Origin of the sequence: Streptomyces sp. NPDC092296, from assembly GCF_044755465.1 — a bacterium.
Lineage (GTDB): Bacteria > Actinomycetota > Actinomycetes > Streptomycetales > Streptomycetaceae > Peterkaempfera.
Map to the genome: position 1 here is coordinate 169,248 of NZ_JBIVRB010000005.1, position 57,671 is coordinate 226,918.

Annotated in this window: 40 protein-coding genes (2 of these 40 cut by a window edge); 23 read left to right on the forward strand and 17 right to left on the reverse strand. The window is 73.5% G+C overall.

The features are described 5' to 3' along the window. The 6 genes from ACIQGZ_RS15745 to ACIQGZ_RS15770 form a co-directional block, all read right to left on the reverse strand. On the reverse strand, positions 1 to 1,184 hold the 5' portion of the coding sequence (locus ACIQGZ_RS15745) for a cytochrome P450 (RefSeq protein ID WP_402602202.1). The gene continues 112 nt to the left of window position 1, outside the view; only the first 1,184 of its 1,296 coding nucleotides appear in the window; the start codon lies at positions 1,182 to 1,184; its stop codon lies off the left edge, out of view. Then, positions 1,181 to 1,747, reverse strand: a complete 567-nt coding sequence (locus ACIQGZ_RS15750; RefSeq protein ID WP_402602381.1) for a GTP-binding protein — start codon at positions 1,745 to 1,747, stop codon at positions 1,181 to 1,183. The genes ACIQGZ_RS15745 and ACIQGZ_RS15750 overlap by 4 nt, the downstream gene beginning before the upstream one ends. A 73-nt stretch (positions 1,748 to 1,820) precedes the next feature. After that, positions 1,821 to 2,174: a DUF742 domain-containing protein gene (locus tag ACIQGZ_RS15755; RefSeq protein ID WP_402602203.1), complete on the reverse strand. Its 354-nt coding sequence runs from the start codon at positions 2,172 to 2,174 to the stop codon at positions 1,821 to 1,823. Beyond that, a complete protein-coding gene (locus tag ACIQGZ_RS15760; protein ID WP_402602204.1) occupies positions 2,171 to 2,602 on the reverse strand; it encodes a roadblock/LC7 domain-containing protein in 432 nt (143 codons plus the stop codon). Before ACIQGZ_RS15760 ends, ACIQGZ_RS15755 begins: the two co-directional genes overlap by 4 nt. Beyond that, positions 2,599 to 4,014, reverse strand: a complete 1,416-nt coding sequence (locus tag ACIQGZ_RS15765) for an ATP-binding protein (protein WP_402602205.1) — start codon at positions 4,012 to 4,014, stop codon at positions 2,599 to 2,601. Before ACIQGZ_RS15765 ends, ACIQGZ_RS15760 begins: the two co-directional genes overlap by 4 nt. Before the next feature lie 86 nt (positions 4,015 to 4,100). After that, positions 4,101 to 5,132 carry an MBL fold metallo-hydrolase gene (locus ACIQGZ_RS15770; protein WP_402602206.1) on the reverse strand — a complete coding sequence of 344 codons (1,032 nt, stop codon included), beginning with the start codon at positions 5,130 to 5,132 and terminating at the stop codon, positions 4,101 to 4,103. Positions 5,133 to 5,422: 290 nt separating this feature from the next. Here ACIQGZ_RS15770 and ACIQGZ_RS15775 point away from each other — a divergent pair, with 290 nt between their 5' ends. The 3 genes from ACIQGZ_RS15775 to ACIQGZ_RS15785 all read left to right on the forward strand — a co-directional run bounded on the left by ACIQGZ_RS15775 (position 5,423) and on the right by ACIQGZ_RS15785 (position 9,285). Next, complete coding sequence (locus ACIQGZ_RS15775) at positions 5,423 to 6,004, forward strand: (2Fe-2S)-binding protein (RefSeq protein WP_402602207.1); 582 nt, start codon at positions 5,423 to 5,425, stop codon at positions 6,002 to 6,004. Next, a complete protein-coding gene (locus ACIQGZ_RS15780; RefSeq protein WP_402602208.1) occupies positions 6,001 to 6,987 on the forward strand; it encodes an FAD binding domain-containing protein in 987 nt (328 codons plus the stop codon). The genes ACIQGZ_RS15775 and ACIQGZ_RS15780 overlap by 4 nt, the downstream gene beginning before the upstream one ends. A gap of 189 nt (positions 6,988 to 7,176) precedes the next feature. Further along, the gene (locus ACIQGZ_RS15785) at positions 7,177 to 9,285 is read left to right on the forward strand and encodes a xanthine dehydrogenase family protein molybdopterin-binding subunit (RefSeq protein WP_402602209.1); all 2,109 of its coding nucleotides are present in this window, start codon (positions 7,177 to 7,179) and stop codon (positions 9,283 to 9,285) included. A 12-nt stretch (positions 9,286 to 9,297) separates the two neighbouring features. On the opposite strand, the gene ACIQGZ_RS15790 is transcribed toward ACIQGZ_RS15785, so the two are convergent. The 4 genes from ACIQGZ_RS15790 to ACIQGZ_RS15805 form a co-directional block, all read right to left on the reverse strand. Then, complete coding sequence (locus tag ACIQGZ_RS15790) at positions 9,298 to 10,119, reverse strand: SAM-dependent methyltransferase (RefSeq protein WP_402602210.1); 822 nt, start codon at positions 10,117 to 10,119, stop codon at positions 9,298 to 9,300. A 135-nt stretch (positions 10,120 to 10,254) separates the two neighbouring features. Beyond that, positions 10,255 to 12,471, reverse strand: a complete 2,217-nt coding sequence (locus ACIQGZ_RS15795; RefSeq protein ID WP_402602211.1) for a putative bifunctional diguanylate cyclase/phosphodiesterase — start codon at positions 12,469 to 12,471, stop codon at positions 10,255 to 10,257. Then, positions 12,468 to 13,268, reverse strand: coding sequence for an SAM-dependent methyltransferase (locus ACIQGZ_RS15800; RefSeq protein WP_402602213.1), 801 nt, complete (start codon positions 13,266 to 13,268; stop codon positions 12,468 to 12,470). The genes ACIQGZ_RS15795 and ACIQGZ_RS15800 overlap by 4 nt, the downstream gene beginning before the upstream one ends. 252 nt (positions 13,269 to 13,520) lie before the next feature. Continuing rightward, positions 13,521 to 13,790 (reverse strand): hypothetical protein, encoded by a 270-nt coding sequence (locus ACIQGZ_RS15805; RefSeq protein WP_402602214.1) that lies wholly within the window; start codon positions 13,788 to 13,790, stop codon positions 13,521 to 13,523. 555 nt (positions 13,791 to 14,345) lie between these two features. Here ACIQGZ_RS15805 and ACIQGZ_RS15810 point away from each other — a divergent pair. Next, positions 14,346 to 14,930, forward strand: coding sequence for a TMEM165/GDT1 family protein (locus ACIQGZ_RS15810; RefSeq protein ID WP_402602216.1), 585 nt, complete (start codon positions 14,346 to 14,348; stop codon positions 14,928 to 14,930). Here the strand turns inward: ACIQGZ_RS15810 and ACIQGZ_RS15815 are convergent. Continuing rightward, positions 14,920 to 15,510 (reverse strand): hypothetical protein, encoded by a 591-nt coding sequence (locus tag ACIQGZ_RS15815; RefSeq protein ID WP_402602218.1) that lies wholly within the window; start codon positions 15,508 to 15,510, stop codon positions 14,920 to 14,922. The two genes, ACIQGZ_RS15810 and ACIQGZ_RS15815, sit on opposite strands and share 11 nt — an antisense overlap. Positions 15,511 to 15,538: 28 nt before the next feature. Continuing rightward, the gene (locus tag ACIQGZ_RS15820) at positions 15,539 to 16,597 is read right to left on the reverse strand and encodes a peptidoglycan-binding protein (protein WP_402602219.1); all 1,059 of its coding nucleotides are present in this window, start codon (positions 16,595 to 16,597) and stop codon (positions 15,539 to 15,541) included. Between the two features lie 384 nt (positions 16,598 to 16,981). Here ACIQGZ_RS15820 and ACIQGZ_RS15825 point away from each other — a divergent pair, with 384 nt between their 5' ends. From ACIQGZ_RS15825 to ACIQGZ_RS15845, 5 genes are all read left to right on the forward strand, one after another. Next, positions 16,982 to 19,093: an MFS transporter gene (locus ACIQGZ_RS15825; protein WP_402602220.1), complete on the forward strand. Its 2,112-nt coding sequence runs from the start codon at positions 16,982 to 16,984 to the stop codon at positions 19,091 to 19,093. A gap of 402 nt (positions 19,094 to 19,495) precedes the next feature. Next, complete coding sequence (locus tag ACIQGZ_RS15830) at positions 19,496 to 20,350, forward strand: sterol desaturase family protein (RefSeq protein ID WP_402602221.1); 855 nt, start codon at positions 19,496 to 19,498, stop codon at positions 20,348 to 20,350. Between the two features lie 25 nt (positions 20,351 to 20,375). Continuing rightward, positions 20,376 to 29,759, forward strand: coding sequence for an amino acid adenylation domain-containing protein (locus tag ACIQGZ_RS15835; protein WP_402602223.1), 9,384 nt, complete (start codon positions 20,376 to 20,378; stop codon positions 29,757 to 29,759). Further along, positions 29,749 to 31,392: a phytoene desaturase family protein gene (locus ACIQGZ_RS15840; RefSeq protein WP_402602225.1), complete on the forward strand. Its 1,644-nt coding sequence runs from the start codon at positions 29,749 to 29,751 to the stop codon at positions 31,390 to 31,392. The genes ACIQGZ_RS15835 and ACIQGZ_RS15840 overlap by 11 nt, the downstream gene beginning before the upstream one ends. Positions 31,393 to 31,425: 33 nt before the next feature. Then, on the forward strand, positions 31,426 to 33,192 hold the full coding sequence (locus ACIQGZ_RS15845) for a phytoene desaturase family protein (protein WP_402602227.1): 1,767 nt from the start codon (positions 31,426 to 31,428) through the stop codon (positions 33,190 to 33,192). Positions 33,193 to 33,443: 251 nt separating this feature from the next. On the opposite strand, the gene ACIQGZ_RS15850 is transcribed toward ACIQGZ_RS15845, so the two are convergent. Together ACIQGZ_RS15850 and ACIQGZ_RS15855 are read right to left on the reverse strand one after the other, a co-directional pair. Next, positions 33,444 to 34,079 (reverse strand): TetR/AcrR family transcriptional regulator, encoded by a 636-nt coding sequence (locus tag ACIQGZ_RS15850; RefSeq protein ID WP_402602229.1) that lies wholly within the window; start codon positions 34,077 to 34,079, stop codon positions 33,444 to 33,446. A 140-nt stretch (positions 34,080 to 34,219) separates the two neighbouring features. Further along, positions 34,220 to 38,332: a type I polyketide synthase gene (locus tag ACIQGZ_RS15855; RefSeq protein ID WP_402602231.1), complete on the reverse strand. Its 4,113-nt coding sequence runs from the start codon at positions 38,330 to 38,332 to the stop codon at positions 34,220 to 34,222. Positions 38,333 to 38,591: 259 nt separating this feature from the next. Here ACIQGZ_RS15855 and ACIQGZ_RS15860 point away from each other — a divergent pair, with 259 nt between their 5' ends. After that, entirely contained in the window at positions 38,592 to 39,179 is a 588-nt protein-coding gene (locus tag ACIQGZ_RS15860) for a LuxR C-terminal-related transcriptional regulator (RefSeq protein WP_402602232.1), read from the forward strand. A 50-nt stretch (positions 39,180 to 39,229) separates the two neighbouring features. On the opposite strand, the gene ACIQGZ_RS15865 is transcribed toward ACIQGZ_RS15860, so the two are convergent. Together ACIQGZ_RS15865 and ACIQGZ_RS15870 are read right to left on the reverse strand one after the other, a co-directional pair. Next, the gene (locus tag ACIQGZ_RS15865) at positions 39,230 to 39,850 is read right to left on the reverse strand and encodes a 2OG-Fe(II) oxygenase (protein ID WP_402602234.1); all 621 of its coding nucleotides are present in this window, start codon (positions 39,848 to 39,850) and stop codon (positions 39,230 to 39,232) included. 166 nt (positions 39,851 to 40,016) lie between these two features. Next, positions 40,017 to 41,657, reverse strand: coding sequence for a glutamate--tRNA ligase (locus ACIQGZ_RS15870; RefSeq protein ID WP_402602236.1), 1,641 nt, complete (start codon positions 41,655 to 41,657; stop codon positions 40,017 to 40,019). 281 nt (positions 41,658 to 41,938) lie between these two features. Here ACIQGZ_RS15870 and ACIQGZ_RS15875 point away from each other — a divergent pair, with 281 nt between their 5' ends. The 12 genes from ACIQGZ_RS15875 to hemL all read left to right on the forward strand — a co-directional run bounded on the left by ACIQGZ_RS15875 (position 41,939) and on the right by hemL (position 56,036). Beyond that, on the forward strand, positions 41,939 to 43,105 hold the full coding sequence (locus tag ACIQGZ_RS15875; RefSeq protein ID WP_402602237.1) for an MFS transporter: 1,167 nt from the start codon (positions 41,939 to 41,941) through the stop codon (positions 43,103 to 43,105). A 124-nt stretch (positions 43,106 to 43,229) separates the two neighbouring features. Beyond that, a complete protein-coding gene (locus ACIQGZ_RS15880; RefSeq protein WP_402602238.1) occupies positions 43,230 to 44,159 on the forward strand; it encodes a TIGR03619 family F420-dependent LLM class oxidoreductase in 930 nt (309 codons plus the stop codon). A gap of 59 nt (positions 44,160 to 44,218) precedes the next feature. Further along, the gene (locus tag ACIQGZ_RS15885; RefSeq protein WP_402602239.1) at positions 44,219 to 45,166 is read left to right on the forward strand and encodes a LysR family transcriptional regulator; all 948 of its coding nucleotides are present in this window, start codon (positions 44,219 to 44,221) and stop codon (positions 45,164 to 45,166) included. Positions 45,167 to 45,355: 189 nt separating this feature from the next. After that, positions 45,356 to 46,306, forward strand: coding sequence for a DMT family transporter (locus tag ACIQGZ_RS15890; RefSeq protein WP_402602240.1), 951 nt, complete (start codon positions 45,356 to 45,358; stop codon positions 46,304 to 46,306). A gap of 209 nt (positions 46,307 to 46,515) precedes the next feature. Then, positions 46,516 to 47,133 (forward strand): LuxR C-terminal-related transcriptional regulator, encoded by a 618-nt coding sequence (locus ACIQGZ_RS15895; protein WP_402602242.1) that lies wholly within the window; start codon positions 46,516 to 46,518, stop codon positions 47,131 to 47,133. Positions 47,134 to 47,382: 249 nt separating this feature from the next. Next, entirely contained in the window at positions 47,383 to 48,126 is a 744-nt protein-coding gene (locus ACIQGZ_RS15900) for an arylmalonate decarboxylase (RefSeq protein ID WP_402602243.1), read from the forward strand. Then, positions 48,123 to 49,319 carry an FAD-dependent oxidoreductase gene (locus ACIQGZ_RS15905; protein WP_402602244.1) on the forward strand — a complete coding sequence of 399 codons (1,197 nt, stop codon included), beginning with the start codon at positions 48,123 to 48,125 and terminating at the stop codon, positions 49,317 to 49,319. Before ACIQGZ_RS15900 ends, ACIQGZ_RS15905 begins: the two co-directional genes overlap by 4 nt. Positions 49,320 to 49,344: 25 nt before the next feature. Beyond that, positions 49,345 to 50,154, forward strand: a complete 810-nt coding sequence (locus ACIQGZ_RS15910; RefSeq protein ID WP_402602245.1) for an aspartate/glutamate racemase family protein — start codon at positions 49,345 to 49,347, stop codon at positions 50,152 to 50,154. A 5-nt stretch (positions 50,155 to 50,159) separates the two neighbouring features. After that, positions 50,160 to 51,188 carry a porphobilinogen synthase gene (hemB, locus tag ACIQGZ_RS15915; protein ID WP_402602383.1) on the forward strand — a complete coding sequence of 343 codons (1,029 nt, stop codon included), beginning with the start codon at positions 50,160 to 50,162 and terminating at the stop codon, positions 51,186 to 51,188. A gap of 54 nt (positions 51,189 to 51,242) precedes the next feature. Further along, complete coding sequence (gene hemA / locus ACIQGZ_RS15920) at positions 51,243 to 52,556, forward strand: glutamyl-tRNA reductase (RefSeq protein WP_402602246.1); 1,314 nt, start codon at positions 51,243 to 51,245, stop codon at positions 52,554 to 52,556. Further along, complete coding sequence (locus ACIQGZ_RS15925) at positions 52,553 to 54,595, forward strand: acetate--CoA ligase family protein (protein WP_402602247.1); 2,043 nt, start codon at positions 52,553 to 52,555, stop codon at positions 54,593 to 54,595. The genes hemA and ACIQGZ_RS15925 overlap by 4 nt, the downstream gene beginning before the upstream one ends. Before the next feature lie 133 nt (positions 54,596 to 54,728). Beyond that, positions 54,729 to 56,036 carry a glutamate-1-semialdehyde 2,1-aminomutase gene (hemL, locus tag ACIQGZ_RS15930; protein ID WP_402602249.1) on the forward strand — a complete coding sequence of 436 codons (1,308 nt, stop codon included), beginning with the start codon at positions 54,729 to 54,731 and terminating at the stop codon, positions 56,034 to 56,036. A 94-nt stretch (positions 56,037 to 56,130) separates the two neighbouring features. Here hemL and ACIQGZ_RS15935 read toward each other — a convergent pair whose 3' ends face one another. Continuing rightward, positions 56,131 to 56,547 carry an organic hydroperoxide resistance protein gene (locus ACIQGZ_RS15935; RefSeq protein WP_402602250.1) on the reverse strand — a complete coding sequence of 139 codons (417 nt, stop codon included), beginning with the start codon at positions 56,545 to 56,547 and terminating at the stop codon, positions 56,131 to 56,133. 262 nt (positions 56,548 to 56,809) lie between these two features. Here ACIQGZ_RS15935 and ACIQGZ_RS15940 point away from each other — a divergent pair, with 262 nt between their 5' ends. Next, positions 56,810 to 57,671, forward strand: the 5' portion of a protein-coding gene (locus ACIQGZ_RS15940; protein ID WP_402602251.1) for a CaiB/BaiF CoA transferase family protein. Its footprint extends 227 nt past the window's final position; only the first 862 of its 1,089 coding nucleotides appear in the window; the start codon lies at positions 56,810 to 56,812; its stop codon lies off the right edge, out of view.

Genomic DNA, 57,671 nt, shown 5'->3' on the forward strand with positions numbered 1-57,671 from the left:
CCGGGCCGCCAGACCAGCTCCGGTTCCGGGACGGCCAGCTCCAGATCGCACAGCTGGCTGGTCAGCTGCTCGATGGCGGTGATCGCGATCAGCAGCGCCGGCTGACGGGCCGGACAGGCGTGCGGACCGGCGGCCCAGGCCAGATGGGCGCCGTCGCCGGACCGCACCACGGTGTCCGACCGGTCGGGGGCGACCTGGGTGTTGGCGGCGGCGTACGAGACCAGTACCAGCTGGCCGGCGGGCAGCCGGACGCCGTGCAACTCGGTGTCGAAGCGCGGGTAGTGGGCGGAGAAGTTGGCCAGCGGCGGATCGCGCCACAGCACGTCGTCGATGGCCTCGCGGGCGGTCATCGCGCCGCCGAACAGCGAGCCCGCGTACCGGTCGTCGGTGAGCATCCGCAGCAGGGCGTTGCCGATCAGGTTGGTGGTCGGCTCATGGCCCGCGCTCATGGTGAGGGTGAGCTGCCGGACGACCTCGCCGTCGTCCAGCTCCGCGTGGTGCCCCAGGAACCAGGAGATCAGGTCGCGGCTGGGCCGGGCACGCCGGTCGGCGACCAGCCGGGAGACCACCGTGACGAAGTCCGCGTACGCGGCGGCCGCCTGCGCGGTGGACTCCATCATCCCGGCCATCCCCGCCACCAGCCGGTCGCTGTCCGCGTCGGGCACGCCGAACCAGGCGTTCATCACATGCAGCGGCAGCTGGCGGGCGTACTGCTGGATCAGGTCGGCCGTCCCGGCGGTGGCGAACCGCTGGATCAGCTCGCCCGCCACCTGCGCCACCTGCTCCTGGAGCAGATGCGGCTCGATCAGCGCGAAGCTGTCGGTGATGGCCTGCCGGTAGCGGGCGTGCTGCTCCCCGTCGCTGAACAGCGCGGTGGGGCGCCAACCGAGCATCGGCAGCACCGGGGAGTCGGCGGGCAGGCCCTGCTGCCAGCTCCGGGGGTCCTTGCTGAACGTCTGGGTGTCGCGCAGCACCTCCAGCGCCGCCTGGTAGTCGGTGACCAGCAGCGCGGGCACTCCCGGCGCGATCTCCACGGCCGCCAGCGGGCCGCGCTCGCGCAGCAGCGCGTAGTGGCCGTGCGGATCGGCGGCGAAGGCCGGTCCGAACAGCGCGACGGGCGCGGCGGGCGCGGCGGGCTCGGCGGACGCTGCGGGCTCGGCGGGCTCCGGCGGGGGCGTGGTCACGGCTGCTCCTGGGGGAGGTGGTGGAGGGCGTGCGCGGCCAGTGCGATCAGCGCGTCGACGCTGCTCTCCCGGTCGCGGGCGTCGCAGAGCACCAGCGGGGTGTCCGGGTGCAGGTCCAGATGGCGGCGGAGCACCTCGGCGGAGTGGGCGGGCGCGTCGGGGAAGGTGTTGACGGCGACCGCGTACGGCAACCCCTGCTCCTCCACCATGTCCATCACCTCGAAGGAGTCGGCCAGCCTGCGGGTGTCGGCCAGCACCAGGGCGCCCAGCGCACCGCGTGCGATGTCGTGCCAGAGCGGGAGGAACCGCTGCTGGCCGGGGGTGCCGAACAGGTAGAGCACCAGGTCGCCGGGGAGGGTGAGGCGGCCGAAGTCGACCGCCACGGTGGTGGTGGTCTTCCCGGGCAGTCCGGCGATGTCGTCCACCGGGGCGCCGGCCTCGGTCATCACCTCCTCGGTGTGCAGGGTGGGGATCTCGGACAGGGTGCGGATCAGGGTGGTCTTGCCGACGCCGAAGGGGCCGGCGACGACCAGCTTCACCAGGGTCCGGTCCGGATCGGGCAGGTACGCGGGGTGCGGGTGGTGCGGCTGGGGCTGGTTCTGCTGCGGGTGGCCGGGCCGGGGGTGGCCGGCCAGGTCAGCGCAGGGCGCGGAGTCCAACGAGGAGCCTCTCGACGAGCGTGCGGTCGATCTGCTGGGCGGGGGGTACGGGGGCGCGGGCCCGCAAGCGGCCCTCCTCGACGAGGTCGGCCGCGAGGAAGACGGTGGCGCTGACCGGCAGGCCGAGGTGGGCGGCGGCCTCCACGACGGTCAGTGCGCCCGGTTGCAGCAGCTCCCACAGCCGACGGTGCTCCGGTCGCAGCCCCCGGGGCGGGTCGGTGCCGTCGGCCTGGAGGACGGTGAGCCGGTCGAAGTCGGCGGCGGCGGGCCTGGCGCGGCCGGAGGTGGCCAGATAGGCCGGTACCAGCCGCCGCCCGCGACCCGCGCTCACGACCGGTCGGCGGCGTCCGGCTGCCGGGCGGCGCTGCCCATGGCTTTGGCCAGGGCTGCGACCTGGACCTGCATCTGATAGGCGATATTGCCCAACTGGGCCTCGGGGGAGGCGAACACCGCGAGCGAGGTGTTCTGCCCGGCCGGCACCACGATCGCGAACCCGTGCTCGGACTCCACCACCGTCTGCTGGAGCTTCGGCTGCTCGTCGTCGGTGAAGGCGACCGTGAAGGCGCGGGCGGCGGCGTGCACGGTGGCGGTCATGGCCGCGACGCGCTCGGCGGAGGCCCGGCTCAGACCGGCGGACGCGCCCTCGACCAGGCCGTCGCCGGTGGCGATGACCGCGTGCAGGGTGCCGGGCACCTCCAGCAGGGGCGTCAGCACCCAGGCGAGATCCTCGGTGGCGGGACGGCGGGGGGCGGCGCTCACTCGTCGGCTCCTTCAGTGTTCGCAGCGGGGACGTCCGCGGCAGGGATGTTCGCGGCAGGGATGTTCGCGGCAGGGATGTCCGCCGCGGGGACGTCCGCAGCGGGGGCGGCGTTCGAAACGGGGGCGGCAGCGGAGGCGGCTGCGGGGTCGGCCGCGGCCCGGCCGGACACGGTGCCGTGCTGGAGCGCGCCCCAGCGGGCACCGGCCTGCTCCGGGCTGCGGTCCGCCGGTGCCTCCGGTGTGGCGGCGGCCGGCTCGGGCTGCGGGCGGGGGCGGCGCCGGTGCCTGGTCGGCAGGCTTCCGGCGTCCTGGTCCGCCGCAGGGGCGTCGGCGGCGGGGGCGGACCGTACCGGCTGCGGGGCCAGCGCGGACAGCGGCTGCTCGGCGTCCAGTACGGTCAGCAGGCTGTCGGGGACGCGGACGATCGCCCGCATCCCCCCGTACGGTGACGGCTCGACGTGGCAGCCGAAGCCGTACTGGGCGGCGAGCCGGCCTATGACGGCGAACCCGGCCTGCGGCGGGTTGCCCAGCTCGGTCAGCATCACCCGCTGCGGGGCGGAGAGCAGCCGCCTGGCCCGCTGCAACTGGTCGTCGTCCATGCCGACCCCGGCGTCGTCGACCACCACCAGCGCGCTGCGGTTGCCCTGCTGGAGGGTGACCGGTACCTCGGTCTCCGGATGGGAGTAGGCGGTGGCGTTGGCCAGCAGCTCGGCCAGGGCGATGGCCAGCGGCTCGGCGGCGCGGGCCGCGACCGCCAGCCGGGGCTCCCGCAGATGGTTGGCGACCTTGATCCGGCCGTAGCCGGGCACCCGGGACTGGGCGCCGAGCAGCACCTCGGCCAGCGGCGAGTCGGCACGGGCCAGCCCCGGCCACGCCTCGCAGAGCACGGCGGTGGCCTGGGTGCGGCGCAGCGCCAGCTCATTGCGGAAGTCCAGCTCCAGCAGCCGGGGGTCGTCGTACTCGTGCTGGAGCTCCTGCAACCGGCTCTGGATCTGGTACAGCAGCGTCTGGATCTTGGAGGTGGCGCCGCGCATCGCGGACCGGGCCGCCGCGTCCACCCGGTCGCGCTCCTCGCCCACCACGGCGTCGCAGGCGTCCAGCACCGCCTTCAGGGCCCGCTCGGCCTCGCTGCCGCGCAGCCGGTGGTCGCGCGGGCCGGGCACCGGGGCGCCCGGGTGGGCCAGGGCCAGCGCGGCGGCCGGCACCCGCTCCTGGGCGAGGTGCGCGATCTCGGCCAGCAGCGCCCGCTCCCGGGCGTCGGCCTCCTCGATCCGCTCCATGGTGCGGGCCAGCCGGGCTTCCGACGACTCGGCCCGCCGCAGGGCGAGGTACCGGGCGCGTGCCAGGACGGCGGTGGCCGCCGCGCCGGCGGCGACACCGATCGCTGCAATCAGGGCCATCGCGGTCTGCATGGTCGAAGTCCTCGGGGGGAAGGCGGCCCGCCCGGCGCCCGGCGCGTCGTCCGTGCACGCGGCGGGCGGCGGGCGGCCGGGGGCGGTCAGGTCGGTGAGGGGGCGTCCGCACTGGCCGGGCGTCGCGGGGCGGGGAGGCCGGCCGGCTGCTCCAGCTCCTGGGCGAGCAGTGCGACCTGGGTGATCACTTCCAGTACGCCGGGCTGCTCGGCGGCGCCGTCCAGATGCCGGTACTCGGCGCCGAAGGTGACCACCAGCCGCTCGGGCAGGCCGAGTTCGGGGTGGCGGCGCTCGGCGATCACCCGGCGGGCGGCCTCCGGCGCGGGCACCCCGGCAGCGTGCAGGGCGTGCGCGCGCTCCCGGGTGTACTCCAGGTACCCGATGTGCTTCCGTACGCCCGCGCGGTCCAGCACCGGGCCGTGGCCGGGGACGATGATCTCCGCGCCGGTGTCCAGCACGCGCTCGCAGGCCGCGATGACGTTGGCCAGCGGCCCGGCCCAGTGCACCGGGTGGTCGCCGGGCTGCTGCCGGGTCGAGCTGAAGATCACGTCACCGGAGAAGACCGCCTTCTGGCGCGGCAGATGGACGATCAGGTCGCCGCCGGTGTGCGCGGGCGGCAGGCTGGACACCTCGACGGGGTGGTCGCCCACCCGCAGCTCCAGTTCGCCGCGGAGCAGGGTGGCGGGCCGCACCGGCGGGGTGTCCGACCAGTCGAACCGCCCGAAGTGCCGCTTGAGGTACCAGCCGAGCGGCGACCCGGGGTCGCTGTCGGCGACCAGCGCCTGCTGCTGCTCCGGGGTCGGCTCGAAGTGGATGTGCTCCAGCGCCTCATGAGTGGCGATCACCTCGGCGTCCGGCAGCACCCCCGCACCCCAGAAGTGGTCACCGTTGGCATGGGTGACCACCACCCGGTCGACCGACACGCCGTCAGGGAGCAGTCTGCGGCTGCCGGCCAGGAACTCGGCGGCCGACGACCGGTCGTACGGGGTGTCGATCCACAGCGCGGTGCGCGGCGAGACCAGCAGCCCGCAGTTGGCCAGACCCCAGCCCCGCTTGGGCGGCAGCCAGACGTGCAGATCATCGGCAAGGGCGCGCAGGCTCGCACGCGTGAACGTCATGGGCCCGATTATGCCGAGGGCGTGTTGGAGGCGTAACGGGAACCCGTCAAATGAGATCGGGCTGGGACCTGCCGCCCCGGTCGCCCGGCGGCTGCCGGACCGTCGGATACGCCGAACCGGTGACCGTACGCACCCGCCGCCCGCCGCCGGGTTTCACCCGGTTCCGCCCGGATACCCGCATGCCCCGACCCGGGAGGCGCACGGGCGGGACAAGACGGACGGAACACGACAGAACAAGGCCGACAGAAAAAGACAGACAGAAAAAGACAGACAGACGGACAAGGCGGACCATGGACGACGACCAGCGGAGCCACGGCACGGTGGAGTTCCGCGTCAACGGCGAGCCCCGGCGGCTGCGGCTGGACAACCGCACCACGCTGCTGGACGCGCTGCGCGAGCACCTCGACCTCGCCGGCGCCAAGAAGGGCTGCGACCACGGCCAGTGCGGCGCCTGCACCGTACTGCTGGACGGCCGCCGTACCAACAGCTGCCTGCTCCTCGCCGTCGCCCTGGACGGCTGCGAGATCACCACCGTGGAGGGGCTGGCCGACGGCGACCGGCTGCACCCGCTCCAGCAGGCGTTCCTGGAGCGGGACGGCTTCCAGTGCGGCTACTGCACCCCCGGCCAGCTCTGCTCCGCCGTCGGCGTGCTGGCCGAGGCGGCGGCCGGGGCGCCCAGCGCCGCCACGCCGCAGGGCGCGCCCCCGGGTCGGCCGGTGCCGCTGGACGCCACGGAGATCCGCGAGCGGATGAGCGGCAACCTCTGCCGCTGCGGCGCCTATCAGGGCATCGTCGAGGCGGTGTACGACGTGGCGCGGGCCGCACACGGCGCGGGTCAGCGGGAGCCGGCCCTGCACGGGGTGGCCCGATGAAGGCGTTCCGCTACCAGCGCGCCACCGACCCGGCCGCCGCCGTCGCCACCCTCGCCGCCGCACCCCGCGCCCGCTACCTGGCCGGCGGCACCAACCTGGTCGACCTGATGAAACTCGGCGTGGAGACCCCCGACCTGCTGGTGGACGTCAACCGGCTGCTCGACGCCCGGATCGAACCGGCCGCCGACGGCAGCCTGCGGATCGGCGCCGCCGCCCGCAACAGCGACCTGGCAGCGCACCCCCTCGTACGCCACCGCTGGCCGGCCCTCTCCCAGGCGCTGCTGGCGGGCGCCTCCGGGCAGCTGCGCAATGTCGCCACCGTCGGCGGCAACCTGCTCCAGCGCACCCGCTGCCCGTACTTCCAGGACACCGGCAAGCCCTGCAACAAGCGCCACCCCGGCAGCGGCTGCCCGGCGATCGAGGGCGCCCACCGCGACCTCGCGGTGCTGGGCGCCTCCGCGCACTGCATCGCCACCGACCCCTCCGACATGGCCGTCGCGCTGGCCGCGCTGGACGCCGAGGTCGTGGTGCTGGGTCCCCGTGGTGAACGGACCCTGCCCGTCACCGAGTTGCACCGGCTGCCCGGCGACCACCCCGAACGCGACACCGTCCTCGCCCACGGCGACCTGATCACCGCCGTCCGGCTGCCCGCGCTGCCGCTCGCCGCCCGCTCCGCCTACCGCAAGGCCCGCGACCGCGCGTCCTACGCCTTCGCGCTGGGCTCCGTCGCCGCCGCGCTGGAGGTGCGGGACGGCACCGTCCACGACGTCCGGCTCGCCTTCGGCGCGGTCGCCGCCCGCCCCTGGCGGGCGTGGACCGCCGAACGGCTGCTGCGCGGTGCCCCCGCCACCGAGGACTCCTACGCCCGCGCCGCCGCCGCCGAACTCTCGGCGGCCCGCCCACTGCGCGACAACGGCTACAAGCTCCCCCTCATCCGCAACCTGACCACCCGCCTCCTCACCGACCTCACCCCCGATCACTGACCCCCCCGCCCCGCCCAGGGGCGCGAGGAACTGCGCGCCCAGCCCCCCACCTCCGCAAAGCAGCCCCTCCCATCCCCAACTCCCCGCCCCGCCCAGGGGCGCGAGGAACTGCGCGCCCAGCCCCCCACCTCCGCAAAGCAACCCCCCACCCCCGCAAAGCAACCCCACCCCCACCCCCCGGAGCCCCCGATGAGCAGCCGCACCCCCACCGCCGTGCTGGGCACCCCCGCCACCCGGGCCGAGGGCGTCGACAAGGTCACCGGCGCCGCCCGGTACGCCGTGGAGCACACCGCCCCCGGCACCGCGTACGCCTGGCCGGTGCCCGCCGACATCGTCCGGGGCACCGTCACCGCCGTCCACACCGAAGCCGCCCTCGCCGAACCCGGCGCCCTCGCCGTCCTCACCCACCAGAACGCGCCCCGCCTCCGGCCCGGGGACGACCCCGGCCTCGCCGTCCTCCAGTCGCCGCAGGTCGTCCACCGGGGCCAGGTGGTGGCCCTTGCCGTGGCCGACACCCTGGAGGCGGCCAGGGCCTGCGCCGCCGCCGTCCACGTCGAGTACGCCCCCGAACCGCACGACGTGGCACTCACCCCCGACCACCCCCGGCTCTACACCCCCGAGGAGGTCAACGGCGGCTATCCCGCCGACCGGCTGCGCGGCGACTTCGACACCGCGTACCGCACCGCAGCCGTTCACGTGGACGCCGTCTACCGCACGCCGCCGCTGCACAACCACCCCCTGGAGCCGCACGCCTCCACCGCCGCCTGGGACGGCGACCGGCTGCTCACCCGCGACTCCAACCAGGGCTCCACCTCCGCCCGGGAGACCCTGGCCACGCTCTTCGGCCTGGACCCGGCCGATGTACTGGTGGTCTCCGAGCACGTCGGCGGCGGTTTCGGCTCCAAGGGCACCACCCGCCCCCAACTGGTGCTCGCCGCCATGGCCGCCAGGGTGGTGGCACGGCCGGTCAAGCTGGCCCTGCCCCGGCAGCTGATGCCGGCCCTCACCGGGCACCGGGCACCGACCGTGCAGCGGGTGCGGCTGGGTGCCGACCGCGACGGCCGGATCTCCGCGCTGGCCCAGGAGATCGCCACCCGCACCTCCACGGTCCAGGAGTTCGTGGAGCAGGCGGCGGTGCCGGCCCGGATGATGTACACCTCCCCGCACAGCCGTACCACCCACCGGGTGGTCGCGCTGGACGTCCCCACGCCGTCCTGGATGCGCGCCCCCGGCGAATGCCCCGGCATGTTCGCGCTGGAGTCGGCCATGGACGAACTCGCCACCGCCTGCGGCGTCGACCCGGTCGAACTGCGGCTGCGCAACGACCCGCCGACCGACCCCGACTCCGGCCGCCCCTTCAGCAGCCGGGGCCTGGCCGACTGCCTGCGCGAGGGCGCGCGCCGGTTCGGCTGGCAGCACCGCGACCCGCGCCCGGCCGTCCGCCGCGAGGGCCGGCTGCTGCTCGGCACCGGCGTCGCCTCCGCCACCTACCCGGTGCTGATGATGCCGTCCAGCGCCGAGGCCCGCGCCGAACCCGGCGGCGGCTTCACCGTCCGGATCAACGCCACCGACATCGGCACCGGCGCCCGTACGGTCCTGGCGCAGATCGCCGCCGACGCGCTCGGCGTGCCGCTGGACCGGGTCCGGCCGCTGATCGGCCGCAGCGACCTGCCCGATGCCTCCGTCGCCGGCGGCTCCTCCGGCACCGCCTCCTGGGGCTGGGCCGTCGACAAGGCGTGCCGCGAACTGCGCGGGAGGCTCGACCGGGAGTACGGCGGCACCGCCCCGGCCGGCGGGCTGACCGCCACCGCCGACAACGCCGAAGGCGTCACCGCCGGTCAGCAGTACGCCCGCCATGCCTTCGGCGCCCAGTTCGCCGAGGTCCAGGTGGACATCGACACCGGGGAGGCCCGGGTCCGCCGACTGCTCGGCGTCTTCGCGGCCGGCCGCATCCTCAACCCCCGGACTGCCCGCTCCCAGTTCCTCGGCGGGATGACCATGGGCCTGGGCATGGCGCTACTGGAGGGCAGCAGCACCGACCCGCGCTTCGGTGACCACGTCGAACGCGATCTGGCCCAGTACCACCTGGCCTGCTGCGCCGACGTCCCCGCCATCGAGGTCCACTGGATCGAGGAGCACGACCCCCACCTCAACCCGATGGGCTCCAAGGGCATCGGTGAGATCGGCATCGTCGGCACCGCCGCCGCCGTCACCAACGCCCTGCACCACGCCACCGGCCACCGCTTCCGCAGCCTCCCCGTGCACCCGGACGCCATCCTCACCGCCCTGACCGGCTGACCGCCCTCGCGGTCAGGGCTTGCGGGCCAGACCGGCGACGATGAGCTGCTCCCAGAGGGTGGGTTCGGGGCCGGAAGCGCCGATCCGGGTCAGGCCGGGGGCGGGGTCCGGGCGCCAGGTGAGGCAGGTCGATATGCCGGGGTCCAGGATCTCCAACTCCCCGAAGAGGGCCCGGATCTCGTCGTCGGTGCGCCAGCGACCCCGGCCGAAGGTGTCCTGGAGCATGCCCTCCGCCTCGACGGTCTCGGGGTTGTCGCCGGACCGGAAGTGCGAGATGAAGAAATGGCTGCCGGAGGGAACCTGGTCGTACCAGTAGCGGACGATGGACGCCGGGTCCTCGTCGTCGTTCACATGGTGCAGGATGGCCGACAGGATGACACCGACCGGCTGCTCGAAGTCGATCAGGTCCACGGTGTCCGGATGGTGCCGGACCCGCTCGGGCTCCCGGACATCGGCCTTGATGACGCAGGTGTACTCGTTCTCCTCCAGCAGGGCGCGGCCGTGGGCGAGCACGATGGGGTCGTTGTCCACATAGACCACGCGGGAGCCGGGCGCGTGCCGCTGGGCGACCTGGTGGACGTTGTCGGCGGTGGGCAGCCCGCTGCCCATGTCGATGAACTGCCGTATCCCGGTGCTGAGCGCGATGTCCCGCACCGCGCGCACCAGCGCCGCGCGGTTGCTGTACGCGATGGCCACCGAACCGGGCAGGTCGACCATGAAGTGGTCCCCGATCACCCGGTCCGCCGCGAAGTTGTCCTTGCCACCGAGCAGGTAGTCGTACACCCGGGCGATGCTCGGTCTGCTCTGGTCCACGTCCGACGTACTGTCAGTCATGCCAACCATCCTGTCGCGCACTGCTGTTGTGTCGGTCACATCGTAGAAGAGGACCGATCACCGCGAGAGGTTCCGTGCACTTCCGCACCATCGGCCCGGGGAGCACCACCGGATCACCGACGACCTGCGCTCCCGTCAGCAGGGCTCGTCTCGGCACGGCTCGTCTCGGCGGGGCTCGTCTCGGCACGGCTCGTCGGCGGGGGCGCTGACCAGGGCGAGGAAGGTCTCGGCGGGGCCGGGGCGGCCGTAGAGCCAGCCCTGGGCGGTGTCGCAGCCCAGGGCGCGCAGCCGGTGGGCCTGCTCGGCGGTCTCGACGCCCTCGGCGGTGACGGCCAGGTCGAGGGCGCGGGCCAGCGAGACCAGGGCGGTGAGGATCTTCTCCGCCGTCGGGTCCGGCCGGTCGGGGCCGGCCAGGTCGCCGGTGAGGGAGCGGTCGATCTTCAGGCTGTGGACCGGCAGCCGGTGCAGATGGGAGAAGTTGGAGTAGCCGGTCCCGAAGTCGTCCAGCGCGATGGTGACCCCGAGGTCGGTCAGCCGGCGCAGCGCGTGCAGCGCCTCGTCGTCGGCGCCGATCAGCGCGTTCTCGGTGATCTCCAGGCAGAGCGTCTGCGGGTCGAGCTCCGCCTCCTTGAGGATGCGCAGCACATCGTGCACCAGCTCGGGGGAGCGGGCCTGACGCGGCGCCAGGTTCACATTGATCCGCAGCGGGGTGTCGGGCAGCAGCCGCTGCCAGTCGTGCGCCTGCCGGCAGGCGGTCTCCAGCACCCAGCGGCCGAGCGGCACGATCAGCCCGGTCTGCTCGGCGAGCGGTACGAAGGCGTCGGGCCCCAGCGTGCCGTGCTGCGGATGCCGCCAGCGCACCAGCGCCTCGGCGCCGACCACCGTGCCGTCGCCCAGCGAGACCAGCGGCTGGTACTCCAGGAAGAACTCGCCGCGCTCCAGCGCGGTCGGCAGATGGGTGGAGAGGGTGGAGCGGGCGATCTCCCGGGCGTGGCTGTCGGCGTCGTACACCGCCCAGCGCCCCGCCCCCTCGGCCTTGGCACGCAGCAGGGCGATGTCGGCGGCCTGCACCACCTCGGCCGGTTCCATGGCGTCGGCCGCGCAGGCCAGCACGCCGACGCTGACGGTCAGCGAGAGCGGCCGCCCGCCGACCTCCACCGGGGCGGCCAGCGAGGCGATCAGCCGCTGGGCGAGGTCCACCATCTCCTCCTCGCCCGCCGGGTCGGTGACCAGCACGGTGAACTCGTCGCTGCCCATCCGCGCGATGGTCCGGCCCGGGTCGTCCACACAGCGCCCGAAGCGCTCCGCGACGGCGGCGAGCAGCTGGTCGCCGGCGTGGTGGCCCAGGCTGTCGTTGACCGCCTTGAAGCCGTCCAGGTCGAGGTAGCACATGCCGACCGACCCGACCGGGGAGCCGGGGGCCAGCGCCCGGCAGAGCCGTTCCAGCAGCAGGGTGCGGTTGGGCAGCCCGGTGAGCGGGTCGTGGGTGGCCTGGTGGTGCAGCCGATCGTGCAGCATCCGGCGCTCGGTGATGTCCTCCATCATCGCGACCTGGTACTGGGGGCGGCCCGCGTCGTCGCGGATCAGCGAGACCGTCAGATCGGTCCAGAGCACCGAGCCGTCCTGCCGGAAGTACGGCTTCTCCGCGCGGAAGTGGTCGCGGATGCCGAGCACCGAGTCCTGGTACAGCTCCCAGGTGCCGTCGGCGTCGTCCGGGTGCACGAAGTCATGGACGTTGAGGTGGCACAGGTCCTCGGCGCTGGCCGCCATCATCCGCGCCAGCGCGCCGTTGACGTCCACGATGCGCCCCTGGAGGTCCGCGAAGCCGATGCCGATCACCGCGTCGCGGAACAGCGCCTGGAAGCGGGCCTCGCTGGCGCGCAGCGCCTGCTCGGCGCGGACCTGGGCGGTGAGCGCGGCCCGGGAGATGGCTTCCTGCTCGCCCAGCGCCCGTTCCCGCAGCTCCCGGGCGTACCCGGCGGCGAAGTGGTGCTGAAGCCGGGTCAGCCGGCTGCGGGCGGTGCCGGGCTCGCCGGTCAGGTCGGCGGGCAGGTAGAGCAGCAGATAGGACTCGATGACGTCCAGGCTCTGCGCGAGCGCCTGTGGGTTGGTGCAGTGCGCCTGGACCAGCGCGGCGCCGATCTCGCGGGCCGGCCAGGGCTGGAACGGGCGGCCCGCCAGCAGGGAGTGCAGGCGGGCCGCCAGCGGTTCCAGATACGCCTGGAGTTCGGTGCGGCTGAGCGAGGTGGTGCTCACCGGGTAGACGGCGCGGCACCAGACGGCGGCGAACCGCTCCAGGGCGTCATGGGGACCCTGCGGCGAGGCAGGGTCCCCATGGGCGGTGGTGGTCACGGCCTGCGTCCCACTCCCACATAGCCGCTGAACCGGGACGGGTCGCCGGCGGCGGCCTGGGCGTTGTCGCCCCACTCGGCGATCAGGACCACGCCCGGGTCGGGCTCGAAGCCCTCGAAGAACCGTTCCACCTGCTGCTTGGTCCGCATCGCGAACGGTGTGCCGAGCCGCTCGTACAGCTTCTCGATCCGGGTCGCCTCGTCCGGCCGGGTGTCCTGGCTGGCGTGCGAGAGCACCAGTACGCTGCCCGGGGCCAGCGCGTCGCGCAGCTGCGCCACCAGCCCGTACGGATCGGCGCTCTCCTCCACGAAGTGCAGCACCGCGACCAGCAGCAGGGCCACCGGCCGGTCCAGGTCGAGCAGGCCGCCGGCCGCCACCCGGGCCAGCAGCTCCTTGGGGCGCAGCAGGTCGGCCTCGACCACGGCGGCCTGCGGTACGTCGGCCAGCAGGGCCTGGCTGTGGGCGACGGCGACCGGGTCGTGGTCGACGTAGACCACCCGGGCGTCGGGGGTGGCCTCCAGGGCGACCTCGTGCACATTGCCGAAGGTGGGTATGCCGGAGCCGATGTCCAGGAACTGGGTGACCCCGGCGGCGGCCGCCTGCCGTACGGCGTCCCGGATGAAGGCCCGGTTGGCCTGCATGATCTTGGGAAGGTCGGGCATGATCTCGACCGCTCGACGCCCGGCCTCGCGGTCGACCTCGAAGTTGTGCGAACCGCCCAGGAAGTAGTCGTAGATGCGGGCCGCACTGGCCCTCTCCAGGTCGATCCCCTGCGGTGCCCACGTTGGACGGTCCACGGACGCCCCCTCCGGCTGGTCGGTGCCCGGAAGCGCTCTCGCCTCCGCTGCGGACCGCACGCTACCTCCGAACACCGCTGCGATACCGCCACAACCGGAATCCCGACCGCGAATTGGCGTGAACACAGCCCTCCACGCCGTTGACGGTGACCCGGATGACCCGTCAGCGGTCGGTCGGTGAGCGGTCAGCGGGGATGTCGGTGCCTGACGGGCACCCGGCGCGAGGGCGGCTGGGGGGCGGCTCGGGGCGGTTCAGCGGGTGGCGCGGGCGGAGTCTGCGGCGCCGCCGGACCAGGCCACCCACCCAGGGACCGGCCCGGCGGCACCGCTGTCGGCCGTACCCGGATCGTGCGCCGTCGGCACGGCCGCGACCTCGGGCGGCCGGGTCGCGGCCACCCGTCCGAATACGGCCCCGGCCGCGTCGGCGTCGGCCCCACCCAGGCCCGCGCCGTCGGCCGAGTCCCTGGCCGGCCCGGTCCGGCCCGCCGCTGCGCGCGGCCGGATCAGCGGCGGCGCGTCCACCGCGGCGGCCACCCCCGTGGGGCGCCGCAGGTGGGACGTGCCGCACGGGCCGGTCGGCGCATGACACGACCGAGACCGCGACCGAGTCCGCTGCCGTGCAGGGGCGTGGTCGGGCCTGTCGAGGTCTGCGCCCACGTCCCGTCCCCCTGTCCCGGTCCCGGTGCGAGCCGTACGCACACGTCGGGTGCCGGTCACGCTAGGAGGCGGCGCGGGTGGCTGTCAATGGTCTGGACCACCCCTTCTGATCGCGGGCGTTTGCGCATGTCGCGGCAGGGCTGGATCGACAGGGCCATGACATATCAAACGTGCCAGGCGACCATCCGGTAAAGTGGGCGGCGATCGAAGGGGAGTAGCCCTCCACCGGACCGTCGACATACTGGCCGCAGCCCCGCTGCTGCCCGGCGCCCGGGGCATCGTACGAACGCGGCGCGACCGCGGGCGGTGCCGGCGAGACCTTCGGCCGCAGTGCTGTTGCCATGCGCTGCCGTGCCGAAGCGACCCCTGGAAGGTCACCGCCGGTACGGGAGCCCGACCGACGAGGAAGACCCCGCACCGATGAGCCCGACCATTGCCGTGATCACCTTCGGCATCATCTTCCTGGCCGAACTGCCGGACAAGACCGCCCTGGCCAGCCTGGTGCTGGGCACCCGCTACCGGGCGGGCTACGTCTTCGCCGGCATCGCCGCCGCCTTCGCCGTCCATGTCGCCCTCGCGGTGGCAGCGGGCAGCCTGCTGGCGCTGCTGCCGCACCGCTGGGTGGAGGGCGTGGTCAGCCTGCTCTTCCTGGGCGGCGCCGCGATGCTGCTGCTCCAGCGGGACGGCGACGAGGACGAGCACGCCGCCAAGGAGCCGTCGTCCACCGGATTCTGGAAGGTCGCCGGGTCCGGCTTCCTGCTGGTGCTGGTGGCCGAGTTCGGCGACCTGACCCAGATCACCACCGCCAACCTCGCCGCCCGCTACAGCGACCCGCTCGCGGTGGCGGTGGGCTCCTGGCTGGCGCTGTGCGCGGTGGCCGCCGTGGCGATCGTCGGCGGCCAGAAGCTGATGAAGCACGTGCCGCTGCGGGTCATCACCCGGGTCGCGGCGGTGGTGATGCTGGTGATGGCCGGTTTCAGCATCGTGGAGGCGGTCAGGGGCTGACCCCGGTCTCCCGGGTACGGACCTCCTGGAGCAGCCCCCAGGTGAAGTCGGCCACCGCCTGATGCGCCACCCCGTCCGCGTCCGGCGCCGTGAAGGCCAGCCGCCAGCGGGTCGGCGCGGCGCCCTCCAGCGGCCGGGCGCCGGGGAACGCCGCGCCCACGTCACCGATGGTGCAGCTCCAGGGGGTCAGATCGGCCAGCGTCCGCAGCTGCGGCGGCGGGCTGCCCGGGGCCCGTACCAGCCACTCGTCCAGCACCCCGCCGCCCGGGGCCAGCAGCAGTTCGAACCGCAGCTCCGGCCAGAGCGGCACCGGCCAGCGCAGCACCCGCAGCTCCAGATCACCGACCGCCCGCCGCCCGGTCGACTCGGGCTGCCCTAGCACGGCCAGGTAGCGGCGCTCGCCGTGCGGGAAGGTGCGCGAGCGCAGCATCGCCTGCCAGCGCCGGTTGGCCTCCCGCAGCTCGGCGCGGGAGGCGCCCAGTCGGCGGGCGGCGTCCGCCACCAGCTCGGGGTGGAAGTCCGCCATCCGGCGGAGCAGCACCAGTTGGAACTCCAGGGGGCCGAAGCCGTTGATCGCCACCGGTCCAGGATGCGCTCCGGCGCCGGGCTCAGGGGAATGCCCGCTCCAGCCGGTCCCGGGTGTTGGGGCCGTAGACGCCCGAGGGGTCGCCCTGGACGCTGTACCAGAGCTGGAACATGGCGACGGCCTCCTTGGTCTTCTGGTCGTAGTGGCCGCTGGGCCGCCCGTGGTACGTCCACGCGCGGGCCAGCCGCTGCTGGAGGGCGGTGACCTCCGGGCCGCTCGCTCCCACCGTCAGGGTGTCCGGGGTGGCCGGGGCGGTGGCGGGCGCGCTGCTCTCGCCCTCGGTCGGCTCCGGGCTGCCGCTGGTGGCGGCGGTGGTCGGCGTGTCGGCGGCGGTGGTGGGGCCGGACGTCGGGGGCGCGCTCAGGGTCGGCGTCGAGCCGGGGTCGCTGCTCGGCGGCGCGGCGGGCGGCGGCGCCTGTGGGGCCTTGCTGCCGGGGTCGGCGGTGGCGCTGGTGACGGGCACCACCACGGCCGGGGCCGAGGTCGGCGCGCCGGAGGGCGGCGGGCCGCTGCTGGTGGCCGGGTCGTGCGGGGCGCCGGTGGGCTCGTCGACCGGAGCCGAGACGGAGGGGACGGGCGCGGGCAGCGCCTGGTCGCCGCCGCCACCCGAACCGGACAGCGCGAAGCCGATCCCCGCTGCGGCCGGGACCGCGACCGCGGCGGCGATCAGCAGACCCCGGTTGCGCCGCTTGCGGCTGGCCGCCTGCCGTCCGGCGGCCCGCGAGTAGCGCACCGTGGCGGGCACGGCGCCGGTCTCCAACGGGAACATGCCCAGATCGCTGCCGGACGGCGGCGCGGCCGACCCCGTCGGATACGGCCAGGGCGCGGACGTGGGCGCGGGCGCCGGCTTCCCGGCGGCGGGCTCGACCGGCTCGGGCGGCGGCACCACGGCCTGGTCGGGATCGCCCGCCGCGTGGACGTACGGGCGGACCAGCGGCGGACCCTCGATGTGCGGCAGCACGGCGGTGTCGGTGAGGTCGGGCGGCCCGGCCGGCTGCGGCGGGCCGGTCAGGTCGGGCGGGCAGGCGCACCAGCCGGCGGCGCGCTCGATGCCGCACCTGGGGCAGTGCTCTCCCGGCATCCGACCGGTCCTCCTCTGTTGCTCAGTGCGTCGTCTGCTCAGTGCGTCGTCTGCTCAGTGCGTCGTCGCCGGACGGGGGCCGCGGACGGCGGCCGGCTCGGCGGACGGGACCGGAGGCGGGCGAGGGCGTGCCACCTGGTGCGGCGAAGGCGCGTGTCGGCCCCGGTCGGGCCCGATTATGCAGGAACAGCAGCTGATCGCACAGCAGCGGGCCTCCGGCGGCCGGGGGTTATGACCGGCTTGATGGGTTAGGGCCGCCGATGCCCGGTACAGCGGTCCGTACGGCTGTAAAAGGAGCGATACCCAGACAGTGCTGACAAACTGGTCCGGCGATGGCCTGACGCGGGGGCGACCACACCGGACCTGACGCTGTGAGGAGCTGGCATGGCTGCCGAGCCCGACCGGACGGGAGCCCCCACGGGCGGTGCCGCAGGCGCGTCCCCGCTGCCGGCGACCCAGCCGGGGCCGCCCGCCGGGCCGGTGCAGAACCTCTGGGTGGCGATCGGCGCGCTGCTGCTCGCCATGCTGCTGGCCGCCCTGGACCAGACCATCGTGGCCACCGCGCTGCCCACCATCGTCAGCGACCTCGGCGGCCTCGAACACCTCTCCTGGGTGGTCACCGCCTATCTGCTGGCCTCCACCGCCGCCACCCCGCTGTGGGGCAAGCTCGGCGACATGTACGGGCGCAAGCGCCTGTTCCAGTCCTCGATCGTGATCTTCCTGATCGGCTCGGCGCTCTGCGGCCTCTCCCGGAACATGGGCGAGCTGATCGGCTTCCGCGCCCTCCAGGGCCTGGGCGGCGGCGGGCTGATCGTGCTCTCGCAGGCCATCGTCGGAGACCTGGTGCCGCCCCGGGACCGGGGCCGCTACCAGGGGCTGTTCGGCGCGGTCTTCGGCGTCACCAGCGTGCTCGGGCCGCTGCTCGGCGGCCTCTTCGTGGACAACCTCAGCTGGCGCTGGGTCTTCTACGTCAACCTGCCGGTCGGCATCGTCGCGCTGCTGGTCATCGCGGCGGTGCTGCGCGGCGCCCAGAGCAGGCAGCGGCACACCATCGACTACGCCGGCACCGCGCTGATCGCCGGGGTGGCCACCTGCCTGGTGCTGATGACCTCGCTGGGCGGCGTCACCTGGCCGTGGGCCTCCTGGAAGGTGATCGGGCTCGGCGTGCTCGGCCTGGTGCTGCTGGCGCTCTTCCTCCAGGTCGAGCGGCGGGCCGAGGAGCCGGTGCTGCCGCTGCGGCTGTTCCGGATGCAGACCTTCACGCTCGCCGCGGTGATCTCCTTCATCGTCGGCTTCGCCATGTTCGGCGCGCTCACCTATCTGCCGACCTTCCTCCAGGTGGTACGGCAGGTCTCCCCGACCCTCTCCGGTGTGCACATGCTGCCGATGGTGCTCGGCATCCTGCTCACCTCCATCGTCTCCGGGCAGATCGTCAGCCGCACCGGCCGCTACAAGGTCTTCCCGATCACCGGCACCGCCGTCACGGCGGTGGGCCTGCTGCTGCTCTCCCGGTTGACGGAGCACAGCGGGGACCTGGAGATGAGCCTGTACTTCCTGGTTTTCGGCCTCGGCCTCGGCATGGTGATGCAGGTGCTGGTGCTGGTGGTGCAGAACGCTGTCGGCTACGAGGACCTGGGGGTCGCCACCGCCGGTGCCACCTTCTTCCGCTCCATCGGCGCCTCCTTCGGCGTGGCGGTCTTCGGCACCATCTTCGCCAACGGCCTGCGCGACCGCCTGGCCCATGCCTTCACCGGGGTACGACTGCCGCCCGGCTTCGACCCCGGTGCCGTCACCGGTGATCCGCGTGCCGTCGCGGGGCTGCCGCCCGCCGTGCGGAACGCCGTCCACCACGCCTATGCGCAGGCCATCACCCAGGTCTTCCTGTACGCGGTGCCGATCGTGCTGGTGGCCTTCGTGCTCGCCTGGTTCCTGCGCGAGCAGCCGCTGCGGCAGTCGGTGACCAGCCCCGACCTGGGCGAGGGCATAGGCACCAACCCGGTCGAGCGCTCCTCGGTGGACGAGATCGCGCGGGCGCTGTCCCTGCTGGGCAGCCGCCAGGCCCGGCACGGGCTCTACCGCCGGATCACGGCCGCCGCCGGGCTCGACCTGCAACCGGCCTCGGGCTGGCTGCTGCTGATGATGCACAAGCACGGCCTGGTGGACCCCGGTGGCATCGCGGACCGGGGCGTCATCCCCCGGCAGGTGGTCGAGAACGCCGCGATCGAGGTGGAGGGGCGCGGCCTCGCGGTGCGGAACGGGACGCTCCAGCTCCGGCTGACCCCGGCGGGCGAGCAGGTCGCCGAGCGGCTGGTCGCCGCCCGCCGCGCGCAGCTGGCCGATCTGCTCGGTGACTGGGACGAGACCAGGTACGCCGATCTTGCCGCGCTGCTCACCCGGCTGAGCGACGCGCTCTGCGCCGACGAGCGCGACCGCCCCGGCCCGGACCGGCGCCCGGAGCGGCGCGACCGCCCCCGGCCGGGGCGCACGCCGGCCTGATTTCCTGGGGAGCGCCCCTGGTCGGACGGGATGCGCTCGCTGGTCCGGGTGATTCTTTAGGGATTCCTGCCAGAAGTAGTGCGACCACGGCTAGTATCACCTCATACGACTTCCGTGACCTCTGCCCAAGGGGGACTTGTGTTCCAGAGGGTCGTGGAGAGATTCTCCAGCAGAGCTGTGCCCGCAGTGCACGCCTGTTGTTTCATCCCGGTGTCGAGACCGGGCGCCGGCAGACTCGGCTAGCGGAACACCGCCGTCCGCACCCGAGCGCCGGCGGTCGAAAGTCATCGCGCAACCGGAATCGGAGCAGCCTGTTCCTCTCCTGCCTCCGGTCGATTAAGCGCGCTCCATTTATCGGTCGGCATGCCTCCGCATGCCGTCCTGTGGCTGAATGGTGTGGTCATGTGGCGATTCCTGAACCGAGCGGCCTATCCTGTCCTGCTCGCGGCGGTCGTCTCGACGGCTGTGGCGACCCTGCACTACGGTTGGGACCCGGGCCGGGTGAGCTTCTTCTTCCTGATGGGCGTCATCGCCTATCTCGCGCTGCTGGAGCGGATTATTCCGTATGAGCGGGGCTGGCATCCGAGCCGTGGAGAATGGGGCTGGTACGGCCTCTACTTCCTGCTGACCATGGTCGGCGGGGGGCTGGCGCAGTTCGCGGTGATGGCCGTCGTCGGGCTGGTCGCGCCGCTGCACCCGGTGCTGGACTTGTGGGTGGAGATCCCGTTCGCCCTGCTGGCGGGCTCGCTCGCCGGCTATCTGATCCACCGGTGGGGGCACACCAACGCCTGGCTGTGGCGGCTGCACGGTGTGCACCATGTCCCGGAGAAGGTGAATGTCGCCAACAACGGCGTCAATCACATCCTCGACGTCCTGTTCTCGCAGGGCTCGGTGCAGCTCGCCCTGGCGCTGCTCGGATTCTCGCAGAGCTCCGTTTTCGCCGTCGGCCTGTTCGTTGTTGCGCAAGGGTATTTCATACACGCCAACATCGATGTGCGAATCGGTCTGCTGAACCACATCTTCACCAGCCCGGAGCAGCACCGGCTGCACCACAGCACCGACCTGTCCGAGGCCGGTCACTTCGGTTCCGACCTCTCGATCTGGGACCACCTCTTCAACAGCTTCCACTGGTATCCGGGCCGTGTTCCGGCCGCAGTCGGGCTCAAGGACCCGGATTCCTTCCCGAGCACCAGTTCCGTCATGGCCAGCCTTATCCAGCCGTGGCGGCGCGCGAAGTCCGACGAATACTCCGCCTGACCGTCTTCAACACAAGGATGCGACCATGACGGGATCGAGCACTGCCGACCTCCGTGAGAGAACAGCCGTCATCGGCATCGGTTGCCGGCTGCCTGGCAGCGCCTCCGACTACCGCACGTTCTGGCAGAACCTGATCGACGGCAAGGACTGCATTACAGCCACTCCCGCCGACCGCTATGACGTGTCGACGCTCGGCAGCAAGGACAAGGCCAAGGCCGGCCGGCTGGTCGGCGGGCGCGGCGGCTACATCGACGGCTTCGACGAGTTCGACCCGGCGTTCTTCGGCATCAGCCCGCGCGAGGCCGAGCACATGGACCCGCAGCAGCGCAAGCTGCTGGAGGTGGCCTGGGAGGCGCTGGAGGACGGCGGGCAGCGCCCCGCCGAGCTGGCCGGCGGTGACGTCGGGGTCTTCGTCGGCGCCTTCACGCTGGACTACAAGATCCTCCAGTTCGCGGACCTGGACTTCGAGACGCTGGCCGCGCACACCGCCACCGGCACCATGATGACGATGGTGTCGAACCGCATCTCCTACTGCTTCGACTTCCGGGGCCCCAGCGTCTCCATCGACACGGCGTGCAGCTCCTCGCTGGTGGCGGTGCACCTGGCCTGCCGCAGCCTGCACCGCGGCGAGACCGACCTGGCGCTGGCCGGCGGCACGCTGCTGCACATGGCGCCGCAGTACACCATCGCGGAGACCAAGGGCGGCTTCCTCTCCACCGAGGGCCGGTCGCGCACCTTCGACGCCTCGGCCGACGGCTATGTACGCGCCGAGGGCGTCGGCATGGTGGCGCTCAAGCGGCTGGAGGACGCGCTCCGCGACGGCGACCCGATCCACGCGGTGATCACCGGCACCGGCGTCAACCAGGACGGCCGTACCAACGGCATCACCGTGCCCAACCCCGAGGCGCAGGTCAGCCTGATCCAGCGGGTCTGCGCCGAGGCCGGCATCGAGCCCGGCAGCCTCCAGTACATCGAGGCGCACGGCACCTCCACCCCGGTCGGTGACCCGATCGAGGCGGCGGCGCTCGGCCGGGCGCTGGCCATCGGCCGCACCCCCGGCTCACGCTGCTACGTCGGCTCGGTCAAGACCAACATCGGGCACACCGAGTCGGCCGCCGGCATCGCCGGGCTGATCAAGACCGTGCTCAGCCTGAAGCACCGCACCATCCCGCCGCACATCAACCTGGAGCAGGTCAACCCCAAGATCGACCTGGCCTCGCTGCCCTTCGAGATACCGACTCGCCCGACCGCGTGGCCCGAGCACGAAGGACCGGCCCGCGCCGGGGTGAACGCCTTCGGCTTCGGCGGCACCAACGCCCACGTGCTGCTGGAGGAGGCCCCGGTCCGCCCGGAGCCCGAGGAGGCCGCCGCCGACCCGGCCGAAGAAACCGAGCCCCGGTGGACCGTACTGCCGCTCACCGCCCGCGACCCGGCCGCCCTCCCCGAGCTGGCCGACGGCATCCGCACCGAGCTGACCGGCGCCGAGGGCCGCCCGGCGGTGGCGCTGGCCGACCTCGGCTACACCCTGGCCCACCGCCGCCAGCACCACGAGGCCCGGCTCTCGCTGGTCTACTCCACCCGCGAGTCGCTGCACGAGGCACTGGACGCCTACCTGCGCGGCGAGCCGCACCCCCGGGTGCTGCTCGACCAGCAGCGCGACCCGCAGCACTCCCGGCTGACCTGGGTCTTCACCGGCATGGGCCCGCAGTGGTGGGCGATGGGCCGTCAGCTGTACGCCGAGGAACCGGTCTATCGCGAAACCATCGACCGCTGCGACCGCGAGATCCGCCGGCTCACCGGCTGGTCCCTGGTGGCGGAGCTGTCCGCCGACGAGGCCGACTCCAACATGGCCGAGACCTGGCTCGCCCAGCCGGCCAACTTCGCCGTCCAGATAGCGCTGGCCGCCCTGTGGCGCAGCCGGGGCGTCCAGCCGGACGCCATCGTGGGCCACAGCACCGGTGAGGTCGCCGCCTTCTACGAGGCCGGCGTCTACACCCTGGAGGACGCCGTCGAGGTGGTCGTCCACCGCAGCCGCCTCCAGCAGAAGCTGGTCGGTACCGGCACCATGCTCGCGGTGAGCCTGCCGGAGGCCGAGGCGGTGCGCCGGGTCCGCCCGTACGGCGACCGGGTCTCGATCGCCGCCGTCAACAGCCCCACCGGGATCACCCTGGCGGGGGACGAGGACGCGCTCGGTGAGCTGGCCGCCCAGCTCCAGTCCGAGGGCCTGTTCGCCAAGTTCCTCACCGTACGCGTCCCCTACCACTCCGCCCGGATGGAGCTGATCAAGGACGAACTGCTCTCCTCGCTGGCCGGGATCACCCCCCGCGCCGCCCGGCTGCCGCTCTACCTCACCGGCCGGGAGGGCACCGCGCACGGCACCGAGCTGGACGCCCAGTACTGGTGGCACAACGTCCGCGACAGCGTCCGCTTCCGCGCCGCGATCGACCAGCTGGTCGACGACGGACACCGGCTCTTCCTGGAGATCGGCCCGCACCCGGTGCTCGGCCACTCCATCAAGGAGTGCCTGACCCACCGCGGCGTCGAGGGCCGCACCGTCCCCTCGATCCGCCGCCAGGAGGACGAGACCCTGCGGTTCACCACCTCGCTGGCCGCGCTGCACAACCTCGGCGTCCCCGTCGACTGGCAGCTGCTCCAGCCGACCGGCCGCCCGGTGACCCTGCCGCGCTACCCCTGGCGGCGCGACCGCTACTGGACCGAGCCCGCCAAGGTCGCCCAGGTCCGGCTGGGCCGGCTGGACCACCCGCTGCTCGGCCGCCGCACCGGCGCCGCCGAGCCCACCTGGGAGGCCAAGCTCGACCCCGAGCGGATGCCCTGGCTCAGCGACCACCGCATCCAGGGCAATGTGCTCTTCCCCGCCGCCGGCTACCTGGAGATGGCCGCGCAGGCGGTGAAGGCCATGACCGGCGCCACCGACGCCACGCTGGCCGACATCGAGCTGCGCAAGGCCCTCTTCCTGCCCGAGGGCGAGGCCAAGGCCGTCCAGCTCTCCTTCTCCTCCGAGGGCGCCTCCTTCACCGTCGCCACCGCCGCCGACGCGGCGGAGCCGACCGTGCACGCCGGCGGCGTGGTCCGCGCCGGCCAGCGCCGCCGCACCACCGCCCCGCTGGACACCGAGACCGTCCGGGCCCGCAGTCGTCGCCACCTCACCGGCCGCGACTGCTACACCGCCCTGGCCGGTCTCGGCTACCACTACGGCCCGGCGTTCCAGGGCATCGAGGAGGTCTGGATCGGCCCCGGCGAGGCGCTGGCCCGGATCGTCCCGCCCGCCCTGCTGGACGGCGACGCCGCCCGCCACCACGTCCACCCGGTGCTGCTGGACTCCTGCTTCCAGACCCTGCTGACCCCGCAGATCCTGGAGCAGGAGACGGACGACGCGCAGGGCACCGGCATCCGGCTGCCGCTGTCGATCGGGGAGGTACGCCTGGACCCGGTCGGTGACCAGCCGCTCTGGGTGCACGCCACCATCACCCGGCGCGACGGCGACACCCTGGTCGGCGACATCGCGCTGCACGCCGCCGACGGCACCCCGCTCGGCCTGATCGGTGACTTCCGCGCCGCCGACGTGGAGAAGGCCTCCACCACGGTCGGCCTGGCCACCATCGACAACTGGCTGGCCGAGCCCGGCTGGGTCCGCACCGCCACCGCACCCGCCGACCCCGAGACCACCACCGGCGACTGGCTGCTGCTGGCCGACACCGGCGGCGTCGCGGACCAGCTGGCCCACCTGGTCACCGCCCGGGGCGGCCGCGCCCACCTGGTGCGCCCCGGCACCGGCTACCGGCTGGACGCCGCCGCGGGCGAGTCCACCGTACGGCCCGGCGAGGCCGCCGACCTGGAACGGCTGCTCACCGAGCTGGCGGCCACCGGCGCCGCGTACGAGACCGTGCTACACCTGTGGAACCTCGACCTGCCCGGCATCGAGCAGACCGACCGCGACCGGATCGGTGAGCACAGCAGCCTCGGCGGCTACTCACTGATCACCCTCGCCCAGCTGCTGCCCACCCGGCTGCCCGGCAGCAGCCTGCACATCGTCACCCGGGGCACCCAGCCGGTCGAGCCCGGCGACCCGGTCGAGCCGTTCGGCGCCCCCGCCTGGGGCATCGGCCGGGTGCTGCGCCACCAGGAGCTGGTGGGCCACCCCGGCAAGCTGATCGACCTCGATCCGGCGGCGCCCGCCGACGCCGCCACCCGCCGCGCCGAGGCCGAGGCGCTGCTGCGCGAGGCCGCCGCCACCCAGGACGGCGTCGACGACGAGGACGAGATCGCGCTGCGCGGCGAGCGCCGGCTCACCAGCCGGCTGCGCCCCGCCGCCGACCTGCCCCGGCCGCTGCCGCTGCGGCTGCGCGCCGACGGCAGCTACCTGGTGACCGGCGCCTTCGGCGCGCTCGGCCGGCTGCTCTGCCGCACCCTGGTCAAGCGCGGCGCCCGCCGGCTGATCCTGGTCAGCCGCTCCGGCGTCCCCGAGCGCGACCAGTGGGCCGCCGCCGACCCGGCGAGCGCGGCGGGCCGCAATGTGCGGTTCCTGCGCGAGCTGGAGTCGCTCGGCGCCCAGGTGATCCCGGCCCGGCTGGACATCACCGACGAGGCCGCCCTCACCGACTGGCTGGCGGAGTACCGCAGGCAGCAGTCGCCGCCGATCCGGGGCGTCTTCCACCTGGCCGGGCAGGTCCGGGACACCCTGGTCCCGGAGATGGACCGGGAGGTCTTCGACTCCGTCCACGACCCCAAGGTGGCCGGCTCCTACCTGCTCCACCGCCACCTGCGGGACGAGCCGCTGGAGCACTTCGTGCTCTTCGCCTCGATCGCCTCGCTGCTGACCACCGCCGGCCAGACCAACTACGCCGCCGGGAACGCCTTCCTGGACGCGCTGGCGCACCACCGGCGGGCCCAGGGCCTGCCCGCGATGAGCCTGGACTGGGGCCCGTGGGCCACCGGCATGATCGAGGAACTGGGCCTGATCGACCACTACCGCAACAGCCGGGGCATGAGCTCGCTGCCGCCGGACGCGGGCATGGCCGTCCTGGAGCGCGTCATCGGCCAGGACCGTGCTCAGCTGCTGGTCGCCACCGTGGTGGACTGGCAGGTCTTCCTCTCCTGGTACGCCTCGCCGCCGCCGCTGGTGGCCGAGCTGGCCGCCGCGGCGGCCGACGCGCCGTCCGCCGAGGGCGGCAGCTTCCTGGAGGCGTTCCGGGACGCGACCGAGGAGCAGCGCCGCCCGCTGCTCGCCGAGCACTTCACCGCCGTGGTGGCCGGGGTGCTGCGGGTGCGTCCCGAGCAGGTCGACCCGGCGGCCGGCCTGGGCGCCGTGGGTCTGGACTCGCTGCTGGCGATGGAGCTGCGGGCCCGGCTGCACACCGAGTTCGGGGTGGCGCTGCCGGTGGTGGCGCTGCTGGGCAACGCCCCGGTCGCGGAGCTGGTCGACCAGGTGCACGCCGACCTGGCCGCGCAGGTGGCCGGCGGCGACCTGGAGGACGGCGCCGCCGAGGTGGAGCTCTTCTCCGACGAGGAGCTGTTCCCGCTGACCCAGAACCAGAAGGCGCTCTGGTTCCTCAAGCAGCTCCACCCGGACGGCTTCGCCTACAACATCGGCGGCGCGGTCGAGGTGCGGGCCGAGATCGACCCCGAGCTGATGTTCGAGGCCGTACGGGTGCTGATCGACCGCCACCCGCTGCTGCGGGCCAACTTCCTGCTCCAGGACGGCCAGGCGGTGCAGCGGATCTCCAGCGGCGCCGACCCCGACCTGGCCCTGTTCGACGTGCAGGACCAGGAGTGGGAGGACATCCACCGGGTCATCGTCCAGGAGTACCGCAAGCCGTACGACCTGGAGCACGACCCGCTGGTCCGGTTCCGGCTGTTCAAGCGCGGCCCGGACCGCTGGGTGATCATGAAGGCGGTCCACCACATCATCTCGGACGCCATCTCCACCTTCACCTTCATCGAGGAGCTGCTGGCCGTCTACGAGGGCCTGCGCGAGGGCCGCACTCCCGACCTGCCGCCGGTCTCTGCCCGCTACCTGGACTTCCTCAACTGGCAGAACGGCTTCCTGGCCTCCCGGGACGCCCGGCGGATGCTCGACTACTGGCGCGACAACCTGCCGGCCCAGGTGCCGATCCTCAACCTGCCGACCGACAAGCCCCGCCCGGCGGTGCAGAGCCACAACGGGGCCTCGGAGTTCTTCACCCTGGACACCGACCTCAGCGCCCGGGTGCACGCCCTCGCCCGTGAGCACAACGTCACCGTCTTCATGGTGCTGCTGAGCGCCTACTACCTGCTGCTGCACCGGTACTCCGGCCAGGACGAGATCATCGTCGGCAGCCCGGTCACCGGCCGCACCCAGGAGGAGTTCGGCTCGGTCTACGGCTACTTCGTCAACCCGCTGCCGCTCTACGCCGACCTGTCGGCCGAGCCGTCCGTCGCCGAGCTGCTCCAGCAGGTCCGCACCACCGTGCTCGGCGGCCTGGACAACCAGGAGTACCCGTTCGTGCTGCTGGTCGACGAGCTGGGCCTCCAGCACGACCCCAGCCGCTCCGCGGTCTTCCAGGCGATGTTCATCCTGCTCACCCACAAGGTCGCCACCGAGAAGTACGGCTACCGGCTGGACTACATCGAACTCCCCGAGGAGGAGGGGCAGTTCGACCTCACCCTCTCCGCCTACGAGGACGAGGCCGAGCACCGGTTCCACTGCGTCTTCAAGTACAACACCGACCTGTTCCTGCCGGAGACCGTGCAGCGGCTGGCCACGCACTACCTCAGCCTGCTGGACTCGCTCACCCGCGAGCCCGCCGACCGGCCCGCCACCCGGCTGGAGATGCTCGGCGGTGCGGAGCGGCGGCGCATCCTCACCGAGTGGAGCGGCGCCGAGCGGCGGCTGCCCCACGAGGTGCCGGTGCCCGAGCTGATCAGCCGGGCCGCCGCCGAGCGGCCGGACACGGTCGCGGTGGCGATGCCGGACGAGTCCGGCGCCGTCGAGCGGCTGACCTACGCCGAACTGGAGGCCCGTTCCCGGCGGGTGGCGCACCGGCTGCGCGGCCTGGGCGTCCGCGACGGTGCCGTGGTGGGGCTCCGGCTGCGCAAGTCGCCCGACCTGGTGGTGGCCATGCTGGCCGTGCTGCGGGCCGGCGGTGCCTATCTGCCGCTGGACCCCGACCACCCCGTCGACCGGCTCGCCGACATGGTGGAGAACGCCGCCGCCGCGCTGGTGCTGACCGAGGGCGACCGCCCGGACGGGCTGCCGGCGGCCCTGTACGACCTCGACGAGCTGTACGGCCTCGACGAGCTGGACACCGGGTCCGACCCGCTCGACGCGGAGCTGCCCCCGGTCGACCTGGACGGCCCCGCGTACATCATCCACACCTCCGGCTCCACCGGCCGCCCCAAGGCGGTCCAGGTCAGCCACCGCAACCTCGCCTCGGTCTACAGCGCCTGGCAGGAGGAGTACCGGCTGGACAGCGACGTCCGGGTGCACCTCCAGATGGCTTCCCCGTCCTTCGACGTCTTCACCGGCGACCTGGTCCGCGCGCTCTGCTCCGGCGGCACCCTGCTGCTGGTCGGCCGCGAACTGCTGTTCAACACCGCCCGGCTGTACGACACCATGGTCGAGGAGGGGGTGGACTGCGGCGAGTTCGTCCCCGCCGTGGTGCGCGGCCTGATCCGGCACTGCGCGGACACCGGCCGCCGGCTGGCCTTCATGCGGCTGCTGATCGTCGGCTCCGACGCCTGGAAGGTCGAGGAGTACCAGCAGCTGCGCAGCCTGTGCGGCCCGCACACCCGACTGGTCAACTCGTACGGCCTCAGCGAGGCCACCATCGACAGCGCCTGGTTCGAGGGCCCCACCGACACCCTGGAACCCAGCCACATGGTGCCGATCGGCCGGCCGTTCCCCAACAGCGCCCTCTACATCCTGGACCGCAACGCCGAACCCGTACCGCCCGGCGTCCCCGGCGAGCTGTGGATCGGCGGCACCGGCGTCGCCGCCGGCTACGCCGGCGACCCCGAGCAGACCGCCCAGCGGTTCGCCACCCTCACCCTGGGCCGCGAGGCCGGCGACCGGCCGACCAGGCTCTACCGCACCGGCGACCTCGCCCACTGGGACCGGGACGGCGGCGTCCACCTGCTCGGCCGCGCCGACAGCCAGGTCAAGGTGCGCGGCCACCGCGTCGAGATCGGTGAGATCGAGTCCCAGCTCGCCGCCTGGCCCGCCCTGGCGCAGGCCATCGTCGCGGTCCGCACCGACGCCCAGGGCGAGGCGGCGCTCTGCGCCTACTGCGTCCCGGCCGCCGGCTCCCGGCTGGACCGGCGCGAGCTGCGCCGCCACCTGGCCGGCTACCTGCCCACCTTCATGATCCCCAGCCACTTCGTGGAGCTGTCCGAACTGCCGCTCACCCCCAACGGCAAGGTCGATACCGCCGCGCTGCCCGCCCCCGAGGCCGACGGCGACGAGCGGGCGTTCGAACCGCCGGCCACCCTGTACGAGGTCCGGATGGCCGAGCACTGGCGTTCGCTGCTCGGCCTGGAGCGGCCCGGACTCCAGCACGACTTCTTCGAGTCCGGCGGCAGCTCCATCAAGCTGATCGAGCTGATCCACCAGCTCCAGACCGAGTTCAACATCTCCATCCCGGTCAGCAGGCTCTTCACCGTCACCACGCTGCACGGCATGGCCCGCACCCTGGAGGACATCATCACCGGCCGCACCGCCGGTGCCCGGCCCTACCTCACCTTCAACCCCGGCGAGGAGCGCACCCTGTTCTGCTTCCCGCCGGCCGGCGGCCACGGCCTGATCTACCGCCGGCTCGCCGCCCACCTGCCCGACCACCGGTTCGTCGCCTTCAACCACCTGCCCGGCGACGACAAGGTGACCCGCTACGCCGACCTGATCGAGACCGTGCACGGCGACGGGCCCTGCACCCTCTTCGGCTACTCCCTCGGCGGCAACCTCGCCTTCGAGGTGGCCAAGGAGCTGGAGAGCCGCGGCCGCACCGTGCCGCAGGTGATCATCATGGACTCGTACCGGATCACCGAGGCGTTCGAGCTGCGCGACGAGCACCTGGAGACGTTCGAGGACGAGCTCCGCGGCCACCTGCACAAGCACACCGGCTCCGACGCCGTCGCCCAGGAGACCCTGGAGCAGGCCAGGGAGTACGTCCACTTCTGCAACCGCACCCCCAACCAGGGCACGGTCGCGGCCAGGGTCACCGTACTCTCCGACACCGACAAGGCCGCGCTCTACGCGGAGGGCAACCCGGGCAGCTGGTACGGCAGCTCCGACATCGGCGCCGATGTGCTGCGCGGCTTCGGCACCCACGCCGAGATGCTCGACGACAAGTACCTGCCGCGCAACGCCGAGCTGATGCACGGCGTCCTCACCGGCGGGAGCGGCCATGGCGTCTGACCGGACCCCCGACCGGCCGAAGGTCCTCATCATCGGCGGCGGCATCGCCGGCCTCTCCACCGGCTGCTACGCCCAGATGAGCGGCATGGAGACCCGCATCCTGGAGAAGCACCTGGTGCCCGGCGGCTGCTGCACCGCCTGGTCCCGCGACGGCTACGTCTTCGACTACTGCATCGAGTGGCTGATCGGCACCGCCCCCGGCAACGACGCCAACCGCATCTGGCGCGAGCTCGGCGCGCTCGACGGCAAGACCATCGCCAACTTCGACCACTTCAACCGGGTGGTCGGCGCCGACGGCCGCTCGGTCACCTTCTACAACGACCCCGACCGGCTGGAAGCCCACCTGCTGGAGGTCTCACCGCCCGACGCACCGCTGATCCGTGCCTTCTGCCGCGACCTGCGGCGGTTCATCGACGTCGAGCTCTACCCCTTCCTCACCCCGCCGCCGCTGCGCACCCTGCGGGAGAAGGCCGCCCTGCTGCGCACCGTGGTCCCCGCCTTCCGGCTGTTCTGGCGGGCGGGGGCCACCCAGATGGCGGACTTCTCCGAGCGGTTCCAGGACCCGCTGCTGCGGCAGGCGTTCCGCAACATCTTCTTCCAGGACCCCGGCGGCTTCCCGCTGCTGCCGTACCTCTACAACCTGGCCTGCGCCTACCACGGCAACGCCGGCTTCCCGCAGGGCGGATCGCTCGGCCTGGCCCGCTCCATCGAGGAGCGCTACACCAACCTCGGCGGTCGGATCGACTACCGGGCCCGGGTGGAGCGCATCCTGGTCGAGGACGGCCGCGCGGTCGGGGTGGAGCTGCGGGACGGCACCCGCCACCTGGCCGATCACGTGGTCTCCGCCTGCGACGGCTACACCACCATCTACCGGCTGCTGGAGGGCCAGTACACCAGCCCCACCACCGACAGGCTCTACGGTGAGCTGCTGGACCGGCAGGGCACCCTCTTCCCGGGCGTGGTCTCCGTCTTCGCCGGGATCGACGGCGAGTTGGACGACGACCCGGACGCCGGGCACATCAGCACCCATCTGCTGCCCCCGGAGGAGGCCGCCCGGCTGACCGGGGCCCGGCAGAACAGCCTGGTGGTGCAGCGGCGCTCCCAGTACTCCGACGGCTTCGCGCCGCCCGGCAAGTCGATCGTGCACTGCACCTACCTCAGCGACTTCGCCCCGTGGAAGGAGCTGCGCACCGGCAACCGCAAGGAGTACTGGGCGCGCAAACGCCAGGTTGCCGATTTCGTCCGGGAGTTCCTGGAGAAGCGCTACCCCGGCCTCGGCGGCCGCATCGAGACCATCGACGTGGCCACCCCGACGACCACCGAGCGCTACACCGGCAACCGGCACGGCACCATCTTCGCCTGGAACGCCTTCTCCGACGCCGAGGAACTGGCGACGGCTCTGGTCGACAAGGACCGGATGCGGCTGCCCGGACTGCGCGGCTTCTCGATGGCCGGCCAGTGGGTCGGCATGGGCGGCCTGATCCGGGCCGCCTCCACCGGGCGCTTCGCCGCCCAGTTCCTCTGCGAGGAACTGGGCACGGAGTTCCGGGCCTGGCCCAGTCCGGGCGACGCGGAGCCGTGGCACCGGGGCAAGTTCGGCAACCTGCCCCAGCTCGACATCCGGCCCGTGTAGCGGCCGACCACCGGAACGAGGAGATTCCAGCAGATGAACCGGCACAAACCCCGGGCAGCGCGGGAGCCCCGGGAGACGATGATCATCATCGGCGGCGGCCTCGGCGGCCTCTCCACCGGCTGCTACGCCCAGATGAACGGCTACCGCACCCAGATCTTCGAGATGCACGAGATCCCCGGCGGCTGCTGCACGGCCTGGGAGCGCGGCGACTTCACCTTCGACTGCTGCATCAGCTGGCTGCTGGGCAACGGCCCCGGCAATGAGATGCACCAGATCTGGCTGGAGCTGGGCGCGATCCAGGGCAAGGAGATGCGGCACTTCGACGTCTTCAACATCGTGCGCGGCCAGGACGGCCGGGCCGTCTACTTCTACAGCGACCCCGACCGGCTGGAGGCCCACCTGCTGGACCTCTCGCCCGCCGACGCCCGGCTGATCCGCGACTTCTGCAACGGCCTGCGCAAGTTCCGCAAGGCCATGGCGTCCTACCCGTTCCTCAAGCCGGTCGGCCTGATGGGCCGGGTGGAGCGGTGGCGGATGCTGGCCTCGTTCATCCCGTACTTCAACACCATCCGCAAGTCCATCACCGTCCTGATGACCGACTACTCGGCGCGGTTCCAGGACCCGCTGCTGCGCCAGGCGTTCAACTTCATCCTGTACGAGAAGCACCCGAACTTCCCGGTGCTGCCCTTCTACTTCCAGTTGGCCTCGCACGCCAACATGTCGGCGGGCGTGCCCGAGGGCGGCTCGCTGGGCCTGGCCCGCTCGATCGAGCAGCGCTACCGGCGGCTCGGCGGGGAGATCACGTACAACGCCAAGGTGGCGGAGGTGCTGGTCGAGGACGACCGGGCGGTCGGGGTGCGGCTCAGCGACGGGCGGGAGGTCCGCGCCGACATCGTGGTCTCCGCCGCCGACGGCCACACCACCATGATGAAGCTGCTGGGCGGCCGGTACCTGGGCGACACCTACCAGCGGCTCTACACCAAGACCATCGAGGAGCCGGGCATGGTCTTCCCCGGCTACTTCATCCTCTTCCTCGGCCTGCGCCGTCCGTTCCCCGAGGGCGACCCCTGCACCACCCATCTGCTCACCGAGGAGGAGGCGGCCCCGCTCATCGGCATCGCCCAACCCAGCATCAATGTGCAGTTCCGCAGCCGGCACTACCCCGAGCTGTCGCCGGAGCAGACCTCGGTGGTGTACGCCACCTACTTCTGCGACATCGCGCCCTGGCGCGAGCTGGACGAGGGCCCGGAACAGGTCACCCGCCGCCGGGGCGGTTCCGAACTGCACACCCTGCCGGTCCGGCACGGGCGCGGCTACTACGCGGGCAAGCACCAGGTGCGGGACGCCATGCTGGACTTCCTGGAGAAGCGCTACCCCGGCCTCAAGGACGCGGTCGCGGTGCGCGATGTCTCCACCCCGCTCACCCAGGTCCGCTACACCGGCAACTACGACGGCACGGTGCTCGGCTGGCAGCCCTTCGTGGAGAGCGGCGAGACGCTGGAGGTGGAGATCAAGAAGAACGGCCCGGCGCTGCCCGGACTGGAGAACTTCTACCTCTCCGGGGTCTGGGCCACCACCGGCGGCCTGATCCGGGCGGCCGCCGCCGGGCGGCACGTCATGCAGTTCATCTGCCGCGACGACGACCGGCCGTTCACCGCCAGCATCGACGACACCGCCCCGCTCCCCACCCACACCATCATCCCCGTCGGCCCCCACCTCACCCCGGCCGGCACCGACCCCGCACTCCCCGTCCCCGCCCTCGTGGGCACCGCCCCACCCGGCCCGGGAGGCTCACGCTAGCCGCCGACCCCCGAGGTGCTGAGCGGTCGTAGGAACGGCACGACCCGGCGATGAGTGCTGCGGTGTGGTGATCACGCCCGGTGGCAGCGCTCATCGCCGGCACCCGCTGGGCGTCGCGGACCGCGACGCCCAGCGGCTCGCTGTCGTGGCCGGGTCGCGCCGCCGGACTGCCGGTCCTGCCCGCCGCCGTGGTGGTCGGTCCGGGTGGTCGGTCCGGTCGGATGGGCGGCCCGGTCAGGCGGTCGGCCCGGTCAGGCGGGCGGGCGGCGGGTGATCCCGTTGAGGACGATGCTGACGACCGCGCGCAGCTCCATGTACAGCTGGAAGTGGTCGTTGGGCTGGCGAACCCAGCGGTACAGGGTGCCGAGGTAGGCGTCGCGCAGCAGGTTGCCGACCCGCTCGGGGTCGGCGTCGGCGGCCAGGTCGCCGCGGCTGAGGCCCGTCCGGACCGCCTCCGCGAATATCTCCGCGGCGTAGGGCTCCTCCAGGATGGGGCGGCCGGTCTTCACCCAGGCGACCAGCATGGCCCGGGTGACCTCGCGCTCCTCGTTGTTGAGGGCGGAGAGCACGGTCATGCATCGGTCGAGGTAGGCGGCGGTCTCGATGTTCTCGGTGTTCATGGACTCCCGGATTCCCTGCTGCAGCCTCTCGCGCCGCTGATCGCCCCAGGCGGCGATCAGGTCTTCCTTGCGCTGGAAGTAGTTGAAGAAGGTGCCCCGGGCGACGTCGGCCCGTTCCGCGATCTCGTCGATGGAGGTGTGCTCGTACCCCTGCTCGGCGAAGAGGGACAGGGCCGACTGGTACAGGCGCTCCTTGACCCGCTGCTTGTTGCGTTCCCTACGGCCGGTGGGGGCCGGGTTCCCGGGGGGCTGCGTACTGGGGGTCATGTGCACTCCTGATGGCCTGTCCGCTATCCGTGTACCACGATACAATATTGCTCTTTAGTATTGGCGTGACCCGGTGTCAGTACGGAGGCTGCCGCGCGGGCCAGTTCGCGCGGCAGCCTCACAGCGGGAGGGCACGGGCTTCAGCCCACGACTGCGGCGTCGACCTCCAGCAGGCTCCGGACGCTCTGCGGACCGAGTAACTGGCTGAGCGTCAGGTGGAGCCCGTACCGGCGCAACCGCTGCCGGAGCTGGGTGGCCATCAGCGAGTCGAGGCCGTAGTCCCGCAGCGGGCGCCGGGTGTCGATGCTGCCGATCGGCATGCCGAGTACGGCGGCCGCCTCCCGCAGCAGGGCACCGCCGTCCGGGCCCCGGTCGGCAGCAGGCAGAGCGGATGCGGCTGCCATGGACGCGGGCGCGGCCGGTGGCCAGGCTGCCGGTGCCCCGGTCGACGGTGTCTGGGTCGACGGTGTCTGGGTCGAGCGTGTCTGGGCCGAGCGTGTCTGGGCCGAGGGGGCCGACGGTGCGGCGACCGCGCTCCGCCCGGTGGCGACGGCGGCCGGGGCCGTGGCGAGCCGCCTGCCGACCGAGGCCAGCAGCACCGAGGCCCGTGTCCGGAGCGCTTCCAGCGGCGCGGAGGCCAGCCGCCCGGGGAGCCCGGCCGTGAGGAGCGGGACGACGGCCGACCGGGCGGGCCGCTGCGGGCCGCCGCCGGGCAGGCGGCGGAACACGATGCCACGGAACTCGGCGAGCGGCCGGCCGTCGGATGCGGCCAGCAGCACATCGGCGCGGGCCGGTCGCCCGCTGCGCTCCGGCGTGAACACCACGTGGCTCCAGAACTCGTCCGGCAGCTCCTCGAACAGCCGGACCTGTTCCATGGACTCCGGCAGATAGACGCAGGTCGCCGCGTCGGCCCGGCCCCCGGTCGGCAGAGCGGCCAGCACGGTGAGCAGCCCGGCCTCCAGGGCGGTGGCCTCGGGGGCGTCCGGCCGGCGCAGCCGGGCGACCGCCTCGCCGTCGGCCCGCCACAGCCGTTCGACGGTCCGCAGGTCGGGGTGGATGTCCACCCCCCGGGCCTCGGCGCCCCGGTAGTAGGACTCGGCGGGCAGATAGCCACGGCAGCGCGCCAGCGCGGCGTCGAGGTCGGCGGCCGTGGGCGGGCCGTCGGCGTCGGAGACCGGTACCACCAGGGCGCGCATGCGCGGCCCCGGGGCGTCGGGGTGGGGGTCCGTCGGCTCGGAGAGGGCCCGCAGGGCGCCGTCCGGGTCCGGGGGATCGAGGGTGACCCGGAATGTCGCGCCGTCCGTGCCGCTGAGGTCGAGCGGGGCACCTCCCAGCGTCAGCCGCCGCACCGCGAACGCGCTGCCGCCGGTCGCCGCTCGGGCGGCTTCGAGTACGGCGACCAGGTGTGCGGTGACCGGCAGCGGCACGATGCCTCGGACACCCACCCCGCCGACCCGGCGCTCGAAGCGCACGGTGTGCTCGGCGCCGGCGGTCGCGGGCCGGTGGCGCAGCGGCTGCCCGTCCCAGGCGTAGCGCGGCAGGGCGACCGGGCGGAACGCGCTGCCGTACCGGCGCTGCCAGTCGACCCGCCCGCCGTGGGCGAACAACTGCCCCACCGCGCGGGTGAGTTCGTACGCCTCGTCGCAGTCGCGGCGCAGCGAGGGCACCACGGCCTGCGGGTGGTCGGCGGCGGCGAGGGTGTCCTCCACCGCGCCAGTGAGCACGGGGTGCGGGCTGATCTCGACGAAGACGCTCTCCGCCTCGGCGGCGGCGGTCCGCACCGCGTCGGCGAAGCGGACGGTGCGGCGCAGGTTGCGGGCCCAGTAGTCCGCGTCCAGCGAGGCGTCCTCGACCTGGCGGCCGTGGACGGTGGAGAGCATCGGGACGGCGGGCGCGGTCGGGGTGAGGTCGGCCAGCGCGAGGCACAGCTCCTCGCGCAGCAGGTCCATGTCGGGGGAGTGGGAGGCCACGTCCACGTCGACCCGCCGGTGGAAGACGCCGTCCCGCTCCAACGTCCGGGCGAGGTCGTCGAGGTCGCGGACCGGGCCGGCCAGCACGGTGGCGCCGGGGGAGTTCTCGGCGGCGACGCAGACCGCGCCCGAGTAGCGGGCGGCCGCCCGGCGGGCCTGCTCGGGGGAGAGGGCGGCCACGAGCATCGCGCCGCGTCCGGAGAGCCGCTTCATCAGGGCGCTGCGGCGGCAGATCACCGCGGCGGCGTCGCGCAGCGAGAGCGCTCCGGCGGCGTGGGCGGCGGCGGACTCGCCCATGCTGTGCCCGATGCACAGGTCGGGCGTGACGCCCTGTTCGCGCCAGGCGGCGGTCAGCGCGACCTCGACGGCCCACAGCGCGGGCTGGACGGCCTCCACCCCGGACGGGAAGGCGGCCGACTCCCGGGTCAGCAACTCGGTGACCGACCAGCCGAGTTCGGCCCGGACGGCGTCGTCGCACGCGGCCATGGCGGCAGCGAACGCGGGTGAGGACGCCAGGAGGCCGCGGCTCATCCCGAGCCACTGTGAGCCCTGGCCGGGGAAGACGAAGGCGGTGCGCCTCGGGCGCCCGTAGCCGGCCTCGGCGATGCCGCCGGCGGTGGTGGGCTCGCCGTCCGCGAGGGCGCGCAGCGTGTCGGCCAGCTCCCGGTGCGTGCTGCCGACCGCCCAGAGGCGGTGCGGGTGGGCCTCGCGGCGCAGCGCGGCGGTGGCGCAGATGTCGTGGAGGTCGTCGTCGGCGCCACGGCCGCCGGGGCCGAGGTGGTCGGCCCAGGAGCGGGCGAGCCGGCGCAGTGACTGCTCGGAGCGGGCGGAGAGTACGAGCAGCTGCGGGCCGGCGGGCCGGGCACCCGCGTCGGCGGTGCTGCCCACGTGGGCGGTGCTGCCCACGTGGGGTGTTCCGGGCCGGTCGGCGGGGTGGGCGTCGGCGGTGCTGCCCGCGTCGGCGGGGATGAAGGCGCCGACCACGGCATGGGCGTTGGTGCCGGAGAGGCCGAAGGCGCTGACGCCGACCAGGGCACGGTCTCCGGCCGGGTCGAGCGGCACATTGCGGCGGACGAGTTCGAGCCGGGCGTCGTCGGCGGCGAGCAGCGGGTTGAGCCGGTCGGCGTGCAGTGACGCGGGGATGGTGCCGTGCCGTACGACCAGGACCGCTTTGATCAGGCCGGCGATCCCGGCGGCGGCCTCGGTGTGCCCGATGTTCGACTTGACGGAGCCGATCCGCAGCGGCCGTCCGGTGTGGCCGGCGGCCTCCAGCGCCTCGGTGAGCGCCCGCAGTTCGACGCCGTCGCCGGCGGGCGTGCCCGTGCCGTGGGCCTCGACGTAGTCGAGCGCGGCGGGGGTGGTCCCGGCGCTCCGGCAGGCCGCCTGCACCATCTCCCGCTGGCCGCCGACGGCGGGATGCAGCAGCAGTCCGTCGCCGCGCCCGTCGTTGGTCACGGCACTGCCCATCAGCAGGGCGAGGACCGGGTCGCCGTCGCGCAGGGCGTCGGGCAGCCGCTTGAGGATCACGGCTCCGACGCCCTCGCTGCGGACGAACCCGTCGGCGTCGGCGTGGCCGAACTTGCAGCGGCCGTCCGGGGAGAGCATGGACGCCTGCGAGTAGGCGATGGCGTCGTCCGGGGTGAAGACCAGGTTGACGCCGCCGGCGATGGCGAGGTCGCTCTCGCCGGTGATCAGGCTCTGGCGGGCGGCATGCACGGCCACCAGCGAGGAGGAGCAGGCGCTGTCCAGGACGAGGCTCGGCCCGTGCAGGTCAAGCGCGTAGGAGACCCGCCCGGCGGCCATCGCCCGCAGTTGACTGCCCGTCACATCGCGTAGGTCCGGGCTGCGCTGCTCGGGGGTGAGGCGGACGTACTCGGCGGTGGCCTGGCCCACGAAGACCCCGGTGCGGGAGCCCGCCAGCGAGGAGGGCACGACGCCGGCGTCCTCCAGGGCCTCCCAGACCACTTCGAGCAGGATGCGCTGCTGGGGGTCGACGGTGCGGGCCTCGGCGGGGGAGAGGCCGAAGAAGCCGGCGTCGAAGACGAACGGGTCGGCCAGGAAGCCGCCGTGCCCGGAGACGGTCTTGCCGGGCGTGCCGGGGGCCGGGTGGTAGTGGGGGCCGACGTCGAAGCGGTCGGCCGGTATCGGCGTGACGGCGTCCGCGTTGCCGAGCAGCAGGGTCCACAGTTCGTCGGTCCCGGGGGCCTGCGGGAACCGGCATCCCATGCCGATGATCGCGATCGGGGTCGGGGTCGGGCCGTCTCCGTGAGCTGAGCGTTCCATGGGGTCACCTTCGGGCTGGCGTCGGGTGGTGGAGCTCTAGCGGAACGGCTACAAGTCTGATTCAAAAATGGATGGCAGGTCAAGGTTGTTCTCAAGATGGGAGCAAATGGCAGTGGAGGCTCCTGCTGTTTGGATCGTTTGCCCTGCTATGTCAGGTGGTGAGATGTGACCCCCGTCACACCTGAGGGATCTTCAGCATAAATATGGATCGGAGTATAAAGTTGCTTGAGCGTTCATGATGGCGACCCAGGGAGCTGTGATGGCATACGTCGTGGAGCGGGAGTTTCTGGACGATGCGGACGGGCTGCGCAGGGCGTACGAGGCACACTGGCGGTACTTGCGACGCCTGGTGGACCGGGGCTTACTGATCGGTGGCGGCCCCTGGGAGGACGGGGCCGGCGAGGTGCTGCTGCTGGGGGCCGCCGGGCGGGAGTCGCTGCGCGGCCTGCTGGACGCCGACCCGTATGTGCGCGCGCGGCTCGTGGCACGGGAGCGGACCCGTGAGTGGCAGATGGCCCTCGGCTGCACCGCCGCCGGACCGGCACCGGCGCCCGCCGCCGGTCCGGCCCTCACCGCAGGCGGGCCCCGCACCGGGGGCGTGACGGGCGCGGCGCTGACCCCGCATGAACGCCGGATCGCCGACATGATGCTCGACGGCCTGACCAACCGCCGGATCGCCGAGTCCTTCTCCGTCTCCCCGCGCGCCGTCGAGCAGCACATCACCCGCATCTACCAGAAGCTGTCGATCCGGCGCCGCGCCCAACTGGCCGCCGCGCTGCACGGCATGGCGCCCGGTCCGGGCGCGGCCGAGTGGGACGGTGCGGCGGTGCCCGCCCTCGCGCGCTGAACCCAAGCGTTCGGCCGCCCACCGCGAGGCGGTGGGCGGCCGAACGGTCGTCACCGCTTTGGGCGGACTCGCCAGTACTCCAGCACTGCGGCGCGCAGCGTCCGCTGCGCGGTCACCGTCGAGGTCGCGTGCCAGACCGAGGAGTCGAAGGCGATCAGGGTGCCGCCCGTCGGCGCCAGCGAGAGGATCGGCGCCTGCCCGGGATCGCGGGAGCCGCGCACCTCGAAGTGCCCGCCGCCGTCGGCCGGCCAGTCCTGGTCGAAGTAGAGCACGGCGGTGATCGCCTTCTCCGGCTCGTCGTGGTGCAGCGAGATGAACTCGCCCGGGAGGTGGGTGAAGAGGCCGACATCGCGGGGCAGCGACCAGAGGTCCAGGTCCAGTTCGGCGCCGAGCCGGCGGGTGAACTCCTCGCCGGCCAGCTCGTCGAGCAGCTTCGACCACAGGGGGTCGAGCCCGTCGGCGGCGGGCAGCCGCTCGCCGTCCCGGGACAGCCAGAGCGATTCGAGCTGGAACCGCTTCACCTCGTTGTCGACCACCACCCTCTCGTACCGGTCCTCCGCCGGCTGCGTCCGGTTCAGCTCCCGCAGGTCGGCCTCCTCCAGCAGGCCCCGCACCACATGGGCCGCCACCGCATCCGAAACCTTGTCGAACCGCGCACGGGGATTGAGCATCGTGCAGTCCTCTCCTGGGAGTTGACGCCGGGCGCATGGTCGCGCACCCCGGCGCCGGGAGCCTGTCGGCGGCCCGTTTCGAGGCTATGGGCGGCACCGCACCGGGGGCTGTACGGAGTTCCGCAGCCGCAGCCGTGCCCGCAGCGCCGCCCTCGCCCGGGGCCGTTCACAGCAGCGGCCCGAACCGGGCCACCACCTCGTCGGCACCCAGCGCCCGCACGATCTGGAACAGGTCCGGGCTCTGGCTGCGCCCGGTCAGGCAGAGCCGGACGACATTCGCCACGTCCCGTACCGAACCGGGGTGGGCGTCCGGTGCCTGCCGCAGCGCGGCGACGCTCCGCGCGAAGCCGTGCCGCTCGGCCAGCTCCCGGAGCTGGTCGAACCACCGGTCCGGGTCGGTGTCATGGCGGTAGGAGGCCGTGAAGTCGCGGGCCAGCGCGCGCACCAGCCGGGGGTCCAGACCGCCGAAGGCGCGGTCCTCGGGGCCCGCCACCGGCACCTGGCCGCCCGGCAGCAGGAACCCGTACGCCTGCCGGAAGTCCGACCAGCAGGCCAGCTCCTTGCGCGGACTGCCGGTGCCGAACTGCGCGATCCGCGCCGCCGCGAGAGCCGCCTCCCGGTGCCCGTCCAGCAGCCGGTGGAAGGCGCGGTCGTGCGCGGCCGCCCACGCCAGGACGGCCGCCAGCACCTCTTCGGGGGTCAGCGTGGAAATGTACTCCCGGCTGATCGAACGCAGCTTGGCCGCGTCGACCATCGGCCCGGCCGTCCCGATCTCGGCCAGCCGGACCGGTTCGGCCAGCGCCTTCTCCGTGGGCAGGTCGGAGAGCCGGCTGTTGGCCAGCCCGCGCAGATAGTGCTGAAGCGCCTCGACCGGATAGCCGGCGGCCAGGTAGAAGGCCGCGGCCGACTCCGGGTCCTTGCGCTTGCTCAGCTTGCGCCGACTGGCGCCGTCCACCTTCATCAGCGGCGAGACATGGGCGTACGCCGGCGGCTCGAAGTCCAGCGCCTCGTGCAGCTGGCGGTGCAGCGGCAGCGAGGACAGCCACTCGTCACCGCGCACCACCAGGGTCACCCGCATCAGATGGTCGTCGACCACATGCGCGAAGTGGTAAGTGGGCAGCCGGTGCCCGTCCGCCTCGGACTTGAGGACGACGGCGTCATTGCCGTTGTCGAGCATGGTCACCGCCCCCCGGACCCGGTCGGCGAACCTGACCCGACCCGGTATGCCCTGCGGGCAGCGGAAACGCACCACGTACGGCTCACCGGCCCGCACCCGGCGGTCGGCCTCGGCCGGGTCCAGGTTCCGGCAGGCCGCCCACCGGCCGTAGTACCCCAGCGGCGAACGGGACCCGCGCTGCTCCTCGGCGGCCCGCGCCAGGGCCTCCGGCGGGCAGAAGCACGGGTAGGCGCGGCCACGGCGCAGCAGCTCACGGGCGTAGGAGAGGTAGATCCGCTCCCGGTCGGACTGCCGGTAGGGGCCGTAGCGGCCGTCCGGGTCGGCCTCGTCGGGGGTCAGGCCCAGGTGGGCGAAGAGCCGGTCGAAGTCCTCGGCCGCGCCGGCGACCTGCCGGGTCTGGTCGGTGTCCTCGATTCTGACCAGGTACGCGCCGCCGGTGCGGTGGGCCAGGTCCCGGGCCAGCGTGGCGACGTACACGCCGCCCAGGTGCAGCGAGCCGGTCGGGCTGGGGGCGAACCGGGTCACCTCGGCGCCCGGCGGAAGTCCACGGTGCGGGTAGCGGTCCTCCCAGTCCCGGGGGCTGGGGAGGTCTGCGGGGAACCACGAGTCCACAAGGTCGCTTTCGGGCATGGCGAAGTCCCTCGATCGGTGTGGATGGCGGCTCGCGGCGGACTGCCGCGACGCGTTGAGCCGTCACCCTAGGCCGGGGATCGGCGCAGGTGGGAGCCTGGACGGCTCGGCGGTGCGGGAACCCGAACACCCCGGCGGCCGAAGCGGCCGGCCGGGCTGCGGGTGGGCGATGCTGTCATTCCCGCCGGTCCCCGGCCGCCGTACCGGGCGGACGCATCGAAGGGGCCGGGCGGACGCACCGAAGGGGCCGGGCGACGCTTTGAAGGGGGAAGGAAGAACCCGTGTTACGACTCCTGCCGCTGGGCCTGGGCGCCTTCGTGGTCGGCACCGACGCCTATATGACCGCCGGACTGCTGCCCGGCATCGCCCGCGACACGCACGGCTCGGTGGCGGCCGTCGGCCAGCTGGTCACCGCCTTCACCCTCTGCTACGCCCTGCTCGCGCCGCTGCTGGGCTCCCTGCTGTCCCGGCTGCGGGCCCGCCGGGTGCTGCTGTGGGCCCTCGCGGTCTTCACCGCCGCCAACCTGGCGACCGCACTGGCCGGTACGACCGGCCTGCTGCTGGCGGCCCGCAGTGTGGCCGGGGTCGGGGCGGGGCTGTTCATGCCGGTCGCGGCGACCGCCGCGGCGGCGCTGGCGGAGCCGGGCCGGCGTGCCCGTGCGCTGGCCGTCGTCCTCGGCGGCCTGAGCTCGGGCACCGTGCTGGGCGTCCCGCTCGGCTTGGCGCTGGCCGACCGGTGGGGCTGGCGGGCGGCGCTGTGGCTGGTCACCGCGCTCGGCGCCGCCGCCCTGCTGGGCACCGCCCGGCTGCTGCCGGACATCACCACCGTCACCATGCCGGGCCTGCGCCGGCGCCTGGCCCAGCTGCGCGACCCCAAGGTGGGCGCGGTGGTGGCGGCGACCTTTCTGCAGACCACGGCGAGCCTCGGCCTGTACACCTACCTGGCGGCGGTGCTGCATGGCTCGGTCGCCGTCTGGCAGTTGTGGCTGTGGGGGCTGGGCGGAGTGGCCGGCAGCTTCGGCGTCGGTCCGCTGATGGACCGCTGGGGCCGGCCGGCGGCCTTCTCCGCCGTCCTGCTGGCCGTGCTGGCCGGGTCGCTGGCCGGTCTCGCGGTGCTGCGCTCCCTGGTCGCGGTCGCGCCGCTGCTGCTGGTGTGGGGGGCGGCCGGCTGGGCGTTCGTGGTGCCGCAGCAGCACCGGCTGCTCGCCCGCGACCAGGGCGGTGGCCCCGCCGCCCTGGCCCTGAACAGCTCCGCCACCTATCTGGGCGGGTCGGTCGGCTCGGCGCTCGGCGGGCTGGCGCTCGCCCGGGGCGTACCCGCGACGGGTCTGCCCCTGCTGGCCTGCGCCGCGGCCGTGGCCGGCCTGCTGCTCCAGCTGACGGCCGGCGACGGCGCGCCGTCCGCCGCCGGGGCCCGGTCCGCCGAGGCCCAGCCGACCGAGCCGTGAGACCGAACCAGCCGTGAGACCGAACCAGCCGTGAGTCCGAACCAGCCATGAGACCGAACCAGCCGTGAGACCGGCGGGCCCGCCCGCCGAGTACCGATCCACCCGACAACCACCGGAGGTAGCCGTGAAGTTCGGCGTCAACGTTCCCAACTACGGCGGCGACGCCTCGCCCCGGACCCTCGCCCTGTGGGCCGAGCGGCTGGAGGACCTCGGGTACCACCACCTGATGCTCTCCGACCACGTGGCGATCACCCCCGAGGTGCAGCAGCTGTTCCCGGCGCCCTTCTACGACCCGTTCACCGCGCTGGCGTGGCTGGCCGGCACCACCCGGCACATCGGCCTGGGGACGACGGTGGCGATCCTCCCGTACCGCCACCCGGTGCACCTGGCCCGGGTCATCGCCAATATCGACCAGCTCAGCGGGGGGCGGTTCGTCTTCGGCGCGGCGGCGGGCTGGGCCCCGCGCGAGTTCGCCGTCATGAACGCCTCCTACCGGCGGCGCGGCGAGGTGAGCGACGAGTACCTGGAGGTGATCCGGGCCTGCTGGTCCGGCAGCACCGCCTCGTACGACGGCCGGCATGTGTCGTTCCGCCAGGTCGCCACCGAGCCGCTGCCGGTCCGGCGGGCCGACGGCCGCACCGCCCCGCCGGTCTGGGTCGGCGGCCACAGCGCGGGGGCGATGCGCCGGGCGGTACGGCTCGGTGACGCCTGGCACCCCACCTCGGTCACCGGCGGGTGGCTGACCGGGGTCGGCCTGCCCACCCTGAAGCGGATCGCGGAGGAGCACGGGCGGCCGGTGCCCGCGCTCTGCCCCCGGATCAAGCTGCGGATCACCGACGGGGACATGGGCCGCTACCGGGTCCTCGGTGAGGGCTCCCTCGACCAGATCCGCCATGACCTGGAGTTGTTGGAGCGGCTCGGCGCCCAGTCGGTCGTCCTGGACCCGACCTACCCGGGCGAGGCCAGGGGGCGCGCCCGTACCGACGCCGACCTCAAGGCACTGGAGATCCTCAGCGAACGGGTGGTCGACCTGGAACAGCAGAGCCTGCGCTGACGTTGCATCAGGGACCTTTCGCGGCCCGGCCCCGGGCCCCTGCTGCAAGGAGAATCCGGATGAGTGCCGTCAGCGAACCCCGGGCGGCCAAGGGCCGCACGCCCGACGTCGACCTGCGGAAGCTGCGCGTCCTGCGCGAGCTGGAGCAGCGCGGGACGATCAGCGCCGTCGCGGAGGCACTGCACCTCACCGCCTCCGCCGTGTCCCAGCAGATCACCGCGCTCGGCCGGGACCTGGGGGTGCCGCTCACCGAACCGGTCGGCCGGCGGCTCCGGCTGACCGGCGCCGCCCGGCTGGTCCTGGCACACGCCGAGCAGATCTTCGCCCAGGTCGAGCAGTTGCACGCACAGCTCGCCGCCTACCGGGAGGGCGGCATCGGGGAGGTCACCATCACCGGCTTCGCCGGGGTGCTCTCCCCGCTGGTCCTGCCGGCGGCCGGCCTGCTCAAGCGGGACCAGCCGGCGCTGCGTACGGTGCTGACCGAGGTCGATCCGCCCGCCAGCTTCGACCAGCTGGCCCGGGGCGAGACCGATGTGGTGATCGCCGCCGAGTCGCCGGCCGCCCCGGTGGCCGACGCCCGCTTCCACAAGGTGCCGCTGATGAGCGAGGGCTTCGACCTGGCCCTCCCGGTCGGCCACCGGCTGGCCGACGCGCCGCAGGTCACCCTGGCCGACCTCGCGGACGAGCCATGGATCTTCGCCACGGTCGGGATGTGCCAGGAGATCCCGCTCTCGGCGTTCGCGGCGGCCGGGTTCACCCCGCGCTCCGCGCACGCCATCGGGGACTGGTCGGCCACCTTCACCGCCGTCGGCCTCGGCATGGGCGTCTGCCTGGTCCCGCAGGCCGCCCGCCCCGCCGCCCGGGGCGACGTGGTGCTGCGCCCGTTCGCCGACGCTCCGCGCCGCAACCTGTTCGCGATGGTCCGCGAGGGCAGCCAGAGCGCCCCCGAGATCACCACCGCCCTCGCCGCGCTCCAGGACGCCGCCCGCGCCGCCGAGACCGTTTAGCCGCCACTGAAAGGTGACTCTCGGAATTCCTCGATGGACGCCCGACCCCGCCGGGTGTGAAGCTCGTTACCGAGGCCGGACGGCGCGTCAGCCGCAGGCCGAACCCCCGCACAGCGAGCGACGTGGCACGCCGCCACGCGGTTCGCCGTGCCCATCGGGAAACGACGTCTTCAGAGAGCAGGGAGAACCATGTCCAAGGCGGCATTGGTACGGCTGAGCGCACTGAGTCTGCTGTGGGGCTCGGTGTTCCTGTGGATCAAGATCTCCGGATACGCCTTTTCGCCGGTGGAGATGGTCTTCGCCCGGCTGGTGCTCGGCGCGGCCGTCCTGCTGGGCTACGCCTACGCCCGGGGGCTGCGCCTGCCCCGCGACCCGAAGATCCTCGGCCACATGGCGGTCGCCGCGTTCCTCGGCAACGCCGTTCCCTGGCTGCTGTTCGCGGAGGGCGAGCGGACCGGGGCCAGCTCGATCGCCGGCATCGTCAGCGGCACCGGCCCGGTCTGGACCCTCACCACCGCCGTGATCCTCGGCCAGGAGAAGCGGCTCGGCGGCGGACGGATCGCCGGGATGGCGCTCGGCCTGGCCGGCGTGGCGCTGGTGGGCGCGCCCTGGACGCACCACGCGCAGCTCAGCACGGGCGCCGTGCTGTGCTTCCTGATCGGCGCGATCAGCTTCGGCTCCAGCTTCGCCTACGTGGGCCGCTTCCTCGGCGGCCGGGGAGTGCCGTCCCTGGTGCTGGCCGGCGGACAGCTGGGCATCGCGGCGCTGCTCACCCTGATCGTCATCCCCTTCTTCGGGGTGCAGGCCGTCCACTGGCGTGCCGACTCCACCGTGGCCCTGATCGTCCTCGGCGTCGCCTGCACCGGCTTCGCGGTGCTGCTCAACACCGAGATCATCACCAAGGACGGGCCGGCTGCGGCGGCCACCGTCATCTACCTGATGACCGTCGTCTCCGTCCTGCTCGGCGCCGCCTTCCTCCACGAGTCGCTGTCCTGGACCGTGCTGGCCGGTACCGCCGCCGTGCTCGGCGCGGTCGCCCTGCTGCGCCGCAAGCCCGCCGCGAAGACGGCCGCCCCCGCCCCGAGCGCCCCGAGCACGCCGAGCGCCCCGAGCACGCCGGTCGCGGCCTCCGCCGACTGACCCCGGCGGGCGACCCGTCCGGCGCCCAGCGCGCCATTCCGATCCGCGAGGGGTCCGATCCGCGAGGGGCCCGATCCGCGAGGGGCCCGATCCGAGAAGGGCCCGATCCGAGAAGGGCCCGATCCGCGAGGGGTCCGACGACCCCGGCCGGCCGCCGAGAGGCGGCCGGCCCACGCGGGCGACCCAGTCCACCGAGGGGGAGTAGAACCGTGCCCTACACCGTCGAACGAGTCATCCGAGCCGACGACCGGAACGCCGGACGCCTCCGGGAGGCCCACCGGGCGTACTGGCAGCACCTCGCCGAGCAGGGCATCCTGCTCGGCGGCGGCCCCCGGCACGACGTCCGGGGCGACATCCTGGTGATCGAGGCGCCCGACGAGATGGCGTTGCGCCGCATCCTGCGGGACGACCCGTACGCACGCGAGCGCCTGGTGGTGGAGACCCGCACCCGGGCCTGGGAGGCCGTCATGGGCCATGTGCTGCCGACCGGGATGGAGCGCGCGGTCGCCGGCCGGCCCCGGTCCGCCGCCGGTCCGCCGCCGGCCCGGGGCCGGACCCCGGCCCCGAAGCGGCCCACCGACGGGCCCGAGGCTCGGGCGCCCCGGGATTTCCTCACCCCGCACGAGCAGCGGATCGCCCGCATGATGCTCGAAGGAATGACCAACCAGCGGATCGCCGAACGGTTCGACGTCTCCACCAGGGCCGTGGAGCAGCACATCACCCGGATCTACCGGAAACTCTCCATCCGGTGCCGCGCCCAACTCGCCCAGGCCCTGCACGGCGTGTCCGCCGCCCCCCGCCCGGAGCGGCCCCGCCTCACTGCGTGATTCCGTAGTGCCGCCCCGCTTCCGCCTTGCTTAGAATCGGTGGCCGGACCCCCTTTTCGCCATCCGGCGCGGCGGGCCCGGCCGACGCTCGGCAGGTCGGCCGGGCCCGCCTTTCCGGCGTTTCCCTTAAACCGCCGGACGGAAAGCCGAGAAAAGGATTCGAAAGGTCGTACGGAATTCCGTAGTGCCCGCGCGGCAATGCCGTCCATAAGGTGATGGCATTGATTCCGACCGCGGGATGAGGTTCCGATGACCCTGCAATCCGCAGCCAAGCTGGGGCTTGTCGTTCCCTCCGGGAACGCCGCCGCCGAACCGGAGGTCGGCTGCCTGGTGCGGCCCGCCCTGAATGTGCACACCTCCCGGTTCCCCCACCTCACCGGCCAGGGCCTGCGGGCCCGGCTCGACACCTACAACGAGATCCTGCCCTCCGTCATCGCCGGCTTCGGCCGGCTGGCCCTGGACGCCGTGGTGGTGGCGTGCAGCGGGTCGCACTACCTGCTCGGCCCGGACGAGGACCGGGCCTTCTGCGACAAGCTCGGCGCCGAGGCCGGCGCCCCCGTCGCCTCCTCCACCATCGCCACCCTGGACACCTGCGCCGACCTCGGCCTGGACCGGGTGACCCTGGTGTCGCCGTACGAGCCGTGGCTGACCGAGCTGTCCCGCCAGTACTGGGAGGCGGCCGGCATCACCGTCGAACGCGTCATCAAGGTGCGCGCGGGCGACCGGTTCTCGCCGTACGACGTCACCACCGAGGAGCTGGTCACCCAGGTCCTCGCCGCAGAGCCCGCCGACGACGAGGCGCTGCTGCTCACCGGCACCGGCATGTTCACCTTCGAGGCGCTGCGCGAGATCGGCGCCGGGAACGACCGGACCCTGCTGACCTCCAACGTCTGCGCCGCCCGCTGGGCGCGCCGGAAGACCGGCGCCGCCCCCGTCCGGGGCGACCAGCCCTGGCTGCTGCGCCGCCTGGCCGACCAGGCCGGTGACGTGTGAGCGCAGCCGCCGCCCCCGTCGTCGTCGCGGGAGCGGGACCGGTCGGGCTGACCGCCGCCCTGGTGCTCGCTCGGGCCGGAGTGCCGGTGGTCGTCCTGGAACGCGCCGAGGGGCTGTCGACCGCCTCCCGGGCCTCCACCTTCCACCCCGCCACGCTCGACCTGCTGAGCGAACTCGGCGTCGCCGACGAGCTGACGGCCCTCGGCCGCCGGGTGGACCGGGTCCAGTGGCGCGACCTCGACCAGCGGGTCCTCGCCGAGATCGGCTACGACCTGCTGGCCGGCCGCACCGCCCACCCGTTCCGCGTCCATGTCGAGCAGTCCCGGCTCACCCCGCTGCTGCTGCACCGGCTGGCCGAACTGCCGCACGCCGACGTGCTGTTCGCCGGCGAGCTGACCGGCGTCAGCCCGCACGGCTCCTCGGTCCGGGTGCGGTACCGGGACGCCGCCGGGCGGCACACCGAGCTGGAGACGCCCTACCTGCTGGCGGCGGACGGCGGCCGCAGCACCGTACGACGGGAGCTGGGCCTGCCCTCGCAGTCCCGCTCGTACCCGTCCTACGCGCTGCGCGTCGTCACCGACACGCCCCTGGACGAGCTGCTGCCGGGCCTGCCGCCGCTCGCCTACGTCCGCGACCCGCGCCAGTCGTACAGCGTGCTCGGCATGCCCGACCACTGGCGGCTGATCTTCCGCATCCCCAACGACGTCCCCCCGGACCGGGTGACCGGCGAGCGGGCGGTGCGCGCCCTGCTGGAGCGCGGCCTGCCCGCCGTGCACGGCGAGGTACGGGTCCGGGACGCCCACACCTACCGGCTCTCGTCCTTCGTCCTGCCCGACTACCGGGCCGGGCGGGTCCTGTTCGCCGGGGACGCCGCCCACCTCACCTCCACCGCGGGCGGGATGAACATGAACTGCGGCCTGCACGACGCCGTCGCCTGGGGCCGCACGCTGGCCGACGTCCTGCTGCACGGTGCCGGCCAGGAGGAGCTGGACGCGACCGCGCACCGGCGCCGCTCGGCCGTCCTGGACGCCGTCCTGCCGCGCAGCGAGCAGCGCACCGCCGGCCTGGCCGGCGGCCTCGCCGAAGCCGTCGCCGAGGTCCGCCGCACCGCCGCCGACCCCAGGCTCGCCACCGACTTCCTCATCGAGGCATCACTGCTGGACTGCGCACCGAACCGGCAACTCGTCACCTGACCACCCACCCGAAGGGCGGCACGACATGCGGATCTGGTTCCACAAACACACCGTCGAAGGGCGGCTCCCGCTGCTCGACCAGTGGTACCGCGAGCACCTGGACGCCATCGCGAGCCCCGGTACCGTCATCGACGTCAGGACCCTGCCCGCCGACACCTACCGAGGCGACACCCCGTTCGGCCTGGTCGGACACCACTCGGCCCAGGTCCTGTTCAGCGAGTACTTCGCCCACTCGGCGGTCCGCGCCGAGCGGGCGGGCTACGACGCCTGGATCACCGCCGCCGGCCAGGACCCCGGCCTGCGCGACGCCCGCCACCTGGCCGCCATCCCCACCCTGGGCTACGGCGAGACGGCGTTCTTCCTCTCCGCGATGACCGGCCAGCGCTTCGGCCTGCTCGGCTTCATGCCGCTGCTCCAGGAGCCGATCCGGGCCAACATCACCCGCTACGGCCTGGACTCCGCGCTCGCCGCGTACGAGGTCGTCCCCGGCGGCTGGGACGGCGTCCACCGGTCCCTGGACGGCGACTTCGACCAGTTCATGACGGTGTACTCCGAGGCCGCCGAACGCGCCCGCCGGGCCGGCGCGGAGGTCATCGTCCCGGCCGAGGGCATCCCCAACGAGATCCTCTGGCACCTGGGCGTCCGGGAGCTGGGCGGACTGCCGGTGGTCGACCCCGCCGGACTGGCCGTCAAGTTCGCCGAGCTCTCCGACAACCTGCGCCACCTACAGATCTTCTCCCGGTCCGGGGCCGGCTACTGGCACGGCCGCCCGGACCTGGAGACCACCCAGCACCTCGAAAAGGTCTTCATCGGCTCGACCCTGACTGGAGCGTGACCGCCGTGATCCCCAACCTCAACACCTCCGCCGCCGCCGTCTCCGCGCCCGGCACCCCCGGCCTCCCGCTGCACCGGCCCCGCCGGCTGCGCCGCACCCCCGCCCTGCGCCGGCTGACCGCCGAGACCCAGGTCAGCGCGAACAACCTGATCATGCCGCTGTTCCTGCGCGAGGGCATCAGCGAGCCCAAGGAGATCCCCTCGATGCCGGGCGTGTTCCAGCACACCCGCGACACCCTGCGCAAGGCGGCGGCCGAGGCCGTCGCGGCCGGCGTCGGCGGACTGATGCTGTTCGGCATCCCGCAGCACAAGGACCCGACCGGCAGCGGCGCCCTGGACCCGCAGGGCGTGCTCCAGACCGGCCTGCGCGACGTGATCGCCGAGGTCGGTGACAGCACCGTCGTCATCGGCGACATCAACCTGGACGAGTACACCGACCACGGCCACACCGGCGTGCTCGGCGCCGACGGCGACGTGGACAACGACGCCAGCATCCGCCTCTACGCCGACGCCGCCGTCGTCCAGGCCGACGCGGGCGCCCACATCGTCGCCCCCAGCGGCATGATGGACGGCCAGGTCGCCCACATCCGGGCCGCCCTGGACGCGGCCGGCCACCAGACCGTCGCCATCCTCGGCTACTCCGCCAAGTACGCCTCGCACTTCTACGGCCCGTTCCGGGACGCGGTCGAGTCCTCGCTGCGCGGCAACCGCAAGACGTACCAGCAGTTCCCCGGCAACATCCGCGAGTCGCTGCGCGAGGTCGACCTGGACCTGGCCGAGGGCGCCGACATGGTGATGGTCAAGCCGGCGCTGCCGTACCTCGACATCCTGCGGATGGTCGCCGACCACGTGGACGTGCCGATCGCCGCGTACCAGGTCTCCGGCGAGTACTCCATGATCGAGGCCGCCGCCGCGCGCGGCTGGATCGACCGCGACGAGTCCGTGGTCGAGGCGCTCACCTCGATCCACCGGGCCGGCGCCTCCATGATCATCAGCTACTGGGCCACCGAGTTCGCCCCGCGCCTGGCGCTCTGACCACCGCCGCGCCCACCGCGACCCGCCCTTTCCCGACAGTGAGGTATCACGACCGTGGAACCAACGACCGTACCCGACCCCGATCTGCTGGTGCTCGGCATCAGCCACGCCACCGCACCGCTCCACCTCCTGGAGCGGCTCTACGAGGCCCCCGAACCCCTTGACGACCTGGTCAGCCGGATCTCGGCCACCGAGGGCTTCGCCGCCGCCGCCGTGCTCTCCACCTGCAACCGCATGGAGGTCTACGTCGAGGCGGCGCCCTCCGCCGACGCCGGGGCCCTGGCCGCGATGCTCGCCGAGCACACCGGCGTCAGCCCCGCCGAGATCACGCCCTACCACTACGCGCACACCGGCCGGCACGCACTGCGCCACCTCTTCCAGGTCGCCTCCGGACTGGACTCCGTGGTCCTCGGCGAGGACCAGATCCTCGGCCAGCTGAAGGAGGCCCTGGAGCGCTCCCAGCGCGCCGGGAGCAGCAACAAGGGCCTCAACCAGGCGTTCCAGACCGCGCTGCGGGTCGGCAAGCGGGCCCGCAACGAGACCGGCCTCAACGAGGCCGGCCGGTCGCTGGCCACCGCCGGACTGGCCTTCTTCGAACGGCTGGTCGGCTCCCTCGCGGGCAAGACCGCCCTGGTCATCGGCGCCGGCTCGTTCGGCGGCGTGGTCCTGGCCGCACTGCGCAGGTCCGGCCTGGAGACCGTCCACCTGGCCAACCGCACCCCCGACAAGGCGCAGCGGCTCGCCGAGACCGCCGGCGGCACCGGCTACTCCCTGGAGGAGGTGCCCCGGCTGCTCACCGAGGTGGACGTGGTGGTCAGCTGCACCGCCGCCACCGAACCGCTGGTCGGCCGACCCGAGGTGGAGCGGGCCATGGCCCTGCGCGGCGGCCGGGAGCTGTATCTGCTGGACCTCTCGCTGCCGCGCAACATCGATCCGGCCGTCGCGGAGGTCCCCGGCGCCGTCCTGGTCGACCTCCAGCGCATCGCCCAGGACGGCAGCGGCGACGAGCTCTCCGTGGCCAGCGTCGCCACCGCGCACGAGATCGTGGACGCCGAGGTCGAGAGCTTCGCCGCCACCCGGCGGGTCGCCCGCGCCACACCGATCCTCGCCACCATGCGCGCCACCGCCCAGGAGGCCACCACCGCCGAGCTGGCCCGCCTGACCAAGCGCCTGGACACCGTCGACGACCGCACCCAGGCCGAGATCAGCCAGAGCGTCCGGCGCATCGTCGACAAGATGCTCCACCTGCCCACCGTGCGCGTCCGCCAGCTGGCCGGCGCACCCGACGGCGCCGTCTACGTCGACGCCCTCGGCAAACTCTTCGCCCCCGAGAACCGCGCCTCGGACGCCCAGGAGGTCATGGTATGAGCGCCATATCCCAGCTCTGGGAGGCCGACTCGATCGCCGTCATCGGCGCCACCGAACGGCCGGGAGCCCTGGGCCGCAAGCCCATGGACTACTTACTGCGCTACGGCTACAAGGGCCGCATCCTGCCCGTCAACCCCCGGGCCACCGAGATCCTCGGCGTCCCGGCCTACCCCAGCCTGCGCGACGCACCCAGCCCGGTCGACCTGGCACTGATCATGGTCTCCGCCGAGCGGGTCGCCGGTGCCGTGGACGACTGCGTCGCCGCGGGCGTGCCGCTGGCCGTCATCGCCTCCTCCGGCTTCGCCGAGACCGGCCCCGAGGGCGCCGCCCTGCAAGCCGATGTGGTGGCCGCCGCCCGAGCGGGCGGGCTGCGCCTGATCGGACCGAACTGCATCGGCGCCGTCGCCTACAACAGCCGCGTCCTGGCGACCTTCAGCCCGCTGTTCGGCGCCGACGACGTCCCGTTCGAACCCGGCTCGCTGGCCTTCGTCAGCCAGAGCGGCGCCCTGGGGTTCGGCGCCGCCAGCCTCGCCCTGCAGCGCGGCCTGCGTCCCGGCTGGGTCGTCAGCACCGGCAACGACGCCGACGTCACCGTGCTGGAGGTGCTTCAGGAACTGGCCCGCGAACCCGAGTGCCACGGCCTGCTCGGCTATCTGGAGGACGCACCGGACATCGAGGCGCTGAAGAGCATCAGCGAGTCCGGCAAACCGGTCGCACTGCTCAAGTCCGGCCGCACCGAGGCCGGCGGCCGCGCCGCCGCCTCGCACACCGGGGCGCTGGCCACCGACGACCGGGTGCTGGACGCCGCGCTGCGCCGACTGGGCATCGCCCGGGTCGACGACATCGACGAACTGCTCGACGTGGCCCACGCGTTCGAGTTCCCGCTGCGTCCGCGCGGCCCGAGGGTCGCGGTCGTCACCACCTCGGGCGGCTCCGGCATCCTGGCCGCCGACGCGGTCGAGGAACGGGGACTGGAACTCAGCGACCTCACCCCGGAGAGCAAGGCGGCGCTGGCCGAGATCGTCCCCGCCTTCGGCGCGGTGGACAACCCGGTCGACATCACCGCCATGGTGCTCAGCGACCCCACCCTGTTCGACCGGTCGCTGGACGTGCTGATCGCCGACGACACGGTGGACATCATCATCGCCTGCTTCTGCGTCATGGCCAGCACCGACGTCCAGAAGGCCGTCACCAGCCTCGGGAAGGCCGCCCGCAAGGGCGGAAAGCCGATCCTGGTGGCCCGGACCGGCGCCGACTTCCTGGCCCCCGACGCCCCCGCGATGCTGCGCGAGGCCCAACTCCCCGAGTACCCCACCCCCGCCCGCGCGCTGCGCGCCGCCGGCGCGCTGTGGCAGGTCAGCCGCCCCCGGACGCCGCTCGCGCCCGTCGCGGCCGGACCGGGCGCCGTCCCGGCCCCCGCCTCGGGCGCCACCGAGCCGGAGCTGAAGCGCCTGCTCTCCGACGCGGGCGTACGGGTGCCGGCCGGCCGGCTGGCCCAGGACCGCCGGGACGCCGCGGCGGCGGTGCGCGAGGTCGGCGGCCGGGCGGTGCTCAAGGCCGTCGTCCCCGGCCTGCTGCACAAGACCGAGGCCGGCGGCGTCCGGCTGGGCGTCACCGAGGAGGGGGCCGCCGAGGCGTACGACGCGCTGCGCGCCCTGGGCGGGGACGTGCTGGTCGAGGAGGAGGCACCGGACGGCGTCGAGGTCATCGTCGGGATGCGCGGCAGCGCGCTCGGCCCGGTGCTGACCGTCGGCCTGGGCGGCGTCTTCACCGAGATCCTGGCCGACGCCGGTCACCGCCTGCTGCCGCTGGCGCCCGGCGAGGCCGAGCAGATGATCGCCGAGCTGAAGGGCGCCGCGCTGCTCACCGGCGCCCGGGGCGCGGCCGCTTCGGACACCGCGGCCCTGGCCGAACTGCTGGAGCGGGTCGCCGCGCTGGCCGCCGGCTGGCCGGACGGCTTCGAGCTCGACCTCAACCCGGTGCGGGTCCTGCCGCAGGGCGTCGTCGTCCTGGACGCGGCGTACACCGCCACCGGCTGACCGGCCCCTCGTCCAGTGGCGGCCCGCACCGGGCCGCCACCGGGCACCCGCTCCCCACCGGGCGCCCACGCGCCCCCAGCGCTCCCGCATTCCGGTCCACCGACCCGACCCGACAGACACGAAAGGCAGCGCGATGTCCGCTGTAAGCCCGACCGCGACCTCTCCCCGGCTCTTCGAGCGCGCGGCCGCCGTCATCCCCGGCGGGGTGAACTCGCCCGTGCGCGCCTTCGGCTCGGTCGGCGGCAGTCCGGTCTTCATGGCCTCCGCCGACGGCCCGTACCTCACCGACGTCGACGGCAAGGAGTACGTCGACCTGATCTGCTCCTGGGGGCCGATGATCCTCGGGCACCGCCACCCGGCCGTCCTGGAGGCCGTCCGCACGGCCATGGAGCACGGCACCTCCTTCGGCACCCCGACCGAGGGGGAGATCGCCCTCGCCGAGGAGATCGTCTCCCGGGTCGAGCCGGTCGAGCGGGTCCGCCTGGTCAACTCCGGCACCGAGGCCACCATGTCGGCCGTCCGGCTGGCCCGGGGCTTCACCGGCCGCAACCGGGTGGTCAAGTTCGCCGGCTGCTACCACGGGCACGTCGACGCGCTGCTCGCCTCGGCCGGCTCCGGCCTGGTCACCCTCGGCCTGCCGGACACCCCCGGCGTCACCGGAGCCCAGACCGGCGACACCATCGTCCTGCCGTACAACGACCTGGCGGCCGTCGAGCGGGCGTTCGCCGCGTACGGAGACGAGATCGCCTGCGTCATCACCGAGGCCGCGCCCGGCAACATGGGCGCGGTGCCGCCGCTGCCCGGCTTCAACGCCGGCCTGAAGGACCTCTGCCGGCGGCACGGTGCGCTGTTCGTCTCGGACGAGGTGATGACCGGCTTCCGGGCGAGCCGCGCCGGCTGGTACGGGCGCGACGGCGTCACACCCGACCTGCTGACCTTCGGCAAGGTCATGGGCGGCGGCTTCCCGGCGGCGGCGTTCGGCGGCCGGGCCGATGTGATGGACCAGCTCGCCCCCAACGGCCCCGTCTACCAGGCGGGCACCCTCTCCGGGAACCCGGTGGCCACCGCCGCCGGCCTCGCCACCCTCCGGCAGTGCACCGACGAGGTGTACACCCGGCTGACCCAGGCCGCCGACACCATCGGCACCGAGGTCTCCAAGGCGCTCTCCACGGCCGGGGTGGCCCACCGGTTGCAGTACTCCGGCACCATGTTCTCGGTCTTCTTCAGCGACCGGGAGGTCATCGACTTCGACGGTGTGAAGGCCTCCGAGTCCTTCCGGTACACCGCCTTCTTCCACGCCATGCTGGAGCAGGGCGTCTACCTGCCGCCGTCCCCGTTCGAGGCGTGGTTCGTCTCCGCCTCGCATGACGCGCGGGCGGTGGACCGGATCGTCGCGGCCCTGCCCCGGGCGGCCCGCGCCGCCGCCCAGGCCCGTCCGTAGCAGCCCCAGCACGCGGCGGCGGCCGCACCCCGGACCGGGGTGCGGCCGCCGCCGCGTCGTACCGCCCGAACCGCCGACCCGGGCCGGCCGGCCGTCATGGCAGCACCCGCACCCCCACCCGGACGTTGCCGCGCACCGCCCGGGAGTACGGGCAGCGCCCGTGCGCCGCCTCGGCCAGCGCCACCCCCGTCTCCCGGTCCAGCCCCGGCAGGCTCACCTCCAGGTCGGCGCTGATCCCGTACCCCGAGCCGTCCCGCTCCAGATGGACCCGGGCCGTCACCACGTCACCGGCCAGCCGCACCCCGCGCTCGCGCGCCGCCAGCCGCAGCGCGCTGTGGAAGCAGGCCGCGTAGCCGGCCGCGAACAACTGCTCCGGATTGGCGCCCGTGCCCGCCCCACCGAGCTCCTTCGGCGGGGTCAGCGCAAGCGACAGCACGCCGTCGGAGGAATGCACCGAACCCGACCGGCCATCACCGCTTGACGCCGCCTCGGCGGTGTAGAGAACACCCATCACTGATATCCCTCCCATTGATGACGAGGCGTGGAACAGCCCTCCACCACCCAATCAGAGTGCGGCGCAATCCGTATCGGAAACCGATGCACCCCCTTCGGAGGTCCGAAGCACCCCACCGGATTCACCCAGCGCGCTACGGAATTCCGAAGGCCGTTTCGATCGACCCGCTGACAGAATTCCCTCACCCCCGGAAATCCCCGGGGGAAGCCACCAGAGCCGCCGTCGCCGACGGCGGAGACAGACCGACGGAAGGCATGTCATGGGGCCCTTGGACGGCATCCGAGTCATCGAGCTCGCCAGCACCGCGCCCTGCGCCTTCGCCGGCGCCCTCCTCGCAGACCTGGGCGCCGACGTGGTGCGCATCGACCGTCCGCAGCACACCGCACCGGCCGCCGACGCCCCGCCGCCCGCCGACCCGCTGGCCCGTGGCAAGCGCTCCGCCGCCCTGGACCTCAAGGACCCCGCCGACCGGGACACCCTGCTCGGCCTCCTGGACCGGGCCGACGTCTTCCTCGAAGGTCTGCGCCCCGGCGGCTGCGAACGGCTCGGCCTCGGCCCCGACGTCCTGCGTGAGCGCAACCCCCGCCTGGTGTACGCCCGGGTGACCGGCTGGGGCCAGCAGGGGCCGTGGGCCGAGCGGCCGGGCCACGACCTCACCTTCCTGGCCATGGCCGGCGCCCTGGACGCGGACCGCGCCCCCGGCGCGGCGCCGCTGCCGCCCTCCACCTATCTGTCGAGCTTCGCGGGCGGCGGCATGCTCCAGGTGCTCGGCGTGCTGGCCGCGCTCACCGAACGCGCCTCCTCCGGACTCGGCCAGACCGTCGACGCCGCGATGGTGGACGGCGCGGCGCTGCTCACCGTGATGATCCGCCAGTGGCGACGCGCCCCGGGGAACCACACCGTCACCGACGCGCCCTTCTACACCACCTACGCCTGCAAGGACGGCAGGCACCTGGCCGTCGCGGCGATCGAGCCGCGCTTCTGGACCGCCCTGCTCACCGGTCTCGGCCTCGCCGACCGGCCGTTGCCCGACCGTGCGGACCCGGCGGCCTGGCCGCAGTTGCAGCGGCTGCTGGCCGAGGTCTTCCTCGAACGGGAGAGCGAGCACTGGATCAAGACCT

Excerpts from the sequence above, each read along its gene's own strand:
- ACIQGZ_RS15845 (WP_402602227.1), top strand. The coding sequence starts at position 31,426 with ATGAACCGGCACAAACCCCGGGCAGCGCGGGAGCCCCGGGAGACGATG.
- ACIQGZ_RS15810 (WP_402602216.1), top strand. The coding sequence starts at position 14,346 with ATGAGCCCGACCATTGCCGTGATCACCTTCGGCATCATCTTCCTGGCC.
- ACIQGZ_RS15770 (WP_402602206.1), bottom strand. The coding sequence starts at position 5,132 with ATGACGTTCACGCGTGCGAGCCTGCGCGCCCTTGCCGATGATCTGCAC.
- ACIQGZ_RS15860 (WP_402602232.1), top strand. The coding sequence starts at position 38,592 with ATGGCATACGTCGTGGAGCGGGAGTTTCTGGACGATGCGGACGGGCTG.
- hemL (WP_402602249.1), top strand. The coding sequence starts at position 54,729 with ATGTCCGCTGTAAGCCCGACCGCGACCTCTCCCCGGCTCTTCGAGCGC.
- ACIQGZ_RS15910 (WP_402602245.1), top strand. The coding sequence starts at position 49,345 with ATGCGGATCTGGTTCCACAAACACACCGTCGAAGGGCGGCTCCCGCTG.
- ACIQGZ_RS15785 (WP_402602209.1), top strand. The coding sequence starts at position 7,177 with ATGAGCAGCCGCACCCCCACCGCCGTGCTGGGCACCCCCGCCACCCGG.
- ACIQGZ_RS15780 (WP_402602208.1), top strand. The coding sequence starts at position 6,001 with ATGAAGGCGTTCCGCTACCAGCGCGCCACCGACCCGGCCGCCGCCGTC.
- ACIQGZ_RS15900 (WP_402602243.1), top strand. The coding sequence starts at position 47,383 with ATGACCCTGCAATCCGCAGCCAAGCTGGGGCTTGTCGTTCCCTCCGGG.
- ACIQGZ_RS15890 (WP_402602240.1), top strand. The coding sequence starts at position 45,356 with ATGTCCAAGGCGGCATTGGTACGGCTGAGCGCACTGAGTCTGCTGTGG.
- ACIQGZ_RS15775 (WP_402602207.1), top strand. The coding sequence starts at position 5,423 with ATGGACGACGACCAGCGGAGCCACGGCACGGTGGAGTTCCGCGTCAAC.
- ACIQGZ_RS15765 (WP_402602205.1), bottom strand. The coding sequence starts at position 4,014 with ATGCAGACCGCGATGGCCCTGATTGCAGCGATCGGTGTCGCCGCCGGC.
- ACIQGZ_RS15835 (WP_402602223.1), top strand. The coding sequence starts at position 20,376 with ATGACGGGATCGAGCACTGCCGACCTCCGTGAGAGAACAGCCGTCATC.
- ACIQGZ_RS15820 (WP_402602219.1), bottom strand. The coding sequence starts at position 16,597 with ATGCCGGGAGAGCACTGCCCCAGGTGCGGCATCGAGCGCGCCGCCGGC.
- ACIQGZ_RS15790 (WP_402602210.1), bottom strand. The coding sequence starts at position 10,119 with ATGACTGACAGTACGTCGGACGTGGACCAGAGCAGACCGAGCATCGCC.
- ACIQGZ_RS15825 (WP_402602220.1), top strand. The coding sequence starts at position 16,982 with ATGGCTGCCGAGCCCGACCGGACGGGAGCCCCCACGGGCGGTGCCGCA.
- ACIQGZ_RS15885 (WP_402602239.1), top strand. The coding sequence starts at position 44,219 with ATGAGTGCCGTCAGCGAACCCCGGGCGGCCAAGGGCCGCACGCCCGAC.
- ACIQGZ_RS15830 (WP_402602221.1), top strand. The coding sequence starts at position 19,496 with ATGTGGCGATTCCTGAACCGAGCGGCCTATCCTGTCCTGCTCGCGGCG.
- ACIQGZ_RS15855 (WP_402602231.1), bottom strand. The coding sequence starts at position 38,332 with ATGGAACGCTCAGCTCACGGAGACGGCCCGACCCCGACCCCGATCGCG.
- ACIQGZ_RS15865 (WP_402602234.1), bottom strand. The coding sequence starts at position 39,850 with ATGCTCAATCCCCGTGCGCGGTTCGACAAGGTTTCGGATGCGGTGGCG.
- ACIQGZ_RS15840 (WP_402602225.1), top strand. The coding sequence starts at position 29,749 with ATGGCGTCTGACCGGACCCCCGACCGGCCGAAGGTCCTCATCATCGGC.
- ACIQGZ_RS15850 (WP_402602229.1), bottom strand. The coding sequence starts at position 34,079 with ATGACCCCCAGTACGCAGCCCCCCGGGAACCCGGCCCCCACCGGCCGT.
- ACIQGZ_RS15870 (WP_402602236.1), bottom strand. The coding sequence starts at position 41,657 with ATGCCCGAAAGCGACCTTGTGGACTCGTGGTTCCCCGCAGACCTCCCC.
- ACIQGZ_RS15935 (WP_402602250.1), bottom strand. The coding sequence starts at position 56,547 with ATGGGTGTTCTCTACACCGCCGAGGCGGCGTCAAGCGGTGATGGCCGG.
- ACIQGZ_RS15925 (WP_402602247.1), top strand. The coding sequence starts at position 52,553 with ATGAGCGCCATATCCCAGCTCTGGGAGGCCGACTCGATCGCCGTCATC.